This is a genomic window from Chromohalobacter sp. 11-W (assembly GCF_029889905.1).
GTDB lineage: Bacteria > Pseudomonadota > Gammaproteobacteria > Pseudomonadales > Halomonadaceae > Chromohalobacter.
Genome location: NZ_JARANZ010000002.1, coordinates 57,033 through 112,320, shown reverse-complemented (window position 1 = coordinate 112,320; position 55,288 = coordinate 57,033). Strand labels below are relative to the sequence as shown.

At 60.1% G+C, this 55,288-nt stretch carries 58 protein-coding genes, 1 tRNA gene and 1 riboswitch (1 of these 60 running past the window's edge); of the genes, 27 read left to right on the top strand and 32 right to left on the bottom strand.

All coding sequences use genetic code 11. The annotated features are described in order from the left end of the window. Together dnaQ and nudC are read left to right on the top strand one after the other, a co-directional pair. Window positions 1–488: the 3' portion of a DNA polymerase III subunit epsilon gene (gene dnaQ / locus OP494_RS03270; protein WP_280539289.1), read on the top strand. The gene continues 274 nt to the left of window position 1, outside the view; the window shows 488 of its 762 coding nt (coding positions 275–762); its start codon lies off the left edge, out of view; it ends in the stop codon at window positions 486–488. Next, window positions 485–1,279, top strand: coding sequence for an NAD(+) diphosphatase (gene nudC / locus OP494_RS03265; RefSeq protein ID WP_280539287.1), 795 nt, complete (start codon window positions 485–487; stop codon window positions 1,277–1,279). The genes dnaQ and nudC overlap by 4 nt, the downstream gene beginning before the upstream one ends. A 27-nt stretch (window positions 1,280–1,306) precedes the next feature. Here nudC and OP494_RS03260 read toward each other — a convergent pair whose 3' ends face one another. Further along, the gene (locus OP494_RS03260) at window positions 1,307–1,624 is read right to left on the bottom strand and encodes an SCP2 sterol-binding domain-containing protein (protein WP_280539286.1); all 318 of its coding nucleotides are present in this window, start codon (window positions 1,622–1,624) and stop codon (window positions 1,307–1,309) included. A gap of 100 nt (window positions 1,625–1,724) precedes the next feature. Between OP494_RS03260 and sohB the strand changes: the two genes are divergently transcribed. Next, window positions 1,725–2,774 (top strand): protease SohB, encoded by a 1,050-nt coding sequence (sohB, locus tag OP494_RS03255; protein ID WP_280539285.1) that lies wholly within the window; start codon window positions 1,725–1,727, stop codon window positions 2,772–2,774. 17 nt (window positions 2,775–2,791) lie between these two features. Here the strand turns inward: sohB and OP494_RS03250 are convergent, their stop codons facing one another. Beyond that, the gene (locus tag OP494_RS03250) at window positions 2,792–3,115 is read right to left on the bottom strand and encodes a metalloregulator ArsR/SmtB family transcription factor (protein ID WP_040241256.1); all 324 of its coding nucleotides are present in this window, start codon (window positions 3,113–3,115) and stop codon (window positions 2,792–2,794) included. A gap of 495 nt (window positions 3,116–3,610) precedes the next feature. Between OP494_RS03250 and OP494_RS03245 the strand changes: the two genes are divergently transcribed. After that, window positions 3,611–4,285 carry a 7-cyano-7-deazaguanine/7-aminomethyl-7-deazaguanine transporter gene (locus OP494_RS03245; protein ID WP_280539283.1) on the top strand — a complete coding sequence of 225 codons (675 nt, stop codon included), beginning with the start codon at window positions 3,611–3,613 and terminating at the stop codon, window positions 4,283–4,285. 51 nt (window positions 4,286–4,336) lie between these two features. After that, window positions 4,337–5,104 carry an alpha/beta fold hydrolase gene (locus tag OP494_RS03240; protein WP_280539282.1) on the top strand — a complete coding sequence of 256 codons (768 nt, stop codon included), beginning with the start codon at window positions 4,337–4,339 and terminating at the stop codon, window positions 5,102–5,104. A gap of 64 nt (window positions 5,105–5,168) precedes the next feature. Here OP494_RS03240 and OP494_RS03235 read toward each other — a convergent pair whose 3' ends face one another. From OP494_RS03235 to OP494_RS03225, 3 genes are all read right to left on the bottom strand, one after another. After that, on the bottom strand, window positions 5,169–6,155 hold the full coding sequence (locus OP494_RS03235) for an ABC transporter substrate-binding protein (RefSeq protein WP_280539281.1): 987 nt from the start codon (window positions 6,153–6,155) through the stop codon (window positions 5,169–5,171). 118 nt (window positions 6,156–6,273) lie between these two features. Continuing rightward, window positions 6,274–7,041: an ABC transporter permease gene (locus OP494_RS03230; protein ID WP_280539280.1), complete on the bottom strand. Its 768-nt coding sequence runs from the start codon at window positions 7,039–7,041 to the stop codon at window positions 6,274–6,276. Then, the gene (locus tag OP494_RS03225; protein ID WP_280539279.1) at window positions 7,038–7,802 is read right to left on the bottom strand and encodes an ABC transporter ATP-binding protein; all 765 of its coding nucleotides are present in this window, start codon (window positions 7,800–7,802) and stop codon (window positions 7,038–7,040) included. Before OP494_RS03225 ends, OP494_RS03230 begins: the two co-directional genes overlap by 4 nt. Window positions 7,803–7,835: 33 nt before the next feature. Next, window positions 7,836–7,940, bottom strand: a riboswitch (TPP riboswitch). An 84-nt stretch (window positions 7,941–8,024) separates the two neighbouring features. On the opposite strand from OP494_RS03225, the gene OP494_RS03220 reads away from it, so the two are divergent. The 4 genes from OP494_RS03220 to OP494_RS03205 all read left to right on the top strand — a co-directional run bounded on the left by OP494_RS03220 (window position 8,025) and on the right by OP494_RS03205 (window position 11,696). Beyond that, window positions 8,025–8,867: a hypothetical protein gene (locus tag OP494_RS03220; RefSeq protein WP_280539278.1), complete on the top strand. Its 843-nt coding sequence runs from the start codon at window positions 8,025–8,027 to the stop codon at window positions 8,865–8,867. Window positions 8,868–8,933: 66 nt separating this feature from the next. Further along, a complete protein-coding gene (locus tag OP494_RS03215; protein ID WP_280539277.1) occupies window positions 8,934–10,643 on the top strand; it encodes a potassium/proton antiporter in 1,710 nt (569 codons plus the stop codon). An 82-nt stretch (window positions 10,644–10,725) separates the two neighbouring features. Continuing rightward, window positions 10,726–10,977 (top strand): hypothetical protein, encoded by a 252-nt coding sequence (locus tag OP494_RS03210; RefSeq protein WP_280539276.1) that lies wholly within the window; start codon window positions 10,726–10,728, stop codon window positions 10,975–10,977. A 44-nt stretch (window positions 10,978–11,021) separates the two neighbouring features. Further along, the gene (locus OP494_RS03205) at window positions 11,022–11,696 is read left to right on the top strand and encodes a metallophosphoesterase (RefSeq protein WP_280539275.1); all 675 of its coding nucleotides are present in this window, start codon (window positions 11,022–11,024) and stop codon (window positions 11,694–11,696) included. Window positions 11,697–11,792: 96 nt separating this feature from the next. On the opposite strand, the gene OP494_RS03200 is transcribed toward OP494_RS03205, so the two are convergent. Next, window positions 11,793–11,882, bottom strand: a tRNA-Ser gene (locus OP494_RS03200). Window positions 11,883–12,052: 170 nt separating this feature from the next. On the opposite strand from OP494_RS03200, the gene OP494_RS03195 reads away from it, so the two are divergent. The 6 genes from OP494_RS03195 (at window position 12,053) to OP494_RS03170 (ending at window position 15,556) form a co-directional block, all read left to right on the top strand. Beyond that, window positions 12,053–12,727 carry a Bax inhibitor-1/YccA family protein gene (locus OP494_RS03195; RefSeq protein WP_280539274.1) on the top strand — a complete coding sequence of 225 codons (675 nt, stop codon included), beginning with the start codon at window positions 12,053–12,055 and terminating at the stop codon, window positions 12,725–12,727. A 731-nt stretch (window positions 12,728–13,458) separates the two neighbouring features. Next, window positions 13,459–13,851, top strand: a complete 393-nt coding sequence (gene tusD, locus OP494_RS03190) for a sulfurtransferase complex subunit TusD (RefSeq protein WP_280539273.1) — start codon at window positions 13,459–13,461, stop codon at window positions 13,849–13,851. Between the two features lie 36 nt (window positions 13,852–13,887). Continuing rightward, entirely contained in the window at window positions 13,888–14,268 is a 381-nt protein-coding gene (tusC, locus tag OP494_RS03185) for a sulfurtransferase complex subunit TusC (protein ID WP_280539272.1), read from the top strand. Between the two features lie 53 nt (window positions 14,269–14,321). Next, window positions 14,322–14,612, top strand: a complete 291-nt coding sequence (gene tusB / locus OP494_RS03180) for a sulfurtransferase complex subunit TusB (protein ID WP_280539271.1) — start codon at window positions 14,322–14,324, stop codon at window positions 14,610–14,612. Continuing rightward, a complete protein-coding gene (locus OP494_RS03175; RefSeq protein WP_280539270.1) occupies window positions 14,612–14,965 on the top strand; it encodes a TusE/DsrC/DsvC family sulfur relay protein in 354 nt (117 codons plus the stop codon). Before tusB ends, OP494_RS03175 begins: the two co-directional genes overlap by 1 nt. Window positions 14,966–15,001: 36 nt before the next feature. Beyond that, window positions 15,002–15,556: an ACP phosphodiesterase gene (locus tag OP494_RS03170; RefSeq protein WP_280539269.1), complete on the top strand. Its 555-nt coding sequence runs from the start codon at window positions 15,002–15,004 to the stop codon at window positions 15,554–15,556. A gap of 18 nt (window positions 15,557–15,574) precedes the next feature. On the opposite strand, the gene glp is transcribed toward OP494_RS03170, so the two are convergent. The 11 genes from glp to OP494_RS03115 all read right to left on the bottom strand — a co-directional run bounded on the left by glp (window position 15,575) and on the right by OP494_RS03115 (window position 26,257). After that, complete coding sequence (glp, locus tag OP494_RS03165; RefSeq protein ID WP_280539268.1) at window positions 15,575–16,765, bottom strand: gephyrin-like molybdotransferase Glp; 1,191 nt, start codon at window positions 16,763–16,765, stop codon at window positions 15,575–15,577. Further along, window positions 16,758–17,282 carry a molybdenum cofactor biosynthesis protein B gene (gene moaB, locus OP494_RS03160; protein WP_280539267.1) on the bottom strand — a complete coding sequence of 175 codons (525 nt, stop codon included), beginning with the start codon at window positions 17,280–17,282 and terminating at the stop codon, window positions 16,758–16,760. Before moaB ends, glp begins: the two co-directional genes overlap by 8 nt. Next, window positions 17,279–17,599 (bottom strand): DUF1244 domain-containing protein, encoded by a 321-nt coding sequence (locus OP494_RS03155; protein ID WP_280539266.1) that lies wholly within the window; start codon window positions 17,597–17,599, stop codon window positions 17,279–17,281. Before OP494_RS03155 ends, moaB begins: the two co-directional genes overlap by 4 nt. Window positions 17,600–17,716: 117 nt before the next feature. Beyond that, window positions 17,717–18,760 carry a formate dehydrogenase subunit gamma gene (locus tag OP494_RS03150; RefSeq protein ID WP_280539265.1) on the bottom strand — a complete coding sequence of 348 codons (1,044 nt, stop codon included), beginning with the start codon at window positions 18,758–18,760 and terminating at the stop codon, window positions 17,717–17,719. An 11-nt stretch (window positions 18,761–18,771) separates the two neighbouring features. Beyond that, window positions 18,772–19,422: a formate dehydrogenase FDH3 subunit beta gene (gene fdh3B / locus OP494_RS03145; protein ID WP_075369252.1), complete on the bottom strand. Its 651-nt coding sequence runs from the start codon at window positions 19,420–19,422 to the stop codon at window positions 18,772–18,774. A gap of 58 nt (window positions 19,423–19,480) precedes the next feature. Continuing rightward, a complete protein-coding gene (locus OP494_RS03140) occupies window positions 19,481–22,342 on the bottom strand; it encodes a formate dehydrogenase subunit alpha (RefSeq protein ID WP_280539264.1) in 2,862 nt (953 codons plus the stop codon). A 33-nt stretch (window positions 22,343–22,375) separates the two neighbouring features. Beyond that, complete coding sequence (locus OP494_RS03135) at window positions 22,376–22,597, bottom strand: twin-arginine translocation pathway signal (RefSeq protein WP_280539263.1); 222 nt, start codon at window positions 22,595–22,597, stop codon at window positions 22,376–22,378. A gap of 63 nt (window positions 22,598–22,660) precedes the next feature. Beyond that, window positions 22,661–23,362 carry a molecular chaperone TorD family protein gene (locus tag OP494_RS03130; protein ID WP_280539262.1) on the bottom strand — a complete coding sequence of 234 codons (702 nt, stop codon included), beginning with the start codon at window positions 23,360–23,362 and terminating at the stop codon, window positions 22,661–22,663. A 2-nt stretch (window positions 23,363–23,364) separates the two neighbouring features. Continuing rightward, complete coding sequence (locus OP494_RS03125; protein WP_280539260.1) at window positions 23,365–25,029, bottom strand: 4Fe-4S binding protein; 1,665 nt, start codon at window positions 25,027–25,029, stop codon at window positions 23,365–23,367. 195 nt (window positions 25,030–25,224) lie between these two features. Beyond that, on the bottom strand, window positions 25,225–25,827 hold the full coding sequence (locus OP494_RS03120) for a DUF3306 domain-containing protein (protein ID WP_280539259.1): 603 nt from the start codon (window positions 25,825–25,827) through the stop codon (window positions 25,225–25,227). Window positions 25,828–25,831: 4 nt separating this feature from the next. Then, the gene (locus OP494_RS03115) at window positions 25,832–26,257 is read right to left on the bottom strand and encodes a DUF3305 domain-containing protein (RefSeq protein ID WP_280539258.1); all 426 of its coding nucleotides are present in this window, start codon (window positions 26,255–26,257) and stop codon (window positions 25,832–25,834) included. Window positions 26,258–26,416: 159 nt separating this feature from the next. Here OP494_RS03115 and OP494_RS03110 point away from each other — a divergent pair, with 159 nt between their 5' ends. The 3 genes from OP494_RS03110 (at window position 26,417) to OP494_RS03100 (ending at window position 29,854) form a co-directional block, all read left to right on the top strand. Beyond that, window positions 26,417–27,304, top strand: a complete 888-nt coding sequence (locus tag OP494_RS03110; RefSeq protein WP_280539257.1) for a formate dehydrogenase accessory sulfurtransferase FdhD — start codon at window positions 26,417–26,419, stop codon at window positions 27,302–27,304. Next, window positions 27,301–28,224 (top strand): helix-turn-helix transcriptional regulator, encoded by a 924-nt coding sequence (locus tag OP494_RS03105; RefSeq protein ID WP_280539255.1) that lies wholly within the window; start codon window positions 27,301–27,303, stop codon window positions 28,222–28,224. The genes OP494_RS03110 and OP494_RS03105 overlap by 4 nt, the downstream gene beginning before the upstream one ends. Window positions 28,225–28,405: 181 nt before the next feature. Then, the gene (locus tag OP494_RS03100; protein ID WP_280539254.1) at window positions 28,406–29,854 is read left to right on the top strand and encodes an APC family permease; all 1,449 of its coding nucleotides are present in this window, start codon (window positions 28,406–28,408) and stop codon (window positions 29,852–29,854) included. Between the two features lie 88 nt (window positions 29,855–29,942). On the opposite strand, the gene OP494_RS03095 is transcribed toward OP494_RS03100, so the two are convergent. Then, window positions 29,943–30,575 (bottom strand): XRE family transcriptional regulator, encoded by a 633-nt coding sequence (locus OP494_RS03095; protein ID WP_280539253.1) that lies wholly within the window; start codon window positions 30,573–30,575, stop codon window positions 29,943–29,945. 85 nt (window positions 30,576–30,660) lie between these two features. Then, a complete protein-coding gene (locus OP494_RS03090) occupies window positions 30,661–31,599 on the bottom strand; it encodes a histone deacetylase family protein (protein ID WP_280539252.1) in 939 nt (312 codons plus the stop codon). A 208-nt stretch (window positions 31,600–31,807) separates the two neighbouring features. On the opposite strand from OP494_RS03090, the gene OP494_RS03085 reads away from it, so the two are divergent. The 4 genes from OP494_RS03085 (at window position 31,808) to OP494_RS03070 (ending at window position 37,949) form a co-directional block, all read left to right on the top strand. Further along, a complete protein-coding gene (locus OP494_RS03085) occupies window positions 31,808–34,555 on the top strand; it encodes a bifunctional acetate--CoA ligase family protein/GNAT family N-acetyltransferase (RefSeq protein WP_280539251.1) in 2,748 nt (915 codons plus the stop codon). Between the two features lie 350 nt (window positions 34,556–34,905). Then, window positions 34,906–36,114: a glycine betaine/L-proline ABC transporter ATP-binding protein gene (locus OP494_RS03080; RefSeq protein ID WP_280539250.1), complete on the top strand. Its 1,209-nt coding sequence runs from the start codon at window positions 34,906–34,908 to the stop codon at window positions 36,112–36,114. After that, entirely contained in the window at window positions 36,114–36,959 is an 846-nt protein-coding gene (locus tag OP494_RS03075) for a proline/glycine betaine ABC transporter permease (protein ID WP_040241192.1), read from the top strand. Before OP494_RS03080 ends, OP494_RS03075 begins: the two co-directional genes overlap by 1 nt. Before the next feature lie 105 nt (window positions 36,960–37,064). Continuing rightward, entirely contained in the window at window positions 37,065–37,949 is an 885-nt protein-coding gene (locus tag OP494_RS03070; protein ID WP_040241191.1) for a glycine betaine ABC transporter substrate-binding protein, read from the top strand. 119 nt (window positions 37,950–38,068) lie between these two features. Here OP494_RS03070 and pdxH read toward each other — a convergent pair whose 3' ends face one another. From pdxH to OP494_RS03045, 5 genes are all read right to left on the bottom strand, one after another. Continuing rightward, complete coding sequence (gene pdxH, locus OP494_RS03065) at window positions 38,069–38,716, bottom strand: pyridoxamine 5'-phosphate oxidase (RefSeq protein ID WP_280539249.1); 648 nt, start codon at window positions 38,714–38,716, stop codon at window positions 38,069–38,071. Between the two features lie 217 nt (window positions 38,717–38,933). Next, window positions 38,934–40,202 carry a hypothetical protein gene (locus OP494_RS03060; RefSeq protein WP_280539247.1) on the bottom strand — a complete coding sequence of 423 codons (1,269 nt, stop codon included), beginning with the start codon at window positions 40,200–40,202 and terminating at the stop codon, window positions 38,934–38,936. Between the two features lie 3 nt (window positions 40,203–40,205). Next, window positions 40,206–40,601: a DUF2069 domain-containing protein gene (locus tag OP494_RS03055; protein ID WP_280539245.1), complete on the bottom strand. Its 396-nt coding sequence runs from the start codon at window positions 40,599–40,601 to the stop codon at window positions 40,206–40,208. After that, complete coding sequence (gene wrbA / locus OP494_RS03050) at window positions 40,598–41,227, bottom strand: NAD(P)H:quinone oxidoreductase (protein ID WP_280539244.1); 630 nt, start codon at window positions 41,225–41,227, stop codon at window positions 40,598–40,600. The genes OP494_RS03055 and wrbA overlap by 4 nt, the downstream gene beginning before the upstream one ends. A 27-nt stretch (window positions 41,228–41,254) precedes the next feature. Next, window positions 41,255–41,602 carry an arsenate reductase family protein gene (locus tag OP494_RS03045; RefSeq protein WP_280539243.1) on the bottom strand — a complete coding sequence of 116 codons (348 nt, stop codon included), beginning with the start codon at window positions 41,600–41,602 and terminating at the stop codon, window positions 41,255–41,257. A 63-nt stretch (window positions 41,603–41,665) separates the two neighbouring features. On the opposite strand from OP494_RS03045, the gene OP494_RS03040 reads away from it, so the two are divergent. Further along, entirely contained in the window at window positions 41,666–42,886 is a 1,221-nt protein-coding gene (locus tag OP494_RS03040) for a YihY family inner membrane protein (protein ID WP_280539242.1), read from the top strand. 75 nt (window positions 42,887–42,961) lie between these two features. Here the strand turns inward: OP494_RS03040 and OP494_RS03035 are convergent, their stop codons facing one another. Next, on the bottom strand, window positions 42,962–43,381 hold the full coding sequence (locus tag OP494_RS03035) for a gamma-glutamylcyclotransferase (RefSeq protein ID WP_280539241.1): 420 nt from the start codon (window positions 43,379–43,381) through the stop codon (window positions 42,962–42,964). Between the two features lie 157 nt (window positions 43,382–43,538). Here OP494_RS03035 and smrA point away from each other — a divergent pair, with 157 nt between their 5' ends. Continuing rightward, complete coding sequence (smrA, locus tag OP494_RS03030) at window positions 43,539–44,132, top strand: DNA endonuclease SmrA (protein WP_280539240.1); 594 nt, start codon at window positions 43,539–43,541, stop codon at window positions 44,130–44,132. A gap of 75 nt (window positions 44,133–44,207) precedes the next feature. Here the strand turns inward: smrA and OP494_RS03025 are convergent, their stop codons facing one another. The 3 genes from OP494_RS03025 to metH form a co-directional block, all read right to left on the bottom strand. After that, on the bottom strand, window positions 44,208–44,705 hold the full coding sequence (locus tag OP494_RS03025) for a DUF934 domain-containing protein (protein ID WP_280539239.1): 498 nt from the start codon (window positions 44,703–44,705) through the stop codon (window positions 44,208–44,210). After that, window positions 44,698–46,350: a nitrite/sulfite reductase gene (locus OP494_RS03020; RefSeq protein ID WP_280539238.1), complete on the bottom strand. Its 1,653-nt coding sequence runs from the start codon at window positions 46,348–46,350 to the stop codon at window positions 44,698–44,700. Before OP494_RS03020 ends, OP494_RS03025 begins: the two co-directional genes overlap by 8 nt. A 132-nt stretch (window positions 46,351–46,482) precedes the next feature. Further along, the gene (gene metH, locus OP494_RS03015; RefSeq protein ID WP_280539237.1) at window positions 46,483–50,220 is read right to left on the bottom strand and encodes a methionine synthase; all 3,738 of its coding nucleotides are present in this window, start codon (window positions 50,218–50,220) and stop codon (window positions 46,483–46,485) included. A gap of 215 nt (window positions 50,221–50,435) precedes the next feature. Between metH and nfuA the strand changes: the two genes are divergently transcribed. Beyond that, a complete protein-coding gene (gene nfuA, locus OP494_RS03010) occupies window positions 50,436–51,026 on the top strand; it encodes a Fe-S biogenesis protein NfuA (protein WP_178998680.1) in 591 nt (196 codons plus the stop codon). Between the two features lie 126 nt (window positions 51,027–51,152). On the opposite strand, the gene OP494_RS03005 is transcribed toward nfuA, so the two are convergent. Further along, on the bottom strand, window positions 51,153–52,118 hold the full coding sequence (locus OP494_RS03005; protein WP_178998679.1) for a DNA-binding protein: 966 nt from the start codon (window positions 52,116–52,118) through the stop codon (window positions 51,153–51,155). 213 nt (window positions 52,119–52,331) lie between these two features. Here OP494_RS03005 and OP494_RS03000 point away from each other — a divergent pair, with 213 nt between their 5' ends. Together OP494_RS03000 and OP494_RS02995 are read left to right on the top strand one after the other, a co-directional pair. Beyond that, window positions 52,332–53,552: a tyrosine-type recombinase/integrase gene (locus tag OP494_RS03000; protein ID WP_280539236.1), complete on the top strand. Its 1,221-nt coding sequence runs from the start codon at window positions 52,332–52,334 to the stop codon at window positions 53,550–53,552. A 27-nt stretch (window positions 53,553–53,579) separates the two neighbouring features. Beyond that, a complete protein-coding gene (locus tag OP494_RS02995) occupies window positions 53,580–53,990 on the top strand; it encodes a SufE family protein (RefSeq protein ID WP_178998677.1) in 411 nt (136 codons plus the stop codon). Window positions 53,991–54,028: 38 nt separating this feature from the next. Here the strand turns inward: OP494_RS02995 and yidD are convergent, their stop codons facing one another. Genes yidD through OP494_RS02980 form a run of 3 tightly spaced genes read right to left on the bottom strand, consistent with a single transcriptional unit; the run spans window position 54,029 to window position 55,241 of the window. Then, complete coding sequence (gene yidD / locus OP494_RS02990) at window positions 54,029–54,316, bottom strand: membrane protein insertion efficiency factor YidD (RefSeq protein WP_178998676.1); 288 nt, start codon at window positions 54,314–54,316, stop codon at window positions 54,029–54,031. Window positions 54,317–54,321: 5 nt separating this feature from the next. Continuing rightward, window positions 54,322–54,762 carry a phosphoribosyl-AMP cyclohydrolase gene (gene hisI / locus OP494_RS02985; protein WP_178998675.1) on the bottom strand — a complete coding sequence of 147 codons (441 nt, stop codon included), beginning with the start codon at window positions 54,760–54,762 and terminating at the stop codon, window positions 54,322–54,324. Between the two features lie 29 nt (window positions 54,763–54,791). Next, window positions 54,792–55,241, bottom strand: a complete 450-nt coding sequence (locus OP494_RS02980) for a transcriptional repressor (RefSeq protein ID WP_246922219.1) — start codon at window positions 55,239–55,241, stop codon at window positions 54,792–54,794. Between the last annotated feature and the right edge of the window lie 47 nt (window positions 55,242–55,288).

Genomic DNA, 55,288 nt, shown 5'->3' with positions numbered 1-55,288 from the left:
CGTTCGACGTCGGCTTTATCGATCATGAATTCGGCCTGCTGCAGAATAAGCGTGGTGGGCCTCGGCTGGGTCCGGTCGCGGAGTACTGCGGCGTGCTCGATACGCTGGCCATGGCGCGTAAGATGCATCCAGGACAGCGCAATAGCCTGGACGCGCTGTGCAAGCGTTACGCCATCGATAACGGCCGCCGAGTGCTCCACGGCGCCTTGCTCGATGCGGAAATCTTGTCCGATGTCTATCTAGCGATGACCGGGGGGCAGACGGCGCTGTCGTTAGCCGGCGTCGAAGGGGGCGCTGGCGGTGATACGGAAGGAGCGAATAGTGTCAGCGGTATTCGCCGCGTGGCGCGGGAAGGCGTGACTCTGGCGGTGACGCGGCCCAGCGATACGGAATTGAATGCGCATCGAGCCAAGCTCGATCGTATTCGCCAGGCGGCGGGCGAGTGTCATTGGGACGCGTTGGATGAGGCGTCGCAGGGGCCGTCATGACGATCACTTCGACACCGGCATTCGTGAGAGAGCTGCCCGGCGCGGAGACGCCGCGCTGGGGGTATTGGATTCGTTTCGGTGAAGCGGGCATCGCCCCTGGTGAAGAGGCGGGCATTCTACAGCCGCCCGGCGCTTGGCCGGAGCACGCCATGCCGCTAGGAATGTGGCAAGGCTTGCCAGTCGCGATGGCGCACGAGAGCGGCGAGGCAAGTTGGCCTCCGGCGCGAAATTGGCTGGCGCGCTTGCCCGCCGCACAGGGCGATCTACTGGCCACGGCGCTGCAAGTCTCCGCCTGGGCGCGCGATCATCGTTTTTGTGGGCGCTGTGGAACGCCGATGCAGCGTCTATCGCACGAGTTTGCCATGCAGTGCAAGGCGTGCGGTCATCGCAGCTATCCGCGCATCTCGCCGTGCATCATCACTCTGGTGACCCATGGGCGAGACCTGTTGCTGGCGCGCAACGCGCGTTTTCCTGCGCGACGCTATTCCACCTTGGCGGGGTTCATCGAGCCAGGGGAAACCGCCGAAAGCGCGGTGCGGCGTGAAGTCCACGAGGAAGTCGGGGTCGAGATCGGGCGGGTCAGTTTCTTTCGCAGTCAATCATGGCCGTTTCCGCATTCGCTGATGCTGGGTTTTTTTGCTGAGGCAGCTAGCCGACGCATTCGCATCGATGGCGTAGAGATCGCCGATGCCGCTTGGTTCACGCCGCGCCATTTGCCGGAGCTGCCCCCCAGCCATTCGATTTCGCGTCAGTTGATCGAGACGCACCTCAGCGCGGTGGCGATGCGCTGAGATGTAACAACGAAAGAAAAGAGCGGATCAGCCGCTGGGGAACAGGCTGGTGAGCTTGCTGGCTAGCATGACATTGCCAGCGGCCTTGAGCTTGCCGCTCATGAAGGCTTGCATGCCATTGATGTCGCCGCTCATCACGCCTTTCAGAGTCTCGGTGTCGGTGGTCAGGCTGACCGATGGGTCGTCGTGTTCGCCTTGCTGAACGTCCAAGGTGCCGTCCTGAAAATGCAGGTAATAGTCTTCGGCATCGCTGATGTGGAACTGGAAAATATCATTCATGCCCCGGGCGGCGGCAGGATCGAAGCGCGACTGAAGTTTTTCGATGACGGTACTGGCGTCGGCCATGATCGGTCACTCTGTGATGTTGATGGAAACTCCAGCCTATTTCAAACAAATGTTTCATACAAGAGCTGTATTGATTGTCATCCAAGCATGAGGTAGCGACGTGATTGAATGGATAGCGGAATACGCTTTGTTCGCCGCCAAGTTGGCGACTCTGGTAATCGCACTGGGCGTACTGATCGTGCTGGCTGTATCCCTCAAACAGCGCGCCAGTGGGCAAGGCGATGATAACCGTCTGCGTGTGGTGACATTGAACGAGCGCCAACGGCGGCGGCGTGAGTCGTTGCGCCTGGCCGGGATGTCGCCCGCACGGCGGCGGCACGCACAAAAGGCGTTGCGCAAGCAGGAAAAGGCGCGCCGCAAGGGAAAGGATGATGCATCTGACGAAGTGTCATCGCGGGTGTGGGTGCTCGATTTCGATGGTGACCTCAAAGCATCGCGCACCCCGCAGCTGGCGGAGCAGGTTTCGCTGCTGTTGGGCGAATTGCAGGCCGAGGATGAAGTGGTCGTGCGTCTCACCTCGGGTGGCGGTCTGGTGCATGCCTATGGGCTCGCCGCTGCGCAACTCGACCGGCTGCGCGATGCCGGCGCGCATCTGACCGTGTGTGTCGATAAGGTCGCCGCCAGTGGCGGGTACATGATGGCGTGCTGCGCGCACCGTTTGATTGCGGCGCCGTTCGCTGTCATCGGATCGATCGGGGTGGTCGCGCAGGTGCCCAATGTGCATCGCCTGCTCAAGAAACACGATATCGATGTCGAGCTACTCACGGCGGGGCGTTACAAGCGAACCTTGACTGTGCTCGGGGAAAATACCGACGAGGGACGCGCCAAGTTTCTCGACGATTTGCAGGAAACCCATGATCTCTTCAAGCGCTACGTCGGCGAGCGGCGTCCGGCGCTGGAAGTCGACAAGGTGGCGACCGGCGAAATCTGGTACGGCCGTCAGGCCCTCGAGGATGGCTTGATCGATGAGATCGCCACCAGCGACGGTTATCTTGCGGCGCGGATGAAAGAGGCACGGGTTCTGCATGTAAAGCTGGAGCCGCACCATTCGCTGTTGCAGCGTGTCGGCGTGGGGGCCTCGATGGGGATCGAGCGTCTGGGGGATCGCGTCATGGAGCGCTTGGAAGCCAGCAGCTGGCAGCGGCGCTGAGCCGCTGCCAGGGCCGGTTAGCGGGATTTGCCGTACAGTGCGACCAGCGAATCGATCACGGTGCGGGCCTCATCGCCCGCCAGTGAATAGTAGATGGTCTGCGAGGCACGTCGTGTGACCACTAGGTTTTCACGGCGCAAGATGGCTAGGTGCTGCGACAGCGCCGACTGACTGAGGTTGAGCTTGCGATTCAGCTCGGTGACCGAAAGCTCGGCGTTGTCGAGCAGGCACAGGATGCGCAGGCGGTTTTCGTTGGCCATGGCCTTGAGTAGCGTCGTGCCTTTGTCGATGGCGCCGTAACCGGCGTCGATCAGGGCGGAGGCAGGCTGGAGCGGGCGCATATTGTCTCTCCTACATTGGGATTGGCGATTGATTGCCGAAGGGCGAGGGATAGGCGCCCCGCGGCAAAGGGATGCTCGCGTGTCGAATGACCGTCTATGTCGGGTGTGTCCTTTCACCGATTGGACAAGCCGTCATTCCCTGTTACTCATTCTTGATTTAGCGAATCTTCAATAACTTCGCCAGCCCTGTCCAAGGTAGTCTTCAACGGTATTTCATCGGTTGGGGGTGCGGCGATATCTGCCGACCGTGGGACGGGGCATTACCATGACACTTGTTATATTGTAAGGCATTGAAGTAACAACGATAGTTCCTTTTCGTCTGAGGCACTTGGCGATGGACGCGTACTCCCATGGCAAGGGGCGCGAAGCGTCTCGCTGGCCGACATCGGTGAAATCCTTTACAATCCCGCCGCTTTCACTCGGCGTCTTTCACGCCGTCCCGCCTTGAGGGTTCCCTTACCCCTCGGCCTCTTTCGGCAACTAAAAAGGTGCTACATGTTTGTGCTCGATTCTCGCCAAGCGCGCCGCTTGATGGGGTGGCTCGTGAGCTTCCATATTGTCGTCATCGCGGCCAGCAATTACCTAGTGCAGTTGCCGTTTTCGATGTTCGGCTTACACACTACTTGGGGAGCCTTCAGCTTTCCATTCATCTTTCTCGCCACCGACCTGACCGTGCGGCTGTTCGGGAAACGCCGGGCGCGCACGACCATCGCGCGGGTCATGTTGCCTGCCTTGCTGATTTCCTATGTGGTGTCGGTGCTGTTTCAGGATGGCGCCTTCCAGGGGGCCTCGGCGCTGGGTGATTGGAACCTGTTCGTAGGGCGTATCGCTCTGGCGAGTTTCATGGCCTATGTGCTGGGGCAGTTGCTCGACATTCACGTCTTTGATCGGATGCGGCGGCTGCGTGCCTGGTGGGTGGCACCGGCGTTTTCGACCCTATTGGGCAACCTGGCCGATACCTTCGCGTTTTTCGCCATCGCCTTCTGGAATGGGCCCAATGCGTTCATGAGCGCGCACTGGGTCGAAATAGCCTGGGTGGATTATGCCATCAAGCTGAGTGTCAGTCTGGCCTTCTTCCTGCCGTTGTATGGTGTGCTGCTGGGGGCGTTGACGCGCCGCCTGGCGCATGTCGCCGATGCCTCCGAGCAGGTCTCGGGGCGCAATGCCTGAAACGCCTCTGGTATTATGCCGGCATGACTTGAATGGCTGACGAGGCAAATTGTGGAATTACATCATGTCGATACCGGCGGCGCCGGGCGCCCACTGGTGGTGTTGCACGGCTTGTTCGGAAGTGCCGACAACTGGCGCTCGCATATCAAGCGCTGGCAGGAAAGCCGTCGCGTGATCGCCGTCGATCTGCGCAACCACGGAAAGTCTCCTCACCAGGCAGGCATGGACTATGCCGCCCAGGCAGCTGACGTCGATGCTTTGCTGGATCGCCTGGCGATCGAAAGCTGCGATCTGCTAGGTCACTCGATGGGAGGCAAGGTCGCCATCACGTTGGCGCGTCAAGCGCCTGAGCGTGTCGCACGCTTGATCGTCGCCGACATCGCACCGATTGCTTATGAGCATGGCCATGAGGCGATCTTCAAGGCCATGCGTGCCGTCGAGCGGCAGCCGCCTGCGGACCGCAAGGAAGCCGATCGGATCATGACGGGCTTCGTCGAAACGCCGGCGATACGGCAGTTCCTGGCGACCAATCTGATTCGTGGTGAGAATGCCACGCTGATATGGCGCGTGGGCCTCGACGAGATTGAGGACGATTACGCTCATATCGTCGCAGTGCCGGACGGGGAAGGCGCCTATACAGGGCCGACGCTCGTGCTGCGTGGCGGGCGTTCCGACTACGTTGGCGATGATGTGTTGCCGGCGGTCGAGTCGGTGTTGCCCGAGGCACGTATCGAGACCATTCCCGATGCGGGGCATTGGCTGCATGCCGAGCAGCCCGAGGCGTTTCAGGAAGCCTTGGCACGCTTTTTAGCGGCATGAAATGGCGCGCCGGCCATGCGAGAGGATTTTTCTCGCTTTCTCGCATGGTCGGCGCGGCTTGGGGTCAAGGCTGGCTGAGATCGACGGCGAGGCGTGACAGCGGGCTCTTGGCCTTGATCTGGCCGCGCTCAAGCAGAAACGACTCGAAGGCCTCGTAGCGACGCCCATCAAGCGCTGCGGGCCGCAAAGCGAAGCGTGGAATGGTGTTGTACCAAGCTTTCTTGTTGACTGGCGTGTCGAGTGCCGGATCGGAGGCCTTGAAGGCTTTCCAGCCCTCGTCGGGGTGGTTGATGATCCATGCCGTGGCTTCTTCGATGGCGGTCATGAAACGGGTATAAGCATCGCGATGCGCATCCAGGGTGTCGCGATTGGCGATGAAGATCAGTTCATCGTAGGTGGGCACGCCTTCTTCCTCGATATAGAAGGCGCGGCCCTTGACGCCTTCCTGCGCCATCTGTGCCAGTTCGAAGTTGCGAAATGCACCGGTGACGGCATCGACCTTCTCGCCGATCAGCGCCGGTGTCAGCGCGAAGTTGACGTTGACCATCTCGACGTCATCCGGCGCCACGCCATTGTGCTCGAGCATGGTATTGAGCAGCACTTCCTCGACGCCGCCCACCGAATAGCCGATGCTTTTGCCGGCTAGGTCTTGCATGCTTTCGATATCGCTGTCGGCGCGTACCAGCGTGATGTTGAGCGGCGTTGCGATCAGAGTGCCGACGCGCACCAACGGCAAGCCTTGGTCGACCTGTAGGTGTAACTGAGGTTGATAGCTGATGGCCATGTCGATCTTGCCGGCGGCGACCAGCTTGGGAGGGACGCTGGGGTCGGCGGGCGAAATCAGTTCCACGTCGAGCCCGTGTCGTTCGAAGAAGCCGCGTTGCTGGGCGATGACCAGGGGAGCGTGCGACGGGTTAGTGTACCAATCGAGCATGACCTTCAGGGACGTCGTCTCGGTGGTGTCGTCGTCATCTGCGGCCCATGCCGGGCCGGAAGCGATCAATACCAACGCAAGGCAAGCTCCCATGAGGCGTCGAGTCAAACGTAGCATGTGATGTTCTCCTGCGGATCTCCCGCCCGTTGAAGCGTGGCGGGCATTATCGTTATCGCCGTGAAAGGCGGCGTATGGGGCGTTGTCACGCAATGACGGACGCTGCCCCGGGCGGTTGTCAGCTAGTAGCGCCGGTGCGGTCGTCGTGCCATGGCATGAGACGTCGCATGACGGCGTCGGTAGTGAAGTAGAGTGCGACCCCGAAGGTGACGAGAATCAGCAGGGCGGCAAACATCAGGTCGACCTGCATGCGTGCGTTAGCGTTGAGCATCAAATACCCCAGGCCCTGGCTGGAGCCAACCCACTCGCCGATCACCGCGCCGATGGGGGCGGCGCTGGCGGCCATGCGCATGCCCGATGCTAGCGCCGGTAAGGCGGCGGGCAGTTGGATACGTAGCAGGCGGCGTCGACGGTCGGCCCCCAGCGTCTGGGCTAGATCCAGCCACCCTTGTGGTGTCTGGCGCAGGCCGTCATAGCATGTCGAGGCGACCGGGAAATAAATGATCAATGTGGCCATGACGATTTTCGCGGTCATCCCATAGCCCAGCCATAGCATGAGAATAGGCGCGAGGGCGAACAAGGGCACGGCTTGGCTGATCAGCAGTATCGGCAGCAGAGTACGCCGCAAGCCATGAAAGCGCGCTAGGGCCAGCGCGGTGCCTAGCCCGCCGATGCACCCGATGAGCAGCCCCGCGACGATCTCGATCACCGTGATACCGGCATGATGCCACAACAGTTGCTGGTGCGACGCGAACGCTCGCATGACGGACAGTGGTGAGGGCAGAACATAACCGGGAACGCCGGTGACGACGACGAGTACCTGCCAAAGCCCGAGGATGGAAAGAATCCCTACAAGGGCGGGCCAGAGACGCTTGAGTACGCTCATGAGATGCTCCCCTCGATGTTGGTATGGGGGGCAGAATGAAGGCGCGCCACCAACTGCGATTGCATGCGCTGTACATCGGGTGCGTCGAGGGCGCGAGGGCGTTGTCCGTGCGGAACCTCGAAGTCGCTTAACGACGCCGGTTGATCGCCGAGTATGAGGATGCGATCGCTCAGTCGCAGGGCTTCGAGTGGATCGTGCGTCACCAGGAGCACCGTACGCCCGGCCAGCAGGCGCGCGGCGAGCTCATGCAATTCCAGGCGCGTGATGGCGTCGACGGCGGAAAAGGGCTCGTCCATCAAGACCACTGGCGCATCCTCGAAGAGTGTGCGTGCCAGCGCCACTCGCTGGCGTTGCCCGCCGGATAGCGTCTTGGGCCATTGCTCGGCCTTGTCGCTTAGGCCGACGTCGTCGAGCAGGGTCATCGCGTGCTGACGTTGTGCTGCCGTGGGGTGTCCACGCAGCGCGGGGCCGAGCAGAACGTTGTCGATGACCTTGCGCCAGGGAAGCAATTGATCTTGCTGGGCCATCCACGCTAGGCGGCCGGCCAGCGGGCGCTGATCGTCGGTAGTGAGGGTTAGGGTATGGGTATCGGGAATGGGCAGGTCGGCGATCATGCGCAGCAGGGAGCTTTTACCGCTGCCGCTGCGGCCGAGCAGCCCCGTCCAGCTACCGGGAGCGAAGGTGGCCGAAAGACCATCGAATAGCCATTGCCCCGAAAAGGCGAGCCGCGCCTGCGACAGGGAAAAACCGAGGGACGTCATCAAGGCTCCATGAATGGGGCGAAGGACGTGCCGACGGCACGCTCTGGTATTTCCTCCGCCGGTGCTAACCGGATCAGGTTCCAGGGTTGCGCGTGGCGCTCTCAGCCCATTGCGTGATGGGCACCCCTATCCAGAGATGGTTATTGTATCCTGATACGGCGGCGACTGCCCAGACGTGCCGGGTCCGCCGCCTCGCTATCGCTTGGGCTGTCAGGAGTGTGCATGTATCCCGATCCCGCATTGACGCACCGCGTCGAGGTCTTCACCGGTCATGCGCTTGCCCCGTTGCCACTGGCCTGGGATGACAGTGCCAATTGGTTGTGGCGAACGTGCGATGAGACACCGCAATTGCTCAAGCTGGCTCGAACGCACCCGACCCAGGACCCATTCTGGCAGGGGGTGGATCGTCTCTTCGGCTTCGACCGCTGGCGCTGTCCCGAGGCGCTGACGCGTTTGGCCGGTGCCTTACCGACACATTTGCCGCTCCCGCCCTTGCCTTTGACGTACCTGGGCGCGCTGCACCAGACGCCGCTCTGGAGCCTGCCCTGGAGCGAGGGTACGCCGGCCCCGATGGGAGAGGTGTTCGCTGAACTCTTGGGAAGCCAGTTGGGGCATCTGCATCGCGAAACGGTGTCGGGCTGGGGGCATCCTCTAGAGACGGTCTGGACGCTGCCGCAGTGGCCGCGACGGGCGCACGATTTTTTGAGACATCACCCGCGTTGCGCCGATTGGCAGACGCTTCCCGATTTTCCTGTACCCTCACGCGCAGTGTGGTGCCTGCCCGATTTGCGTGCTGATCAGTTCCTGTGCGGCGCCACCGGTTGGCTATGGAGTGACTGGGAGGCGCTGGTATGGGCGCCGCTCGAGTTTGATCTATGCGTGGCTGAGCTGCTCATCACAAGGTCCGCTGAGCGGGACGCCTTTGTCACCGCCTACCGGCGACAGTCGCCGGATGTCGCGCTTGGCGAATATCGTCGGGGGATGCGTGCCCTTATCTGGGCCATGCGATTACAGGGCGATATCGACTGGCATATCTTGAAATCGCATCCTGCTTGGTTGATGTAGGTGACAGCATGGCGTGTCGGGACATGGCATACTAGGCCCTTGAATTTAGGGAGATAGTCGTTAGTCGTGGATACCATCAACAGCCTTTTTTTGTTTTCGGGATTTCTAATCGCGCTCAGCATCGTCGCGAGCCGCGTCTCGTCGCGCATCGGTGTGCCGCTGTTGGTGCTGTTCCTGGGGTTGGGCATGATGGCTGGCGAGGAAGGCGTGCTGGGCATCGAGTTCGACGACTATTCGCTGGCCTACCTGATTGGGCACCTGGCGCTGGCGATGATCCTCCTCGATGGCGGCTTGCGCACGCGTCTCAAGACGTTCCGCGTGGGTCTCAAGCCGGCGCTGTGCCTAGCGACACTCGGGGTTTTCGTAACCAGTGGGCTCGTGGGTCTGTTGGCGACCTGGATATTCAATCTTTCCCTGGTGGAAGGCTTGCTAGTGGGTGCCATCGTCGGTTCGACGGATGCCGCTGCGGTCTTTTCGATGCTCAGTGGGCAGGGCGTGACGCTCAACGAGCGGGTGGGGGCGACGCTGGAGATCGAGTCAGGCACCAACGATCCGATGGCGATCTTCTTGACTATCACTCTGGCCGAAGTGCTGGTAAACGGTGCCAGTGGTGTCGGGCACACACTGATGACGTTCGCCTCGCAGTTCGGGTTGGGTTTGTTGTTCGGGGTGGGGGGTGGCTGGCTAGCTGCCAAGCTGCTGCGCTGGCTCGATCTGGCGTCAGGGCTCTATTCGCTACTGGCGCTGGCGTCGGGGTTCTTCATCTTCGGCTTGACCAGTGCGGCGGGCGGTAGCGGTTTCCTGGCGATTTATCTGGCGGGCTTGATGATCGGCAACCAGCCTGGGCGGCATCTCACGCATATTCTGCCGGTCCACGATGGCTTGGCGTGGCTGAGTCAGATCGGGCTTTTCCTGGTCCTTGGGTTGTTAGTGACGCCCAGCGAAATGATCGATTACGCCATCCCGGGGGCCGTCTTGGCATTGGGCTTGATTTTCGTGGCGCGACCGTTGGCCGTATTGGTTTCGCTCAAGCCGTTCTTCAATTTCCGCTGGCGAGAGCTCGGCTTCATTTCCTGGGTAGGCTTGCGCGGTGCAGTGCCCATCGTACTGGCCATCTTTCCGGTGATCGCGGGGGTCGAGAATGCGACGCTGTATTTCAACGTCGCCTTCTTCGTGGTGTTGATGTCGTTGTTGATGCAGGGGGCCTCCCTGGCGCGGGTGGCACGCTGGATGCGGGTCGAGGTACCGGCCGGCACGACGCCCAACCGTCGCGGTCCGCTAGGGGTGTTGCCGGAAAACGATTATGAAATGTTCGTCTACAAGGTCGAGAACGAAGCACTTGAGGACGTGCCCATTCGCTTGCTGCGCTTCCCGTCGGGAGCCTTGATTTCCGGCCTGTTTCGCAAGCACACCATGCTGCATGCCAAAGGCAGTACGCGCCTGAAACTTGGCGATGTGATTTGCGTCATCGGACGCAGCGAGGATCTGCCGGCGCTCAATCGCTTGTTCAACGGAGACGCCACGCTCAAGCGTGAGCGTGCCTTCTTCGGCACCTTTACGCTGGATGGAGAAGCCGTCATGAGCGACGTGGCGGATGCCTATGGACTGACCTTGAGCGCCGGTGAGCAGAACATGACGCTGGGCGAATTCGTATCGCTGCGTGTCGGTGGCCATCCCGTGGTAGGGGACGATGTCGATTGGCATGGCTTTCACTGGGTCGTCAATGCGGTGGAAGGTAACCGGGTGACTCGGGTTGGGTTGAGGCTTTATCACTGAGCCAGGTACTTGAATACAATAGCGCACGGCGCGTTATCTTGTTCTACGCTGAATAGATTGTTTTTGCCCCGCGGAGTTTGTCATGTCCATGCCCCATCGGCGCCTCTATCGTTGTCGCGCTTGTCAGGTTGAAGTATTCATCAAGGCAACGCGTCGGCCGCTGGAAGCAAGGTGTCCGGAATGCAAGGCGAGTGATTTCGAGAGCGTCGAGATGGCTGGGGCGCATCCACGTGCCAGCGTCGATGAGCTGCTGGCGAAGGCGTTGGAGCTGGAAGGCGGAGATTCACGTGACTTGGCTCGGCGTTCTGAAAAGTCGGCCTTTCGCGATATTTAATTGGCTCGTGCGATGCGTTCAGTAGCGGGAAAGGAGCAAGCGACGTGATTCAACGGCACGGTCCCAATGAGCGCGGCCGCGATTTCCTCGTCGGTGATATACACGGTCAATGGTCCTTGCTGCATGACAGATTGAACGCAGTCGGTTTCGATCGACAACGAGATCGACTGTTCAGTGTTGGGGATCTGATCGATCGTGGCGCCGATAGCCTCCAATGTTTGTCTCTCGCCCTCGAGCCTTGGTTTTACGCTGTGCGTGGCAATCATGAAATGCTGGCGTATGACGCGTTGCTGGGCGAGGAAAGAGGCAGTCTCAAAGCCCGCGATGCTTGGATGGTCAACGGTGGCACCTGGGCCCTGGAAGCGGGGTTGGCGGAAGCGCAGATGATGCTTCAGCAGGCTTTGCCTTGCATGCCCTATGCGCGCGAAATATCAGTCGCGGGCAAGCGTCTCGGGATCGTTCACGCCGAACCACCCGCAGACTGGCGGGACGTCGTAACGCCTTCGCAGGACCAGCTTTGGGGAAGAACGCGCATCCGGCGTGGCGACGAGACCCCGGTCAGCGGTATCGATGCCGTGGTGGTGGGGCACACCATCGTGGAGCGCCCCACATGGCTGGGGAACGTCCACTACATCGACACAGGCGCTTTCACGACGGGGAGGCTAACGCTCATCGAGGCGCACACGCTCATGAGCGGTATCGCGTCGTTGCCGCTGTAACTGTAACAATGCGGTGTAACGGCTAGATGTAACATCCCGAAACGAAAACGCCCCGAGACCAGTAAGTTACTGAAATCTCAGGGCGCTTTGATGTAGTGGCGGAGGGACAGGGATTCGAACCCTGGGAAGGCGCAAACCTTCGCCGGTTTTCAAGACCGGTGCATTCAACCGCTCTGCCATCCCTCCGGCTTACGGCGGTGTATACTACCAGCATTCATCGAGTCGTCAAGACTTTTTGTGCTTTCAATGAGTTAAAACAACGCTGGGGCGTTGAATATCCATCTTGCAGTGGGAACTCAAGCGGGGCATCCTAGGTCTTACCTTATGTTTTCAGCGCCACCGAGGAGAGAAATCCCATGGCATACCGTACTTCTCAGATTGCTGACCAGCAGACGAAGCGGTCGGAAATCAGTACCAACAAGGTGTTGCGTAACACCTATATGCTCTTGGCCATGACGCTGTTGTTCTCCGCCGTAACGGCGGGAACTGCGATGGCCATGGGCATCGGGCAGATGAATATCTTCATCTTCCTGATTGGCGCCTACGGCTTGATGTTCCTGGTTCACAAGACCGCGAATTCGGCGGCAGGCATCTTGTCGATCTTTGCCTTCACGGGCTTCATGGGGTTCACGTTGGGGCCGATGTTGAGCCTCTATCTGTCATTGCCCAATGGGGCGCAACTGGTGATGACTGCGCTGGGGATGACGGGCGCGACGTTCATTGGACTGTCGGCCGTGGCCTTGATTACCCGCAAGGACTTCAGCTTCCTGGGTAACTTCATGATCGCCGGGGCGATCGTGTTGGTGCTGGCGATGGTCGCGGCGATGATCTTCAATATCACCGCCTTGGCGTTGGCCGTCTCCGCAGGCTTCGTGCTGTTCTCTTCGGCTGCGATCCTGTACCAGACCAGCGAGATCATCCATCGCGCAGGGGAAACCAACTACATCTTGGCGACCATTACCCTGTTCGTGTCGATCTACAACCTATTCGTTAGCCTGTTGTCCCTTCTGGGCTTCATGTCCAACGACTGATGCAGAAAGTGGCGCTGTTGCGCCAGTCTGTCGAAGGCCCGCATCTCTCTTGAGGTGCGGGCCTTTTGCGTGAGGAGCGTTTATCCTCGCCAGATTTGAAGCAGGGGTTCGGCAAGTCCGTGCCAGCGGGTATAGAAAATCGCGCGGCGTCGGGCATTGGCGATATCCTCGGTGTCATATATGTCATGACGAAGGTGGAGATCATGACGCAGGAGCGCCAGACAGCCTATCTCGCACTTGGGTCTCGGACCCACGAGAGTTGCTTTATCGCTATGAGTGACCGACAACGTGGTGGGAACAGCCGTTTCGGCCGGCTTCAGCGTCGCTGGCGGGCGTTTGGTCGGGACAAGCAGGGCAACGGTCATGATCGTAACCTCCACGAATCAGCAGGTGTGCCGGTACATTACGACACAGACACTTTCAATTTAGCCGGATTTCGTAACGGCTAAAGAGGATTCGTACAAACCGTGACGGCGCTCATATTAGTCGCTTCTGTTGCGGGCGGCATAAAAAAAGCCGCCTAGAGAGGCGGCCAAGGTTGGGGATATCAACAGATCGTATCGCTAGCTAAAGACACGCTATACGTTAGCTTGTTAAAAATATACTCGCTAACATGGTTGGCGTCAATGATCGTTTGATGCCATGAGGCGTGGTGCATCCATGATTTGCCTGACCTCGCTACGTCGAGGACAATAGCGCCATTCACCGCGTTAGTGACGGGAGACTATTCGATGCGTTACGCCCTGCTCGTGCTAGGAGGTCCGTATAGCCATCAGGCAGCGCACTCCGCATTGCGTTTCGCGCATGCCGCCATCGCACGAGGGCATCGTGTCGATACGGTGTTCTTCTATCACGATGGGGTTTACAACGCTTCGCACTTCGCGGCGCCGCCGCAGGATGAACCGCACCTCGTCGATGCCTGGTGCGACTTGCAGCGTACGCATGGGACTACCTTGCAGGTCTGTGTGGCGGCGGCGCTGCGCCGTGGCTTGCTGGATGCCCGTGAGGCCGAGCGTCATGGCAAGAGCGGTGTGAGTCTCGAGCCTCCCTTCGAGTTGACAGGGCTGGGGCAGTTGCTCGACATCGGCCAGACACACGAGCGGCTGATTACCTTTGCGCCCTGAATTTGGCGTCGCGCATTCATGCCATGAGGAACTGTCATGTCCGAGATAACCGAGGCGCCGCACGGCGATCTTCTGGTGATGCTGCGCCATGCGCCGCACGGCGGCTTATGGCTACGCGAGGCTCTCGATCTAGCATTGGTGGGTGCGGCCTTCGGCCAGTCCGTCTCGTTGTTGCTGATGGGGGACGGCGTCTGGGCATTGCTTCGGGAACAAGGCCCGGGTCCACTGGGACAGAAGGGCTCACAAAGCACCTTCGAGATGCTGGAGATGTACGATATCGAGCGTTTGTATGTCGATGCCGACTCGCTCGAGACGCGCGGATTAACCCCCGACGATCTGCTCTTGCCGGTGATTGAAGTGTCGGCGCCGGAACTGTCGACGGTGCTTGCCGGCCACCGTCAAATCTTCAATTTCTGAACGCTGCCCGTACTGAACGTTAGCTGGGCAGCGCTATTAGGAGACACCTGCGAATGTTGTTGCACTTGCTCAATCGTGCCCCGAGTTCGAGCTCCGTTCATCAGGACGTATTGCGCGCGATGGGGGAGGAAGATGGGTTGATGCTGATCGAAGATGGCGTGTTTGGCGCGGTGAGTGCACAGGTACAACATTTTCCCGGTCTGGACGGGCGCTTGTTCGCCCTGCGCGAGGATCTGGAGTCGCGCGGTTTGGCGGGACGTTGCGATGCCCGCGTGATCATCGTCGACATGGACGGTTTCGTGGCGCTGACCGAGGAAGCGCAACGCACGGTGAGCTGGTTCTGATGGCGACGACGCAAGCGACACGCTATATCACGGTAGAAGGCCGCGACATCGGGCTCGACCCCGAAGGGTTCATAGTCGATTTGACGGCCTGGACACCGGCCGTAGCCGAGGCGCTGGCCGCCGAGGAAGGCAGGGAACTGACGCCCGAACACTGGGAAGTTCTCGAGGTTTTGCGAGCCTTCTACGCGCGTTATGAGAACGCCCCGGCGATGCGGCCCTTGGTCAAGGCCGTCAGCCAGGCGCTGGGGCCCGATAAAGGGCGTTCCTTGCACTTGATGCGGTTGTTTCCCGACAGCCCCGCAAAGGTGGGCGCGCGCCTGGCGGGATTGCCCAAGCCAACCAACTGTCTTTAAGAACTATCGTCTTTAAGAGCTACCTTTAGGTCTTCCATGAACTTTCTTGCACATGCCTGGCTGGCACGTGGTGGCAACGACGCCTTCCTGTACGGCAACTTGATCGCCGATGGCGTCAAGGGCGACCCCGATGGCGATTGGGCGGCGGAGGTCGCACGCGGTATCCGTCATCATCGCCGCGTGGATGCCTGGGTCGATGACCATGCCGTGATCCGAGGCGTACGCGAACGCGCACCGCGCCCCCAGCGGCGTGTGGTGGGCATCGCTCTGGACCTGGTGTGGGATCATTTCGTGGCGCGCGATCATGCCGATGTCGCCTTGGTTGCGCGTTGTTACCGGGTGCTCCAAGCCCAGGGGCGAGCTCCTAACCGCTTGGCCCCCATGATTCCCGCCCTGATCGAAGACGACTGGCTGAGTCGTTACGCCGATTTCGACTTCACCTGCCAGGCGATCGCGGGCCTCGGGCGCCGTTTGAGTGGCCCCAATCGTCTGGCCGAATTGGTGCCCTGGTTGCGCGCCGACTACCCCGTACTAGAGCACGACTTCCATGTCCTCTGGCCGGCGCTCAATCAGGCGTTGAGCGCTGACTAGGCCTCGTTTTCAGTGGCATTAATCCGTCAGCCAAAGGCACTCCACGCGCTCGCCTTCGTGAAGGGTGGTGTGTTCGGGGACGACCGCCAGGGCATCGGCCTCGAGGCAAGAGGACAGCACGGCTGAGTTCTGATCGGCGAAGGCGTGGGCGACGATGCCATCGGCGGTGAACTCGAGCCCCACACGCATGTAATGACGCCGCGCCTGCGTGCGCGTGGTGAAGGCCGCGCGTGCCCACAGGCGGGGCAGCGTGGCCATGCGTGGGCAACCCAGCAGGGCGCCCATGAGGGGACGAAGATATACCCAGGCGCCGACGAAGCATGAAACGGGGTTGCCGGGCAGGCCCACCAGTCGTGCATGGCCGATGCGCCCCAATGCCAGTGGTTTGCCGGGGCGCATGGCCAATTGCCAAAGGTCTAGTTGGCCCAGTGACTCCAGTGCGTGCTTGACGTGGTCTTCTTCGCCGACGCTGACGCCACCAGTGGTGACGATGACATCGGCTTGCTCGGTGGCCTCGCGCAGGAGGCGCTGGGTGGTCGCGAAGTCATCGGGCACGTGCTCGCGCATGACCAGCTCGGCGCCAAAGCGCTCGAGCAGGCGCGAGAGCATGGGCCGATTGGAGTTATGGATCTGCCCCGCGGCGAGCGACTGGCTGGGGTCGACGATTTCATCGCCGGTGGAGAGCAGCGCCACGCGCGGACGACGATAAACGTTGACCTGCGTGATGCCTTGACCGGCCAGGTGCCCCAGGGCGGCCGCTTCCAGCCGGGTGCCTGCTTCCAGAAGCGGAGTGCCGGCTTCCACGTCGCGCCCACGGCGACGCACGTTGTCGCCCAGCGTGATGTCGCCGGGAATATGCGCCTGGGCGTCTTGCGCCTCCACGCGTTCCTGCATCACGACCGTATCGGCACCCGGCGGTATTTCCCCACCGGTGAAGATGCGTACGCAGGTACCCGGCGCGAGCGGCTCAGGTGCGTAGCCGGCCGCGATACGCTGGCTGATGGGTAACCACTGACCGGCATCGGCATGGCGCAGGGCATAGCCATCCATGGCGCTGTTATCGGCAGGCGGTACGTCGAGGCGGGCGGTGACCGATTCGGCCAGCACGCGGCCCGCCGCTGCCTCGCAATCGATGCGTTCGGTACCTCCCGTCTTTACATCCTCCAACAACGCCTCCAGCGCGCGCTCGACGCTTTGCAGCTCAGCCATGCTGGCCTCTCCCGGGAATGACGAGGTTGGCGAAGTTGCACGGTTGATGGCGGCTGTCGAGCTGTTCGTGAAGTATGCCGTCCCATGCGGTGCGGCAGGCGCCGGTGGAACCAGGCAAGCAGAACACCACGGTAGCGTTGGCCAGGCCACCGAGACAGCGGCTCTGCACGGTGGAGCTGCCGATTTCCTGCCACGACAAGTGGCGAAACAACTCGCCGAAGCCTTCGATGTGCTTGTCGAGCAACACTTCGACCGCCTCGGGGGTGGAGTCGCGCCCGGTGAAGCCGGTGCCGCCGGTGGTGACGATGACCTGCACGTCCTCATCGGCGATCCACTGAGCGACGAGCGCGCGGATACGATAGACGTCATCGACGACGATGCGTTTGTCGGCGAGTTCGTGCCCATCGCGCTTCAGGCGTTCCACCAGCGCGTTACCCGAGCGGTCGCTTTCCTCCGTGCGGGTATCGGAGACGGTCAGCACGGCGATCTTGAGGGGAACGAAAGCGGCATCGCTCATGCGTGCGTGTCCTTCTTACGCTTCTGGCGGGCGTCCAGCGCCTCGAGTTGTTCGGGCGTGGCAGGGGCCTGATAGAGCTCTTTCCATTCGCTGTAGGGCATGCCGTAGACGTATTCGCGGGCCGTTTCGTAGTCGAGTTCGATACCGCGCTCGCTGGCGGCGGCCACCAGCCATTTGGAGAGGCAGTTGCGGCAGAAGTCGGCCAGGATCATCAGGTCGATGTTCTGCACGTCCTTGTTGGCATCGAGGTGGTCGAGTAGCTGGCGGAAGGCAGCCGCCTCGAGTTCGGTGCGCGTGTCAGCGTCGATGTGTTGCATGGAAGAGCCTCTTCGCTTGGCATGTCATTAGGAGATAAAACTAGCATAACAAAGAGCGACACCGCCCGGGGGGGCGGTGTCGTCTCGCTTGCGGTGTTTCAGCGCTCGTTATGGCGTTCAGTTGGGTCGGTGTGCCGTCGCCGTGTCGTCGCCGACGGGTGGATCGCTTTGCTGGGGCTGGCCGGCGCTGTTCTTGACCTCCTCGTACCACAGGTTGTGGTGCTGCTTGGCCCAGGTTTCGTCGACATAGCCGGTCGCCATGCCTTCGAACGCGCCCTCGGTGCCCAGGGTGCCGATATAGATATGCCCGAGCGCCACGGTCATCAAGATCAACGACGTCACGCCGTGGAACATGTTGGCCCACTGCATGTTGTCCCGGGTCTGGCCGAAGATGGGAAAGTCGAGCACGAAGCCACTCACGATGACCAGCAGACCGACACTGGCCAGCAGCCAGAACCAGACCTTTTCGCCGGCATTGGCGAAACCGGCATCGGGATGCTTGTCGCCCACCATGCCGCCACCTTGCTTGAACCATTCCCAGTCGTGCTTCTTGGGCAAGTTCATCTTGAGCCATTTGGCGAGAATGACGATGAGCAGGATGCCGAAGACGGGCCCCGCGTAGTTGTGGATCAGCTTGGAGCCCATGATCATGTTGGCCCAGAAGACATCGCCGAAGATGTGCCGGAACACGAACTTGCCATACAGCAGATTCAAGCCTGTCAGCGAGAGAGCGATGAACAGCGTCGCCACGGTCCAGTGCAACGAGCGCTCGAGAGCGGTCCAGCGCAGGATTTTACGACCCGTGCGCTCGTGATCGAGGTCGTTGCGTCCGACAACAAGGTAGAAGATGATCAGGATCGCCAGCATGCCGCCGATGGCGATCAGGCCGGCGGGCGAAATCCACTCGTTACGAATCTGGCGCCAGGTCTCGCCGCTGGGGTTGATCAGGTTGTAGGTCGAGTCATGGCGGGAATCGATGAAGTTCTCGCCACTCTTGACCTGTCGCCAGGTGTCGGCGTCCACCGTGCCGACCGCTTGACCGATTTCCTCGTCGGGCTCAGCCGCCGATGAGGGTGGGGCCAGGCTGGCGGCCAACACCGCCAGCAATAGCACCGCACCGATCATACGCAGCCGCCACAGGCATTGCATGAGTGTGTGCATGAGCGTTCTCCTCACCCTTCACGTGTGGCGCGGGTGGCGTCGTAGGCCATCTCGTCGAGATTGGCCGAGACGTCCGGGCCCGACATTTGCGCCTTCTCGACGGACGACCAGCCGCCGTCTTCATGGCCGCGATAGACCACACGCTGGCGGAAGATGTCGGAAATGGTCTGGGCGTCACCGGCCAACAGCGCCTTGGTGGAGCACATCTCGGCGCACAGGGGCAATTTGCCTTCGGCGATGCGGTTGGCGCCGTACTTTTCGTATTCTTCTTCCTTGGTCTCGGCGGGACCGCCGGCGCAGAAGGTGCACTTGTCCATCTTGCCGCGTTCGCCGAAGGCTTCTTCCTTGGGAAACTGCGGCGCGCCGAAGGGGCAGGCGTAGAGGCAGTAACCGCAGCCGATGCAGATGTCCTTGTCGTGCAGGACGATGCCGTCATCGGTCTTGTAGAAGCAGTCGGTGGGGCATACCGCCATGCAGGGAGCATCGTCGCAGTGCATGCAGGCCACCGAGATCGAGACCTCGGAGGGCTTGCCGTCGTCCAGGGTTACCACGCGACGACGCTGGATACCCCAGTCGGTTTCGTTGGCGTTCTTGCAGGCCGTGACGCAGCCATTGCACTCGATGCAACGTTCGGCGTCGCAAAGAAATTTCATTTGAGCCATGGTGTTCTCCTCTAACCGATGAGGCGCGAGGCCTCATCGGTGTTTCAAGCATCGTCGGTCAGGCGGAGGCTTTCTCGATCCGGCATAGCGTGCACTTGGTTTCCTGCATTTGCGTCACTATGTCGTAACCGTAAGTGGTCGCGGTGTTGGCGGCCTCGCCGAGGACATAGGGCCGTGCACCTTCGGGGTACTTGTCCGCCAGGCTCTCGCCCTGGAAGATGCCACCGAAATGGAAGGGCATGAACGCTACGTCGCGCGCCACGCGTGGTGTCACCATGGCCTTGACCTTGACTTTGCCGCCCTCGGGTCCGTGAACCCAGACCATGTCATCGTTCTTAATGCCCAGGTCGTTGGCCTGGGCTGGATTGATCTCGACGAACATTTCCTGCTGAAGCTCGGCGAGCCATGACATGGAGCGGGTTTCTTCGCCACCCCCTTCGTACTCAACCAAGCGCCCTGAGGTCAGGATAATCGGGAATTCCTTGCTGAAGTCTTTCTCCTGAATCGAGCGATAGAGAGTCGGCAGACGATAGAAGGACGCCACGTCGTCCCAAGTCGGATATTCCTCAACCAGATCGCGCCGGCTGGTATAGAGCGGCTCGCGATGCTTGGGCACCTCGTCGGGGAAGGTCCACACACGGCAGCGAGCCTTGGCGTTGCCGAACGGCGCGCAACCGTGCTCGATGGCCACGCGCTGAATACCGCCGGAGAGGTCGGTCTTCCAGTTCTTGCCTTCCGCCGCGGTTTTCTCTTCGGCGGTGAGATCATCCCACCAGCCCAAGTCCTTGAGCATGTCGGCGGTGAACTCGGGGTAACCGTCGTTGAGCTCGGAGCCCTCGCTTGCGACCCCGTCGGCGAGTAGATCCTCGCCGTCGTACTCGACGCCGAAGCGGGCTCGGAACGTAAGGCCACCTTCTTTAACGGACTTGCTCATATCGTAGAGCAGGGGCGTGCCGGGGTGATTGAATTCGGGCGTTCCCCAACAGGGCCAGGGCAAACCGTAGAAATCACCATCGGCGGGACCGCCTTCCGCTTTCAACGTATCGAAGTTGAAGGTGTGCCAATTCTTCTGGTGTTCCTTGAGGCGTTCGGGACTTTGCCCGGTATAGCCCACGGTCCACATGCCGGCGTTGATCTCGCGTAGGACATCTTCAATGACCGGGCGTCCGTCCTCGATGGCGAAGTTGCGTGTGAACTCGTCGCCGAAGCCCAGCTTCTTGGCCATGAGATACATGATTTCATGATCGGGCTTGGAGTCGAACATCGGTTCGACGACCTTATCGCGCCATTGCAGCGAGCGGTTGGTGGCGGTCACGCTACCGGTGGTTTCGAACTGCGTGGCCGCGGGTAGCAGGTACACGCCATCCGTGCGGTCGTGCATGACGGCGGCGACGGTGGGGTAGGGATCGACCACGACCATCAATTCGAGCTGACTCATGGCCTTTTTCATTTCCGGACCACGGGTCTGCGAGTTCACCGCATGCCCCCAGTAGAACATCGCCTTGAGGCTGGTGCGCTGGGCGATATCCTCGTCGTTTTCCAGAACTCCATCTATCCACCGCGAGACGGTGATGCCATTGGAGTTCATGGGCAGGCTGCCGTTGTACTCGGCCTGGTCGAAACGGTTCTTGATCCACTCGTAATCGACATTCCATATCTTGGCCCAGTGCTTCCATGCGCCTTCGGTGAGACCGTAATACCCAGGGAGTGAATGCGACATCAACCCTAGATCGGTCGCGCCCTGCACGTTGTCGTGGCCACGGAAGATGTTGGCCCCGCCGCCGGAAACGCCAATATTGCCTAGCGCTAGTTCGAGAATGCAGTACGCGCGGGTATTGTTGTTGCCGGTGGTGTGCTGGGTCCCGCCCATGCACCACACCACGCAGCCGGGGCGGTTCTCGCTGATGCGCTTGGCGACATCGTACATGTCGGCCTCGCCGACGCCGGTGATACGTTCGACGACCTCCGGGGGGAACTCGGCGACTTCGCGGCGCACTTCTTCCATGCCGAAAACGCGCTGATCGATGAACTGCTGGTCTTCCCAGCCATTATCGAAGATATGCCAGAGCAGGCCCCAGATGTAGGCTACGTCGGACCCCGGCCGCAGGCGTACGTACTTGTTGGCTTTGGCAGCGGTCCGCGTGAAGCGTGGGTCGACGACGATGATCTGCGCGTGGCTACGTTCCTTGGCATGCAGGATGTGCTGCATGGCGACGGGGTGCGCTTCGCTGGGGTTGGAGCCGATGAACAGAATCGACTTGCTGAAGTGCATGTCGTTGAGCGAATTGGTCATCGCCCCGTAACCCCAGGTATTGGCCACACCGGCGACGGTAGTGGAGTGGCAGATGCGTGCCTGGTGATCGGTATTGTTGGTGCCCCACAAGGCTGCCAGCTTACGCATCAAGTAGGCTTGTTCGTTATTGAACTTGGCCGACCCTAGCCAATAAATACTGTCGGGACCGTGTTGTTCGCTGAGCTCCAGGACCTTGTCACCGATCTCCTCGATGGCCTGATCCCATTCGAGGCGCTGCCATTTGCCGTCGACCAGCTTCATCGGATACTTCAAGCGTCGCGTGGAGTGGCCGTGCTCGCGCAGTGAGGCGCCCTTGGCGCAATGCGCGCCGCGGTTGATGGGGTGGTCGAACGCGGGCTCCTGCTTGGTCCAGACGCCTTCCTGTACCTCGGCGTAGACGCCGCAGCCCACCGAGCAGTGGGAGCAGATGGTGCGTTTGGTTTCGACGGGCGCATCGGAATACGCCGTTTTTTCCTTGGCGTTGGCGGCCTGCATCATGCCATGGCCCATGAAGCCGGCAGCGGCGAGGCCACCCGTCGCCACGCCACTGCGCTGCAGGAATTGCCGGCGGCTGATGCCCAGCCCACCTTGGCTGGCGGGTTGGGAGGATTTTCGAGTCAATCGCATGGTTATGTCCTCAGTTCCGGTTCTCTCGACCGTTTAGTCGCGCAAGGTGGCGTAGAACGCCTTGACGTGATCGGTTTCGCGATACGTCGTTTCGCCGGCATCGGCGGCGTCTTTTTCTTCATCCGACTGTGTCTGTGCCAAGGTGACATGGCCGACGGCCACGACCGCACCCGCAGCGACCGTGCCCAGTCCGATGTTGCGCAAGAAGTGACGCCGGGCGGGGTTGTTCGACGTTTTATTGTTCGACTCTTTCATGGGGCGACTCCTGTGGTCACTGAGCACCGTGATATCGCCGTCAGGCAGCGTCTTGGGTGCAGGTCATGAGTGGGTGTCCCCTTCACTGTGCCTAGTTCCTTCACTGAGCTTAGTGGGGGTTGGCGAAAACGTGACGACTTGCGCGTCGGGGTCGCTTTGCAGCTGGTTATCCTCGCGGGAGAGAAAGGCCTCCCCCAGCGCCCCGACGCTGGCATAGAACGGATCTTCGACCTGGGCCAGGTCACGCATGAAACGTAGCGCCCAAGGGCTCAGATGGCGTTTGAAGAAGACCGCCTGTGCCTCGGCGTGGGATTCGATGAGCATGGCCATGACTTCGCACATCGCCGAGAAATGATCCTCGGGTTCCTTGACGTGGGCGGCACGCTCGAACCCCAGATGCTTGAGGTCATGGCGCAGAGCCACCAACGGCATTTCCATCAGCGAGCCGGTCAGGTACCAGGAGGCATACGGCACGAGTTGCCCCTGAATGACGCCGACCAGCAAACCGAAATGCACATCGTGCAGCGTGCCGGGATGCGCGTGGTGGGCGGCCAGTGACAACGAGGCCCAGTGCCGCTTGAGTGCCGAATTCTCGTCATCGGGTTCGAGCGTGGAGAGAAAATCGAGCAGCTCGGCATTGGGCGCCTCACGCACCAGGCGGGCCAGCAATAGATAGACATCGGCGCGCAAGGCGTTACGCTCCTCGAGCGCCGCCGTCAGAGACGCTGGGGAGTGATGGGTATCGCTATGCTCGGGTGTCGTCATCGTCATACCTTGAGCTGAGCGTTGGGGTCACGCGCCATGTCGTGCCAGATATCCTTGACGCGACAGTCCTCGCACATTTCCAGGCGCTTGATGGCATCGCCGGCGAAATAGGGATGATCGGCGAGTTTCTGCTTGATCGAGGCGATGGTGCTGGCGGTGGCAAACGGCTTGCCGCAGCTAATGCATTCGAACGGCGCTTCTTCCTTGACCGTCGCAACGTGGTTGCGGGTCTCAGGTGCGGCCATGAAGCCGGGATGCAGTGCAATGACCTGTTCGGGGCATGCGGTTTCGCACAGCCCGCACTGCACACAGGCATTTTCTTGAAATTGCAGTGCCGGTGATTGGCCGGGGCTGCTCAGCGCCTGTGTCGGGCAGACCGCCACACAGGCCATGCACAGCGTGCAGTGGTCGGTGTCGATATCCAGCGTGCCGTATGGCGCGCCTGCGGGCATGGCCACGCGCTCTTCACTGGGAGTGCCGCGTGCCGCGAGGAAATCGAGGATGGTATTGAGGGCCTCGCGCTTGCCGTGTGGGCGCGGCGATTCCAGGCGTTCGTCGAGAGGCGGCACGATCGGCAGAGCGTCGCGTATGGCGATATCGCCTGCATCGATCAGGCTCAGGCGCCGGGGATCGTGGCCCAGCGACTCGAGCATGGTAATGGCCTGTGCATGCTGATCACGTACCAGATGCGCCAAGGAAGGCGGCAGGGCGTCATGCATGACGATGCGCACTTCGGCGGCGCCGCGGGCAATGGCGCCGAGCCAATGATCAAGTCCTGCCGCGCCCAGTTCCTCCAACGGAACATCGAGTACATGGCCCGCGGCTTCGGTGGTTTCGCTGGCGTGTGTCTCCTGATCGAGAAAACGCACTACCGCCGTATCGCCACCTTCGGTTTGATAGGTGGCAAGCAGGCGCGCGATGTAATCGTCGAGGCTCTCAGGTGTGGGCAATGCATAACGAATGGCGCCGGTGGGGCAGACGCTGGTGCAACTGCCCGCACCGTGACAACGGAATGGGTCGATGACGATTTCCTGCTTGACGCTCGAGATGGCGTCGGCGGGGCAGATATCGAGGCAGCGGGTGCAGCCGCTTTGGCCACGCCCGGCATGGGCGCACAAATCGCTTTCGATCTGAAAATAGCGTGGCTTTTCGAACTCGCCGATGCATTCCTGCAGATCGCCGAGGGCTCGCTCCAGCGATATCGTCGCCGTCACGCGGTGGTAGCCCGGCGGGGGGAGCTCGTAGTGCATCAATGGCGATGCGCCGAGATCGAGTACGGCATCGAAGTGATCGCGTCCGAGGCTGGCCTGTGAAAGAGACTCACCGCCGTCACGGGAGGTCAGATGAAATGCGCCCAGGTAACCTTCCAGGTGGGGGTGGGCGCAGGCGATATAGTGCGCATTGGCGATGTTCGGCGCAGCGTCATGAGGCAAGGCGGATTGCGTCGTGACCAGTGTGATACTGGCGAGCTCGCTGTCCGTGAGTGCCTGAACGGCACGTTGCAATGCTTCGGCCGGCCCTACGATGGCGACATGGCCGAGGCTTACGTAGCTCACGGTGGGCGGAGCGAGGTTCTGCGGCCATGATACCTGCTGCAGGGCAGCCTCACGGGCGGCTACATTACGTGCGTCGTCATTCAGCGCGCGCGTATCGATGAACTGGGGCATGTCACCTCATCAACTTGTCGGTCTTGCCACGGGTCTTTGAATCTTGTCGTGCCAATCGTGTGGCATCGTGTCTCGGTCTTCGCCGAGCTTTATATAATGTTATGACTGCAGGTTAGATACCCGTTCTCGTCGCAAACGAAGGGCTTGCCGGGCAAGATACGGGAGTGCGTGGGCGCTATTGATCGACCCTGTGGGTCAAGTTGACGCACCCGGGCGCCCGGATGGGTCATTTGGTGCCTCTTCCGTCGACTGGTCTACCTCTTCTGTTTGAGCGGTCTGCACCGCTTCAGATGCATCGTCCTTATCCTCTTCAGGAGGGATATCGGATTGCAGCGTCTCCGCGTCGTCATGTCGTTCCGAGTCTTGGGGCTCCGGCTCTTGGTCTTTGTGCAGCCATTGGCGCATGCGTGCACTGACCTCGGGCATCATGCGCATCAATTGCGAATAATCCTCGTCGTAATCGTCCAGGCCGTCGCGCACGTTGTAGTTGCCGACCTTGAACATGCGGCGCAGGGCGCGGCGTTTGAGGAATTCACCGACCCCGGGCAGCATGAAGGCCCGGAAGTCGTCCCCGGCGCCGAGTTGTTCCGGTTCGGGGAGTTGCTCGTCGAGTGGGCGCTGCGGGTCGTAACCGGGAATCAAAGCCGCGGCGCGCGATGACGTTTCGTGCTCTTCGCTCGGGGCAGACGCGTGTGTTTGCTCCGGCAGGGTGGCCGGTGTTTCTTCGCTCGCTTTATCGAACGACGACGTGTCGCCTTGATCGCGTTTGCGCTGTGACCAGCGTTGCATGAAGCTCATGACATCACTCCTGACTGGCGCGCCCGGCGCCTGCGCGTTTCTTCTTGCGGCCACCTTCGACACGTTCGCCGTGACGCGCTAGATAGGCCTCGATCCAAGCCTGTATGGCCAAGGGCATGGGAGTGTCGAGTACCTGGGTGTCACCATCCATCCAGTTGGCCGCAACTTCTTGGCTGGCGGTCAGCTCGCGCGCTACAGGGCCGTCGTCGGTCGACTCGCAGCGCACGAACAGACGAGGGTGTTGGGAGTTCAAGTTGAAACGGTAGGCGGTACGTTCGGTGAGAAAGAGTGTCAGCGGCAGGACATGAGGGCCGCGATCATGACACCCCATGTCTGCAATGTACCAGGCCAGTGACGTGAAGCCCTTGACCTCCTGGCGCTGGAACGCCAGCTCGAAGCTTAAGTGTCTCAGATTATCGTCGGCCGCCATGATGGTTGCCTCCCTGTGAGATGAAACATGGCACGCTATGTCTGAATCATATAGCAAGCCGCATGCCTGATAGTCGGGAAAATGCGTCATCGTCGTATATTTCCCTTGGTCATGCGTATCGCGCTTTGGGTATCCTGTCGCTACAAGAAGGAGGTGAGCATGTCCAATGTAGTGCTGAGTCGGGCGCGGATGCCGACAACGCTCGAGATTGCGGTGACCGACGAATATGGCCAGCGCCGACAGCAGGCGATCGCCGCCGAACGTGCCTTGACGGTGTACCTGAATCGTCAGGAGATCGTCACGTTGATGACGCTGGGTGCCGAGCCGGAAGCGCTAGTGCTCGGTTACCTGCGCAACCAAGGATTGTTGGTGCGTGTCGAGGATGTCGAAGCACTGCAGGTCGACTGGGACGTGGAGGCCGCCGCGGTGGTGACGCGTGCCTTGCCTGAAGATCTCGACGCGCGCCTGGCTCAGCGAACCGTGACTACTGGCTGCGGACAGGGAACGGTCTTCGGGCGTTTGCTCGATGCCACCGATCTGCGCCCCTTACCCTGCGAGCCGTTATCTCAGGCGGTGCTGTATCGCATGCTCGACAATCTGGGGCAGTTCAACGAGACATACCGCAATGCCGGGGCCGTGCATGGCTGCGCGCTGTGTCGGCAGGATCGTGTGCTGGGGTTCGTGGAAGACGTGGGGCGCCATAATGCGGTGGATACGCTGGCCGGTCGCCAATGGCTGGCGGCACTGGGCGAAGGCGCGCCGGAAGACGCCGAACTGGCCACGGCGGACATTTTCTACACCACGGGACGGCTGACGTCCGAAATGGTGCTCAAGGTCGCGCAGATGGGAATCAGCGTGCTGGTCTCGCGCTCGGGCATGACACAGAAGGGCGTGGAGTTGGCCCAACGGTTCGGTGTATTGCTGGTGGCACGTGCCAAGGGACGTCATTTCCAGGTCGTCGACGAACAGGCACGCCTGGTGCTGGACGCCATGCCGGCGCCACGTCCGGGGGACAAAGCGGCGTCTCGGCAAAAGGGCACCTCATGAGCGATTCATCCTCCACGTCGCCGTTTCTCAACGTGCATCAAGTCGCCGAGCTTTTGCATCTCAACGAAAAGAAGATTTACCAGCTGGCCAGCGATGGCGCCATTCCCTCCACCAAGGTGACCGGCAAATGGCTCTTTCCTCGACGCTTGGTCGAGCAGTGGATTCTGGAGTCCTGCCACCATGGCGTGCTCGCCGATCGTCTGATGGTGACCGGCAGTGACGACCCGTTGCTCTCGGCGCTGATCATGCGACTCAATCAGCAGCAACAAGGGCATGCCTTCTATGGTTATAGCGTCACCGGGACGCAACTGGGTTTGTCGCTGCTTTCGCAAGGTCGCGCCGATGTATGTGCCATTCACTGGGGACGCGCCGAGGAGAGTGAGCTGCGCCATCCCGCCCTGGTGAGAAGTCATAGCGGCTATCGTCATTGGGTGCTGGTACGTCTTTTCCGCCGCAGTCAGGGGTTGATCATTCGCTCGGAGGATCGACACCAGCCGCACGACCCTTCCGGACTCTTCGGCGGCAATCGGCGCTGGGCGATCCGCCAGGAAGGGGCTGGGTCGCAGCGTTTCCTCAAGGAATGGCTGGCGGGGCATCAATTGCGACTCGAGCAGCTCAACACCCAGGTCGTCGCGTATAGCGAGCGTGAAATCGCCTCGCTCATCGCCCGTCACGAAGCCGATATCGGCCCCGGGACGCTGTCGGCAGCCAATGAATTCGGCCTGGGCTTCATTCCCATCACCGAGGAAGCATTCGATCTGGTGACGCCGCGCAATGTGTATTTCCGGTCGCTGTTGCAGCAGATGTTCGATTATCTACACAGCGCCGCCGGTTTGACTCTGGCCCAATCATTGGGCGGTTACACGCTCGACGAATGCGGCAAGCTGTTATGGCGGGGCGACGACGTTCAGCATACTTAGCCTCTATTGTTCTTATCGTCATGGCGTGGAAAAAGCGGACATGGCCTCGTGCCCCGGGTTGTCTCGATTCAAGTGGTCAATTATCTTCCTCGGTTGGCGTGCATTATATGAAACAAATGCCGCTTTCTGGACGCAAGATAAGTGCACTCAACAACACCGCTTTCAATAAACGAGTATCGCGATGAATCGAACAACGTCTTCCAATGAAGTAAGCGAACTGACGCGGGTACTGGCGCGTAAAGATGTACTCGCGTTGGCGTTCGGCGCCATGGTTGGGTGGGGCTGGATCGTCATGACCGGCAACTGGATCCAGTCTGCTGGGAGTCTAGGGGCCATCCTGGCCTTTGTCATCGGTGGCATTGCCATCGTATTGGTGGGATTGACGTATGCCGAGCTGGCCTCGGCGATGCCTCAGGTCGGTGGCGAACACGTATACAGCTATCACGCCCTGGGACATTTCGCCTCGTTTCTCTGTACCTGGACCATCGTGCTGGGTTACATGAGCGTGGTGTCCTTCGAGGCCGTGGCCCTGCCTACGGTATTCGAGAATTTGTTTCCCGGTTATGCCGTCGGCGATCTCTGGACGGTTGCCGGCTGGGACGTCAAGGCCACCTGGGTGGCAGTCGGCGTCGTCGGTTCGCTGGTCATGATGGCGATCAACTACATCGGCATTCGCACGGCGGCTCTGGTGCAGAAACTGGTGACGATTCTGATCCTGGTGGTGGGCGTGATGTTCATCACCGGGGCGTTGTTTACTGGAGAAACGGCTCACATGGAGCCCCTGTTCAATGTCGAGAACGGCCTCGTGGGCGGGATCATGATGGTCATGATCATGGTGCCTTTCATGTTCGTGGGCTTCGATGTCATCCCGCAGGCGGCCGAGGAAATCAATCTGCCATTCCGTGATATCGGCAAGGTGTTGATGATATCGGTCATCCTGGCAGTGTTCTGGTATGCCTTGATCATTCTCGGCACGTCGCTGATGCTCGACCCCCAAGCCTTGACTGCCTCTCATCTGGCGGTACCGGATGCCATGCAGGCCGTATTCGCGGCTCCTTGGGCCGGCAAGCTAATGGTGCTGGCGGGCATCGCGGGCATCATCACCAGTTGGAACGCCTTTTATATCGGTGGTTCGCGTGCCATCTATGCGCTGGCCCATGCGGGCATGCTGCCGGCGTTTCTGGGCAAGCTTCACCCACGTTACAAGACCCCCAGCAATGCGATCATTCTGATCGGCGCTGTCTCCTGCCTGGCGCCGTTTTTTGGGCGTCCGATGCTTGTCTGGTTGGTCGACGCCGGTGGTCTGGGTATCGTCATCGCGTATTTGTTCGTGGCGCTGTCGTTTGTGGTGATGCGTTACAAGAACGCCGATATGCCGCGTCCCTTCAAGGTGCCTTATGGCAAATTGGTCGGCATCGTTGCGGTGGCGTTGTCGCTGGGCATGGTGAGTCTTTACCTGCCAGGCAGTCCGTCTGCATTGTTGCCGATCGAGTGGGTCGTCTTCGGGGCCTGGATGCTGCTCGGACTGGTGATGTACCTGTGGGCGCGCAAGCGCTATGGCGTGGCGTATAGTGACCGCATGATGGCCCGTGAGCTGTCCGGCGATAGCGCCGTCAAGGATATCGATTGAAGATGTCGCGGGTGCATGTCTCCCGACATGTTCAGCGTGAATGAAGTAAGCGCCCGGCCTGGAGTCGGGCGCTTTCATTCATGGGGTATTACGCGTTCTCGCCGCGCGTGCATACGGAGAGTACTACGGCATCTGATTCGCTGACCGAAACCAGGGCGTGGCCCATGTCGCTGTCGAAATAGATGCTGTCGCCGTGGGTCAGATGTATCGGCTCGTAGAACTCGGTATATAGCAGGATGTCGCCGTCGAGCACCATCAGGAATTCCTCGCCGTCATGACGTACCCATTCGTGGAATTCGTCGAAGCTGCGGGCGCGGACGATGGTCTTGAAGGGAATCATCCGTTTCTGCGCCAGTTGCCACGAGAGGAGTTCGTGCTCATAGGTAGGCGTGGGATGCTGTTGGCCTTCGCCGACACGCGTTAGATCGCGTCGACCGAGTGTGTGTGACTGCGGCTTGGGCGGGGTCAGCAGTTGCGGGAGATCGATCCCGAGGCCGCCGATGAGTTTCTGCACGGCGCTGAAGGTAGGCGAGATCTGATCGTTCTCGATCTTGGACAGCGTCGAACGCGCCAAACCGGTACGTTGGCTGACCTCTTCCAAAGTCCAGTGGTTGGACAGGCGAATTTCCTTGAGGCGATCACCCAGACGTAGCGGCTCGACGAACGCTTTGCGTCCGGAGGCGATGCGCAGGGCGGCGTCGCTATCGGTTTGGGTAGCCATGAGGTTCCACAATAGGAAATAAAGTTTCCGTTAGGATACCACAGCCCGGTGGGCGCGGGGCCAGCCGGGCGTCGTTCGCGGGCGCTCACGAGTCGCCGAGAGGAAAGCCCAGCAGCGCTTTGAGATGTGCCTCGACACTGGTCCCCAAGGCATCCAGTTGATAGCCCCCCTCGAGTACCGAGACTAAGCGCCCGTCGGCGTATACACGGGCGATATCCAGGGCGAGTTGCGTCACCCAGAAATAATCGGCTTCGACGAGGTTAAGATCCGCCATGGGATCGTCGCGGTGAGCATCGAACCCCGCCGAGAGCAGGATCAACTGTGGTTTGAAAGCTTGCAGAGCGGGAAGCCATTGCATTTCCACGCGACGGCGAAACTCATTGCCATCGGCCCCTGCTGATAAGGGAGTGTTGACGATGTTGTCCCATGTACCGTCCTGATAGCGCCAAGGGTAGAAGTGCGACTGGAAGCTCGAGCAGACCAGGACGCCGGGGTCGTCCTTGAAGATATCGACCGTGCCGTTGCCTTGGTGGACGTCGAAGTCCAGCACGGCGATGCGCTCGACGTCATAACGCTGGCGGGCGTGAGCCACCCCGATGGCGACGTTGTTATAGAAACAAAAGCCCATCGCCGAGCCGCGTTCGGCGTGATGCCCCGGGGGACGCACGGCACAGAAGACATTGTCTGCCTGGTGCCGAAAGACCTGATCGACGCCACGTACGGCCGCGCCGGCGGCGACGCGCGCGGCGGCCAGCGTGTCCGGGTTCATGTGGGTCTCGCCGTCGAGTTCGCTCAAGCCTTCCTGCGGGGCGTGAGCCTCGAGCGTTTCCAGATACTGCGGACAATGCGCGAGGGCGAGCGTCTGCGCCTTTACCGGCTGCGCTTCGGATTGCATGGTATGCGTCAACACGCCACTCAAGGCTAGGCGGGCGCGTATGGCTTCAAGGCGCTTGGGACTCTCGGGATGGTTCGGCCCCATGAGATGCCGCATGCAATCGGGGTGGGTAATATACGCAGTGATCATGGGAACTCCATCCAGGGGACGTCTATCGGCTGAGACGATGGGCGTATGCCGTCCGCGTGGGACCTTAAGGCCTGATAGGATGCGAGAACAGTGCCCATAGGTCGAACGATGCCATGTCATCATGGCCGTGACGAGAGGCCTACGTTGAGTTTAGGCCGTTCGCGCGCGATGGTGAGCGGCAAGGTCGGATCAATCGGGAGAAATTGCTGTGGGAACGCGTTTTCTGCGCCACTTCTTCGAGCCTCATAGCGTGGCAGTGATCGGCGCTTCGGAAAAGCCGCACTCGATGGGCGGCATGGTGCTTGGCAATCTGCTCGAGGCCGGGTTTTCCGGCACGCTGTGGGCGGTGAACCCGCGCGGTTATGACACCGTGTATGGGGTGACCTGCGTGAAGCGTATTGCGGATTTGCCCGCCGTGCCGGACCTGGCGATCCTCTGTAATCCGGTGGAAGGCGTACCGCGGAGCATCGAAGCGCTGGGCAAGCTGGGGGCGCGCGCGGCCTTGGTACTTTCGGGAGGCTCCTATCTCGATGACCGCACGCAGGATGGGGGCTCGCTGCGAGAGCGTATGCTTAAGGCGGCGTTGCGCTCGGGGATCCGCGTGTTGGGGCCGGAGTGCCTGGGGATCGTGGTGCCCGGCAGCAAGCTCAACGCCACCTATGCCAGCCAACCGATCAAGGCGGGACGCGTCGCCTACCTGGGCCAGTCGGGGATGCTCGGCAATGCCATGATCGACTGGGCAGCGGGGCGCGACATCGGTTTTTCGCATCTGGTGACACTGGGCGACAGCGTCGACGTGATGCTGTCCGATCTAATGGATTACATCAACCAGTACTCGCCGACACGCGCCTTGTTGCTGCATCTGGAGCGGGTGCACGACGCGCAGCATTTCATGACCGCACTGCGTGATGCTTCACGACACCGGTTGGTGCTGGCGATCAAGAGCGGACGCTCGGTGCAGTCGACACTGACGCATGAACCGCAGACGCCGGGGATCGACAATCGCGACGTGATATTCGACGCAGCGCTGGCGCGCGCTGGGGTCGTGCGCGTGGATGATTCCGATGAGTTGTTCGATGCCTTGGAAACCCTGACGCGGATGCGGCCGTTGCGCGGTGATCGCTTGGCCATCGTGGCAAATGGTTTGGGACCGGCGCTCTTGGCGATCGACAAGCTGGTGATCGCTGGCGGCAAGCTGGCGGAATTGACCGATGTTACTCGCGATGCGCTGGTGCAGGGGGAGTTCGATGTCAGCTTGCCGGGGCGCAACCCCGTCGATTTGGGCGGTAACGCCTCGCCCGAGCGGTTCGTCGATGCGCTGGAAATCGTGGCGGCCGATGCCAACGTGGACGCCGTGCTGGTGGTGCACGCGCCGACCCGCCTGGCGCCTTCCAAGATCACCGCCGAGGCGCTGATCGCCAATCGCAAACGTTTCAAGCGCAACCTGCTGACCAGTTGGATGGGGCTCGAGGAAGCGCTCAAGGCGCGCCATGAGTGCAACCTGGCGGGTATCCCTACCTATATCTCTCCAGAAAAAGCGGTCAAGGCTTTCATGCACATGGTCGATTATCAGCGTGTGCAGACGCTTTTGCAGGAAACGCCGCCAAGCCTACCCTTCACGACGCAACCTGACATCCGCGCGCGCTGCCATCGTTTGATCGCCTCCGCCAAGCAACGTGAGCGTGATCGCCTGACGCATCAGGAAACCGCCGAAGTCCTGGCCGCCTATGGCATACCGTCGGTGCCGAGCCAGTATGTCTTCGGCCCTGAGGAGGCGCTTCAAGCGGCGCGGGGCATCGATGGCCCCATGGCTCTGAAAATCGTGCATGCGCATAACTGCGTACCGTTTCGCTATCGCAAGCATCCGCACAAGTTGTCCGCCGGGTTACTGCAAGATCTCGAGACGCCGGAGCAGGTGGCCGATGGCGTGCAGCGTCTGGGTGACAAGGTTCGCGAGAAATTCCCCGAAAGCCCGATTTTCAGCTATTGCCTGCAACGTATGCAGCGCGGCAAGGCGTCGATGCAACTTTGCGCAGGCATCACGCGTGATCCGGTGTTCGGGCCGGTCATTGTCTTCGGCATCGGCGGTTACAAGATCAATGTGCTGGCGGATCGTCAGGTGGCCTTGCCGCCGCTGAACATGACGCTGGCCAACGAGCTGGTATCGCGTACACATGCGTACCGCCTGATCCGTGAGCACGCCTCCGACCCCGAACAGGACGTCGAACGGCTCTGCGAATTGCTGGTCAAGCTCTCGCAGATGGCGTCGGATTTGCCCGAACTCCAGGGGTTGGAACTCAATCCGCTATTGCTCAATCGTGATGGTGTCGTGGCGGTGGACTTTGCCATGGACCTGGGGCAGCCCGCGCGTCATGCGATCATGCCGTACCCCGAGGAACTGCGTGAATGGCGGGTGTTGGGCAATGGCATGGATGTCGAGGTGCGCCCGATCCGGGGAGAAGACGCGCCGCTGATCACGCTATTTCACGAGCGGCTCTCCGAGGAAAGCATTCGCTTTCGTTATTTCCACCACAAGGCGGACCTGACGCAGCGTGATCTGGCCGTGCTGGCGCAGATCAATTACGACCGCCAAATGGCGTTCATCGCCGAGCATGCGTGCCCCGATGGCAGTAAGGAAATGCTCGGCGTAGTGCGTGTGTGGAACGATCCGGACAACATCCGTACTGAATTTTCCGTGATCATTCGCGATGATCTCCACGGGCATGGCCTCGGTAGCCTGCTGATGGAAAAGATGATCCGCTACTGCAAGGGTCTCGGCATCCTCGAGATGGTCGGCACGGTGATGCTCGACAACCAGCCCATGCGCGCGCTGCTGAAACACCTGGGCTTTAGCTTCCGCTATAACATGGAAGAGCAGGTGGTCGAGGCCTCCTTGCGACTCAACGAGCCGAGCAGCGATTGGCAACGCCACCGGCTGGAGAGTCCGGCGGATTGATGCTCCTGGGCCTATCTCCCGATGTCGCGACGAAGCCGCTAAAGGTCGGCTTCATCGATTGCCGATCGGGGTGATCGAGTATGATCGAGACGCCTGGCGGCGCGCGCCGGGTTATTGAACCATGGATCAATCATCAGTTGTTTTTATTTGAAGCAATATCAATAAGTAGGTATGATTCGATACGAAACATAACGAAATTTTATCTTCATGATCATCTCTTATCATCTCCATGACCATAATAAGAGCCAGGAGACTGACCCGCCAGATACTCGCAACGTGACAACGTGACATTGCTGAGCGCTCTTGCTTTGCAAGGGCATGGCGACGACTTGACCAAAGCAGGCAAGCCTATGACTGAAACAGACGAAACCAATATCAAGATTCAGGTACGCGGTCTGAGCAAGGTGTTTGGCTCCCAGCCTAAGAAAGCACTCGAGCTGCGTAACCAAGGGAAAAAGCGTCCCGAGATTCTTGAAAAAACCGGCCAGACTCTGGGTCTTTCCAATATCGACTTCGATGTACGTGAAGGCGAGCTTCTCGTCATCATGGGTCTGTCGGGTTCCGGGAAATCGACGCTGATTCGCTGTCTCAATCGCCTCATCGAGCCCACCGAAGGCGATATCGTGATCGATGGTCAGAACATTCCCAAGCTCAGCGAGAAAGAGCTGCTGGAATGTCGGCGCCGTCACTTTTCGATGGTTTTCCAGAATTTTGCGCTCTTCCCGCATAAAACCGTGCAGGAAAATGCCGAATACGGCCTTGAGGTGCGCGGTGTCGAGAAAAAATCTCGTGTGGAAAGCGCTCGCAACTCTCTCAAGCAGGTAGGCCTGGACGGCTGGGAAGATGCTTACCCAAGCCAGCTTTCCGGGGGCATGCAGCAGCGTGTCGGTCTTGCCCGCGCATTGGCTAACGACTCTACCGTGATGCTGATGGATGAGGCCTTTTCGGCACTCGATCCGCTGATCCGCAAGGATATGCAGCAAGAATTGATTGAGCTGCAGCATCGTATGAAGAAGACCACGATCTTCATCACCCACGATCTCGATGAGGCGATCAGCATCGGTGATCGCATCATCCTGCTCAAGGATGGCGAAGTCGTGCAGATGGGTACGCCCGAAGATATTCTGACGCGGCCCGCTGACGATTATGTGGCGCGCTTCGTCGAGGGCGTGGATATGTCGCGCATCTTCACGGCCAATAGTGCCATGCGTTCCGTGCGTGCCACGGCGCGTGATAGCGATGGCCCGCGTACCGTATTGCGCAAGATGAGCGAGCATGGACTCGACTCCATCTACGTCATCGATCGTGATCGCACCTTGCTGGGCATCGTGAGTGTCGACGACGTTGATGCCGCTGCCAAGGCTGGCAAGGACACGATCAACGAGTTGATCCAGAACGACTTCCCGAAGGCCGGTCCGGATGAACCCATGAACAACCTCTTTGCCATGTTCAACGAAAAAAGCTATCCGATTGCCATCGTTGATGACAACCAACGTCTATTGGGTGTGGTCGTGAAGGGCGCGGTACTTGAAAAACTGGCTGAAGCGGGAGAGCACTGATGGCGATCGATATTCCACGCATTCCCCTCGGCGACGGCATCGAGGGTGGTCTCGATTTTCTAACATCGCATTATTCCAATGTGACACGAGGCATTTCCAGTGTTACCCAAACAGGTATATCAGCGCTTAACGATGGGCTGATGTGGTTGCCTGAGTGGGCGCTGATGGCGATCATCGCATTGATCTGCTGGCGGGTCGCCAACTTGCGCCTAGGGATCGGGGCGGTGTTGGGGCTGGCCTTGATCTGGAACCTCGAACTTTGGAATCCGATGATCGAGACCTTGACGCTGGTGGTGATTGCCACGGCAGTCGCGGTGGTCATTGCCTTGCCATTTGGGGTGCTCGCGGCCATTTCGGATCGCTTCTATAGTGTCATCATGCCGGTTCTGGATTTCATGCAGACCATGCCGGCTTTCGTTTATCTGATTCCGGCCATTCCGTTTTTCGGTATTGGTTCGGTGTCGGCTATTTTCGCCACGGTGATCTTTTCGATGCCGCCGGCGATACGCTTCACAACGTTGGGGATTCGACAGGTACCTAACGATTTGATAGAGGCGGCGGATGCATTCGGTGCCACGCGTACTCAGAAGTTGATCAAGATACAGTTTCCGCTGTCCTTGCCGACGATCATGGCCGGCATCAATCAGACGATCATGCTAGCGCTGTCGATGGTCGTGATCGCGGCGATGATCGGGGCCGATGGCCTGGGTAGCGAAGTATGGCGCGCCATCCAGCGTCTGCGTCCTGGCGATGGTTTCGAAGCGGGTATTGCTGTCGTCATCCTCGCAATGTTGCTGGATCGCATCACGCAGGCGCTTCGCAAGCCGAAAAAGAAAGCTAGCTAAGAAGCAAGGCGTAATAAAACGCCAGGTATCGAGCATGTGCTCGAAAAGGAGCGGCCGCAGGCCGTTCCGGCAGGATCTCCCATCAATAAGAGAAGGGGAAAGACGATGACACGCACTCCATTGACGAAAGCCGTACGCTATGGCGCCATCATGATGGCCGCCGGCGCAGGGCTCAATGCGGGCATCGCGCAAGCGCAGGACAGCAAGGGTGATATCACGCTCGCTTATGTCGAGTGGTCTTCCGAGGTAGCCTCCACCAACGTGGTGCGCGCGGTGCTCGAAGAGCAAGGCTATAACGTGAAAATGTCCTCACTGTCTGCCGCTGCGATGTGGCAAGCCGTGGCGTATGGTGATGCTGATGGCATGGTGGCGGCATGGTTGCCTTCCACGCATGAACAGTACCTGAACAAGGTCGGCGACAAGGTCGAGAACCTGGGCCCGAACCTTGAGGGTACCAAGTTGGGACTTGTCGTTCCCTCTTATACCGATATCTCGTCCATCGATGAACTTGATGATAAGGCCGATGTCGTCAATGACGAGATCGTAGGGATCGATCCCGGTGCTGGCCTCATGAACCTGACCGAGAAGGCCATCGACGAGTACGATCTTGATGATGCTATCAACCTGCAATCAGGTAGCGGCGCCACCATGACCGCTGCGCTGGATAGTGCCATCAAGAACGATGAAGATATCGTGGTCGCCGGTTGGACGCCGCACTGGATGTTCGCACGCTGGGACCTCAAGTATCTGGACGACCCCAAGAACGTCTATGGTGGCGCTGAGCACATCAATACCGTCGTGCGTAAAGGGTTGAAAGACGATATGTCGGAAGCCTACGCGATTCTCGATAACTTCGAGTGGACGCCGGAACAGATGGGCGAAGTGATGCTCATGAATCAGGAAGAAGATTCCGATCCGTACGAAAACGCCAAGAAGTGGGTCGACGAGCATCCCGATGTCGTCGATGAGTGGGTAAACGGCGATAGCTGATAGCCACGGCTCTCGACATTATGTGTCGAAGAGCGTTGCACTAGACGCCCGGTCCTTCACGGATCGGGCGTTTTGCATGGTGGGGTGGTCAATGCGCTGAATGGGGCAAGCCATGAGGTTTAAGGTGCCAAGCGCGTTTTGCTCCAGGCAGCATCCTGTTCGTGATGGCGATAGCGAATACGGTCATGGAGACGATTGGATTGGCCTTGCCAGAATTCCAGAATAAGCGGCCGAACACGATATCCACCCCAGTGCGGTGGGCGCTCGACGCTTTGGTTGGAATAGACCTGTTCAAACCGTTGCTTGCGTTCCTCCAGCCATTCGCGGTCGGGGATTTCCACGCTCTGCTGGGAAATCCACGCGCCTAGCTGGCTGTCCCGAGGACGGCTGGCGAAATACTCATCCGAAATGTTGGCCTCGGCTTTTTCCACGCGTCCTTCGATACGCACTTGCCGGTGGAGGAGGGGCCACCAGAACACCAGGGCCGCATGAGGGACATTTGCCAGCTCGCTGCCTTTGTGGCTTTGGTAGTTGGTGAAGAACACGAAACCTTGCTCGTCGAAATGCTTGAGCAATACTACGCGGGCATGAGGGAGCCCCTGGCTATCCACAGTGGCCAGCGTCATGGCATTGGGATCTTGAGGCTCATGTTCGCGAGCGGCCGCAAACCAGGCTTGAAACAAGTCGATGGGCGATGCCGGCGTGTGCGCGTCGGAGAGTGTCTCGCCGGCGTAATCGCGTCGCAGGTCAGCGATATCGTAATTCATGGTCTTACTCTCCTAAATGTGCATCCATCTTTATCGGGTGGCGGCATTCGACGGTCATTCCCAGTGGATGCCGGCATATACAGACGAATGCGGTCATACCCATCAGGATAGCGCTCCAGGCGGTCGAGATAGGTAAAAGTCGTCGTGTCGATAGCAGAGCCTTTACCCATGATGAGCGCGCGCAAAGCATGAATATCATCCTTATGCAGGGTGAGGGTCAGGGTGTCTGCCACCAGGCATACAAGGCAAATACCGCGCCACATGCCAGCCAGCCGAGTACCGCGTAGGGTAGGTTCCAGCGCATCATGTCCCGCGACTTGATGCCGTAGCGAACGCATAGCGCGAGGTTGCTGCCCGACAAGGGGCTACAGCCGGTCCCCAACGCCCAACTCATGAGAAATAGCATGCCCAGCAAGGTTGGATCCGGTCCCAGAGGTTGCACCAGCGGCGCGATCGTGGCGATGCCCACAAGCGGGTGAATACCCACGAATGCCAATATCACGAGAATACCTTGCGTGATCCAGGCAGCGAAACTCCCGAAATGGTCAAGCGGAAGGAACTGTTGATCCGGTGCGCTGGCCAGCAGCGCGGCGAGACCGCTCGAGATGAGCCCGGCGGCGAGAAATAACGCGAATTGGGGCCCCAGGCGCGGCAATCCATCGTTGAGCTGCTTATGCAATCGGCCACGGCGCTCGCGCGAGGGGACCAGCAGCGTCGCGAACAGTGGCGATACGATGCTGATGATCAAGGGGATGGATAAACTCGGCCAGATGAAGTGCGTCACGATGACGCTCAGCGCCAGTACGCCGGGGAGCACAAGACTACTCTTACCGAGCGGGTAACCGATGAATTCACCGGGCAGGCGCAGCGCATCGATGGTCACCAGTGCCAGCAGGAGCAACGACGCGAGAAGTCCCCACGGGAGCAACGCAAGGAAGTCGATGCCCGGCGCATAGGTCAGGGCGACCCCCATGGCGACGAAGAACGGCGACCAGGCTGCTGCCGCCGGGAAGGCGCGTCCCAGGACGATGGCCTGTTGGCGCGTCAAGCGTCCTTTGCGCTGCATGCGGTCCCCGAACAGAAACAGTACGGAAAGATTGATGACCGCTCCAAAGAGGTGGACGCCTAGCAACGTGCCCCAGAAGCTGCCGCGCCGTTCGTGCTGCGTATCGTCATCGTTGAGAGGGCGCGCCATGGAGAGAAAGCTGACGCCGGCGAACATCATCAGCAAGGGCTGGTTGACGCTGAGTCCGGAAGCCAGAGAGGCCGGTGTCTCGCGCCATAGAGCGACGCCCCAGATGACTATCCCGGCCAAGCCCAACCACATGGCTTGTCGCTGGGAGGCCCGTGGCAGTTGCAGGCTCAGGCGCAACGTCGCAAGCCATCCCAGAATCGCCGCCGGCCATAATGGCAGGTGGAGCAACGAGCACGCGATACTGACGACGAGCATCGCGAGGATGAGGCAGCTCGACGGGCGTAGCGACATTCCTCAGCCTGTCAGCTGTTGTCGGCGCCAGCGCGCATACGCGGCGGCGCTAACGAACAAGACGAGAGCAGCGAGTGTTTCCAGCGTCCCCCATGCCAACCGCCCCGGTAGCTGGGCGATCATCAGCCCTTGCAAGATGTATAGCAGGCTGACGAACGCGAGCATGACGTGTCCACGCGGGCGTCTAGTGATTATAGGGGGCAGGAAAAGTACCAATGGCAAGAGACGGACGGCGATCGGCATCAGGCCGATCTGACCGCTGGCATGCAGTTGCCATCCGCCGAGAAGCTGCAAGATAGCCAGTGCCGCCAAGCCGCCCCAGACGCCTCGACGTGCCTGTGTCGTGACATATGCTAACCCATGACGTGATGCCAGTTGATCGAGTTGTTGACGCATCATGTCGCCTCATGCAGAGAACGCATGGCCAGCGCGAGGCGTCCTAGCCGCTCGCCCTGTGCACGCGACAGTGCTGTTTCGTCGTCATCCAGAGGGCGATCTGCCTGCGCGCCGGCGAGGTGGCTCGTGCCATAGGGTGTGCCGCCGGATTGCGTCGTCAGCAGACGTGTCTCGCGATAGGGCACGCCTGCGTAGACCATGCCGTGATGCAGCAGGGGAATCAGCATGGTCAATAGCGTGGCTTCCTGTCCGCCGTGCAGGCTGGCCGTGGACGTGAACGCGGTGGCGGGTTTGTCGGCGAGGACGCCGTTCATCCAAAGTTCGCTGGTGGTATCCAGGAAGTATTTGAGGGGCGAGGCCATGTTGCCAAACCGTGTAGGGCTGCCCAACGCCAGGCCATGGCAGTGGCGGAGGTCGTCTAATGTTGCGTAGACAGCCCCCTCAGCGGGAATTTCCGGGTCGACCGCTTCGCATGTCGTGGAAACGGGGGGAACGGTACGTAGCCGTGCCGCGATACCGGAGATGCTTTCCACGCCGGCGGCGAGCTGCTCTGCCATCTCTCGCGTGGCGCCGTTCCGTGAATAGAAGAGGACGAGTACATAGGGTGTTTCAGAAGCGGGGCGAGTCATGGGAGACCTCATGTCGTGGGGCATCGATCATTCGATCAAGTCGAGAAGAGCTTCCGGGGGACGACCGATGCGGGCGTGCGTACCATCGTCGAGTATCGGGCGTTGCATGAGCCGAGGATAGTCGGCAATGGCCTGCAAGCGTTCCTCGTCGCTGGGATCCTGGAGCGCCAAGGCTGTCCATTGGGCTTCGTTGGTGCGAATCAGGGCCGGCGCGCCACCCTCGAGCCGCTGTGCGAGTCCACGAAGGTGCGTGATGTCGAGTGGCGTATCGAGATAGCGATGCACGTTGACAACGACACGCCGAGCCTCGAGCAGGGCCAAGGCCTCTCGCGACTTGGAGCAGCGCGGGTTGTGGTAAAGTGTAAAAGTCGTCATGCCTTAACTCCGGCAGCTGGGGGCGACGAATCAAATAATTAGCCAAGCATTGTAGAGTGCCACATGCGACGCCCACAACTCCTTGACCGCCGCTGGCCCGCCCTCATCCTGCGTAGCCTGCGTGAACTGATACAGCGTTTTGATTCTCACGATGGGCTCAAGACTGCCTCGGCGTTGACCTATACCACCTTGTTCGCCGTGGTTCCTTTCATGACCGTCGTTTATGCGATGCTGTCGGCCATCCCTAGCTTTCAGGGAATCAGCGAACAACTTCAGGGCCTGATCTTCAGCCAGTTCGTGCCCGCTACGGGATCGGCGTTGGTCGAGCACCTGCGTGACTTCTCTCGCCAAGCGCGTAGCCTGACGTTGATCGGGCTGATTTTCCTGTTGGTGACGGCCGTCATGATGATGATCACCGTCGAAAGGGCATTCAACACGATCTGGCATGTGTCACGCAGCCGGCGGGGAGTGTCCAGTTTTCTGCTGTATTGGGCGGTGCTGACGCTCGGCCCGCTGTTGGTCGGTTCGGGGTTTCTGTTGTCTTCTTATCTGGCGTCATTGACGCTGGTGCGCGGCGCCGCTGATGTGCTGGGCGGGCCGGCGACCTTCCTGCGCCTGTTGCCTCTGACGCTGAGTTTCACGGCCTTCGTCTTCATCTACATGGCAGTCCCCAACTGCCGTGTGCGGTTTCGGCATGCTGTGGCCGGGGCAGGGATGGCGGCATTGGCGCTGGAGCTAGCCAAGGGTGCTTTTTCGCTTTATGTCACCTATTTTCCTTCCTACCAGGTGATCTATGGCACTTTCGCTGCCGTTCCCTTGTTCTTGATATGGGTGTTTCTGTCCTGGGCGATTGTGTTGGTCGGGGCTGAACTGGCCGCCTGGCTGAGCGAGCGACGCCGTGTCGAATGGCGCTATTGGCCGCCGTTCTGGCAAGCCTTGGGCGTAGTGTCTCGACTTCACGAAGCGCATCAGCATGGGCGATCGCTTGCCGATCGAGAATTGGCGATGTGCCTGGGGCTGCGGTACACGGAAGTGATGGCGCCGCTGGAAAAGCTGGGGGTTGCTGCTCAGCTCGACAATGATCGCTGGATGCTGGGGCGTGACTTGGGCGTGCTGACGCTCTGGGAGTTTCAGCGCGCCATGCCCTGGCCGGTGCCACTTGGCGAAAATGCACCGACAAGTGAAATGACGCTCGTGCATGCTGCACTCCAGGAAGCCGAAGACCATCGCCAGCAGGTGTTGACCCAGCCCATGGAACGCCTACTGCACACGCCTCGGGGATGAGGCTTTATTCCTTGCAGCATTCTTTTATACCGTTATCTATTTATGTAATAACTCAACCTGAAAATTCTCAGTGCATTACAAACGTTGATAGACCCAGGCGCTTTGTCCGTTATCGAGTTTGACGTTTACACGCCGATAACGCTCCCCCAAGTGTTCATATCGATCCAAACGCTTGAGCTCATCGCTTGTGACCGAAAGGGCATATCCATCGACCTGCTCGTCTGGCGCCGGTGAAATATCCAGCTCATTACGGGCATAACCTTGGAGCTTGGCGGGTGTCGCGGTGCCGGCACGTCCCATGACCAGCCAGCGGATCGGAGCATAACGCAGGGTGCCATAGACGAACACTGTGTGATGCTCGAGACGACGATCGATGATTGGCGGATTGGCTGGCGCTGCATAGCCATAGGGGCTCTGGAAGGTGTACCAGAGGTAGCCGACCCCGAGGGCGATAGCGATCATGGCGAAAAGCCCGATTCTATAGACCCAACGCATTGGCTTCTCCCCAGTGCTTGAAGTGCGAGGAAGCGGGCGAACGGGGTAGGACACCCACGGTTGTACTTGCCGCCAAGGGCGGGGAGTGTGGCATTATCTCGTTAGCTTGGGAATCGTCAAGGCGTCCCGAGATCGTGGGCCATAGGAGAGCAAACCAATGAGCCAGCACATGCAGGACGATCTATTTCGGCAGGCGTTAGGGGAAGATGTTCAGCCCTTGACCAAAGGCCGCGACAAGGCGGATGTCGAGCATTCACCCTCCGCTCCTTCTGAGGCTCAATTGGCTCGCCGTGCTCAGGCCGAGGCCGACGACAAGGAGAGCAATTTCTTATCCGATGAGTTCGTCGATCTGGTAGGGCCGGCCGATCCCATCGAGCATCGTCGGGATGGCATTCAGATCGGTGTGCTCGAGCGTTTGCGTCACGGCGGCTATGCTCCGGAGGCGTATTTGCATGTGCAGAAGAGGCCGCTGGAGGTATGTCGCCGCGAATTGTTCCGGTTCATACGAGACGCGCGAGAGCATGATCTGCGCTGTGTATTGATCGTGCATGGTCGCAGCAAGGAGGCCGAAGGGCATGCGAACATCGTGCGTTCCTACGTCGGTAAATGGCTGGCGCAGTTCGACGATGTACAAGCTTATGTCTCGGCGCATAAGAGCCACGGCGGCTTGGGCGCCACCTATGCCATGCTGCGGAAGTCGGAGCGTGCCCGCGCCGACAATCGCGAACGTCAGCAGAAACGGCGGGGCTGACTCGTGGATGATAAAACGCAGAAGGGGCCGACGTCGTTCGCATGTGAACGTCCGTCGGCCAGTGCCTAGTCAGCGTCAGGCGCTTTCGCGCATGCGCCGTCTGAACAGGGGCTCCGGTGTGTCGGTGCCGGGTTGATAGCTGAGAGTGAACGTGTCCAGGGCATTGAGTGCGTCCTCGACGACTTGATCCTCGCGTAGCAGGAAGGCATCGAAGCCGCAGCGCGACATATAATAGAGTTGATCGATCAGGACGTCGCCGACTGCACGAATCTGCCCCTGATACCCATAACGCTCCCGAAGCTGACGCGCAATGCTGTAGCCGCGTCCGTCGGTGAACTTGGGAAAGTCGATGGCAATCAGTGGTGCATCGAGCAGTTGCTCGGCGAGCTCGGGGGTGAGCTCGGTATCGCTGACCAGCAACGGCGCGACGTCGTCGCCGGACGCTTCCTGCCACTCCACCAGCGGGACGATGATCCGCCCGTTCTCCGGGCGTGATACATTTTCCTCGCAAAGTACCCATTCATCGTTCTGGACGCGGCGCTCGGCGATCAGGGTGCGTGACTGATCAGGCATAGACATGCTCCTTGAAGGGCTTCAAGCCGATGCGGCGATAGGTGTCGAGAAACGTCTCATCAGGCGTACGTTCGCCGACATAGACTTTCAATAGTTTGTCGATCACGTTGGTTACGTCTTCCCGGTAGAAAGACGGACCGAGGATCTTGCCTAGTGACGACTCGTTGCCCTGACTCCCGCCCAGTGAAATCTGGTAATACTCTTCGCCCTTCTTGTCGACGCCGAGAATGCCGATATGACCCACGTGGTGGTGTCCGCAAGCGTTCATGCAGCCGGAGATGTTGAGTTCCAGCGGCCCCAGATCATAGAGGAAGTCCAGATCTTCGAAGCGCTGCTGGATTTCCTGAGCAACCGGGATCGACTTGGCATTGGCCAGCGAGCAGTAATCGCCGCCCGGGCAGCAGATCAAATCGGCCAGGGTACCCACGGTAGGATTGGCCATGCCCAGCGTCTCGAGTCGTTGCCAGAGTTCTTCCATGCGATCCACTGGCACATCGGTCAGCACTAGGTTTTGCTCGTGCGTGACGCGCAGCTCGCCGTAACCGAATTCGTCGGCCAGATCCGCAACGGCGGCCATATCTTCGGAGGTCACGTCGCCGGGTGAATGATCGGGACGCTTGAGTGATAGCGTCACGGCCTTGTAACCGGGGACCTTATGATCGGTGACGTTGTTGGTCACGAAGCGAGCAAAGGCACGGTTTTCTCCGCGCAGGCGAGCATAATCCTGGATGGCCTCCTCGGCGACATCGCGACGGGGCGGCTCGACGAAGTGGTCGGCCACGGCGGAGATCGCCTCGTCGGTCAGCGTCTGAGGGCCATCCTTGAGGTGGGCCCATTCCGCCTCGGTACGGCGCCGAAACTCGTCGATGCCCAGCGCCTTGACCAGAATCTTGATACGCGCCTTGAACTTGTTGTCGCGGCGACCGTATTGGTTGTAAACGCGCAGGATCGCTTCGAGATACGTCAGCAGATGTTGCCACGGCAGGTCTTCACACATCACGGCGCCGATCATCGGCGTACGCCCCAGACCGCCGCCGGCGAGTACCTTGACGCGCACGTCGCCGTCCTCGTTACGCCAGAAGCGTAGACCCACATCATGCACCTGGATGGCCGCACGGTCTTCCTCGGCACCGGTCACGGCGATCTTGAACTTGCGCGGTAGGTAGGCGAACTCAGGATGGAAGGTCGACCACTGACGAATGAGCTCGCACCAGGGGCGCGGGTCGACATCCTCGTCGCCGGCGATGCCGGAGAACTGATCGGTGGTGGTATTGCGGATGTCGTTGCCGCTGGTCTGGATGGCATGCATTTGCACGCTAGCCAGATCGGCCAAAATGTCCGGTACGTCTTCGAGTTTCGGCCAGTTCAACTGCAGGTTGGTGCGCGTAGTGAAATGGCCATAGCCGCGATCGTAGCGTGCGGCGATCTCGCCCAGCTTGCGTAGCTGATAGGAGGCCAGCATGCCGTATGGAATGGCAATACGCAGCATCGGCGCATAGCGCTGGACATAAAGGCCATTCTGCACGCGCAGCGGTAGAAATTCCTCGTCGCTGATCTTGCCTTCGAGATAGCGGCGCATCTGGTCGCGGAACTGGGCGACGCGCTCGTCTACGAGCGTTTGGTCGTACGTGTCGTACCGATACATACAGGCGGTGTCCTGCTAGTCACATGGATTGCCGTAGCAGGGCACCTTACCCTGCCTTGTATATTCTTTGAAAGAATAAATAATAATAGCTTATTGCATTTATGTTATTAAAAGGCCGTTCGGTGGCATCGCTCACTCGGGGTCGTAAGACAGCACCGGTGACAACCAGCGCTCGAGATCCTTCAATGGCATCTGCTTGCGTGCCGCCAGCGATTCGACCTGGTCGCGCCCGATCTTGCCGGTAGAGAAGTATTTCGAACGTGGATGCGAGAAGTACCAACCGGAGACCGCGGCCGAAGGCCACATGGCGTAACTATCGGTCAGCTCGATGCCGGTCTTGGCCGTGGCATCCAGCAGCCGGAAGAGTGTGGCCTTCTCGGTATGGTCCGGGCAGGCCGGGTAGCCGGGGGCAGGACGAATGCCCTGGTATTGCTCGGCGATCAGCGCGTCATTGTCCAGGGTTTCATTGGGTACATAGCCCCAGAACTCCTTGCGTACACGCTCGTGCATGCGTTCGGCAAAGGCTTCCGCGAGCCGATCGGCCAAGGCCTTGACCATGATGGCGTTGTAATCGTCGCCGGCCGCTTCGTATTGCTTCGCCAGTTCATCCGCGCCGTGTCCGGTGGTCACCGCGAAACCGCCGATCCAATCCTGCTTGCCGCTGGGCTCGCCGTTTTCCAAATCACGTGGCGCGATGAAGTCGGCGAGGCTCTGGCAGACACCATCGCGATTCTTGGTGGTCTGCTGTCGAATATGATGAAGACGCTCGACGACCTCGCGGCGCGAGGCGTCGGCATACACCTCGAGGCTATCGTCGTCGACGCTGTTAGCCGGCCACATGCCGATCACGCCCCGCGCCGTTATATGACGCTCATCGATCAGCTTGCGAAGCATCGTCTGGGCATCGGCAAACAGGCTGCGGGCCGCCTCGCCAACCACTTTATCCTCGAGAATCTTGGGATACTTGCCAGATAGCTGCCAGCTCATGAAAAAGGGCGTCCAGTCGATGCGCTCGACCAGCTCTTCCAGCGGGTAATCGTCGAATACCTTGAGCCCGCTGAAGGTCGGCTCGGGCGGCGTGTAATCGGCCCAGTCGAGAGCGGGGCGGCGCTCGCGCGCCTCGCTGTAAGCGAGATCGGCGGCCTTGGGGCGACGCTTGGCATTGCGCTCGCGGACCTTGTCGTATTCCTCGCGTATCTCTTCGACGTAACTCGGCTTGAGGGTCGGCGAGAGCAAGCGGCTGGCGACGCCGACGGCGCGCGAGGCATCGCTGACGTAGATGACCGGTTGTTCGTACTGCGGGGCGATCTTGACCGAGGTATGGGCCTTGGAGGTCGTTGCGCCGCCGATCAGCAGCGGGATCGTGAAGTCCTGACGCTGCATTTCCTTGGCCACATGGACCATTTCGTCCAGCGAAGGCGTAATCAGTCCGGATAGGCCGATGATATCGGCGTTGTGCTCGCGCGCGGCGGCGAAGATCTTCTCTGCCGGCACCATTACGCCGAGGTCGATGACCTCGTAGTTGTTGCACTGCAGGACCACGCCAACGATGTTCTTGCCGATGTCATGCACGTCGCCCTTGACCGTGGCCATGACGATCTTGCCCTTGGCCTGGGTGCCCGCGCTCTTCTCGGCTTCGATGTAGGGGATGAGATAGGCGACCGCCTGTTTCATGACCCGCGCCGACTTGACCACCTGGGGCAAGAACATCTTGCCATCGCCGAACAGGTCGCCGACCACGTTCATGCCGTCCATCAGGGGGCCTTCGATGACCTCGATGGGGCGCTCGGCACGTTGCCGCGCCAGTTCGGTGTCGTCTTCGATGTACGCGGTAATGCCCTTGATCAAGGCATGCTCGATGCGTTTCTCGACTTCCCAGCTACGCCATTCCAGGTCTTCCTTCTTCTCGCCACCGCTGCCGTCGCCCTTGTACTTGTCGGCGATGTCGAGCAGGCGTTCCGTGCCGTCGTCGCGACGGTTGAGTACCACGTCTTCGACCGCATCGCGCAGCTCGGCGGGCAGGTCGTCGTAGACCGCCAGCTGCCCGGCATTGACGATGCCCATGCTCAGACCGGCCTTGATGGCGTGATAGAGAAACACGGAGTGAATCGCTTCACGCACTGCATTGTTCCCCCGGAAAGAGAACGACACATTGGACACGCCGCCCGAGAGCATGGCATGCGGCAAATGCTCGCGAATCCACTGCGAGGCCTCGATGAAATCGACGGCGTAGTTGTTGTGCTCTTCGATTCCCGTGGCGATGGCGAAGATGTTGGGGTCGAAGATGATGTCCTCGGCGGGGAAGCCGATATCGTCGACCAGCAGGCGATAGGCGCGTTCGCAGATTTCCGTTTTGCGCTGGAAGGTGTCCGCCTGGCCGTCCTCATCGAAGGCCATGACCACGATGGCGGCGCCATACCGGCGGCACGCCGTGGCCTGTTGGCGAAAGGCATCTTCGCCTTCCTTGAGCGAGATCGAGTTGACCACCGCCTTGCCCTGGACGCACTTGAGGCCTGCCTCGATGATCTCCCACTTGGAGGAATCGAGCATGATCGGCACGCGCGAGATATCTGGCTCCGAGGCGATCAGATTCAGGAAGCGCACCATGGCCTCCTGAGACTCGAGCATGCCTTCATCCATGTTGATGTCAATGACCTGGGCGCCATTTTCGACTTGCTCGAGCGCTACTTCGAGGGCGGTAGTGTAGTCCTCTTCCTTGATCAAGCGCTTGAAGCGCGCCGACCCGGTCACGTTGGTACGCTCGCCCACGTTGACGAATAGAGAGTCCGCTTCGATGTTAAAGGGCTCCAGACCCGAGAGCCGGCACGCCTTGGGACGCTCGACGACCTGGCGCGGCGTCAGCTCGGCAACGGCATCGCGAATGGCGGCAATGTGCTCCGGCGCGGTACCGCAACAGCCACCGATGATGTTGACCATGCCGCTCTCAGCGAATTCGCGCACGATCGACGCCATTTCCTCGGCGGTCTGGTCGTATTCGCCGAATTCGTTGGGTAGCCCCGCGTTGGGATGCGCTGAGACGAAGGTATCGGCCTTGTGGGAGAGTTCTTCGAGATAAGGGCGCAACTCCGCCGCGCCGAGGGCGCAGTTGAGCCCGACGGAAAGCGGCTGAGCGTGACGGATCGAGTTCCAGAACGCCTCGGTGGTCTGTCCGGACAGCGTGCGCCCGGAGGCGTCGGTAATGGTGCCCGAGATCATCACCGGCCAACGCGCGCCACGCGCCTCGAACAGCCTCTCGAGCGCATAGATGGCTGCCTTGGCATTGAGCGTGTCGAATATGGTCTCGATCATGAATAGATCGACACCGCCGTCTATCAGGGCGTCGGCCGCCTCGTAGTAGTTGTCGAACAACTGATCGAAAGTGACATTGCGCTTGGCGGGGTCGTTAACATCCGGCGAGAGGGACGCCGTGCGCGAAGTTGGCCCCAGTACACCGGCCACATAGCGGGGCACGCCGGTTTCCGAACTCACCGCCTCGCAGACGTCTTTGGCCAGGCGTGCGGCTTCGCGATTGAGCTCGGGGACCAGTGACTGCATGCCGTAATCGGATTGCGACAGCTGGGTGCTGTTGAAGGTATTGGTCTCGACGATATCCGCGCCGGCTTCGAGATAGGCACGGTGGATGTCACGCACCACATCAGGACACGTCAGCACCAGCAAGTCATTGTTGCCTTTGAGATCGCTCGGCCAATCGGCGAAGCGTTGTCCCCGAAAATCGTCTTCATCCAGCTCATAGCCCTGCAACATGGTGCCCATGCCACCATCGAGGATCATGATGCGCCGTGCCAGCTGTTCGTGAAGCGACGAGAACGAAGCGGCGAGTGTTAATGACGAAGCAGTGGCGGCAGGCATGTCGGCGTATTTCTCCAGCGGGATCCGAGCGATAGGGTGAACGTCAGCGAGACCGGCACGAGGCTGATGTCACGCAGGCGATATACGAGGCGTGGATGGTACCAGAAGGTCCGCAATGTGGGCAGCCGCCAAGACCCAGCAAAATACTCGGGATTGTGTCGGGCGACGCTTTTTCATACCATGAAGGCAACATCTCAGGTAGAGAGTAACGTTTTATGAGCCAGCCCATCCAAATCACCGACAACGCTCAAGAGTATCTTGCCGAGCTGTTGGCCAAGCAGAACGTCGAAGGCATTGCGGTACGCATCTTCATCACTCAACCGGGGACGCCATACGCTGAAACCTGCCTGGCTTATTGCCGGCCGGGTGAGGAAGAGCCGAGCGACGAAAGGCTAGATCTGGACAAGATCACGGTCTACCTCGAGAAAAACAGCATCGCATTTCTCGAAGAGGCGGTGGTCGACTTCAACGCGGATCGCATGGGTGGCCAACTGACCATCAAGGCGCCCAATGCCAAGATGCCGAAGGTCAACGCAGACAGTCCGCTCGAGGATCGTGTCAATTACGTGCTTTACAGCGAAATCAATCCCGGCCTGGCTGCTCATGGGGGGGAGATTCGCCTGATGCAGTTGACCGAGGAAAATATTGCGGTGCTGCAGTTCGGCGGTGGTTGCCAAGGTTGTGCAGCGGTCGATATCACCCTCAAGGATGGGGTCGAAAAGACACTGGTAGAGCGCGTGCCCGAACTGGCCGGTATCCGCGACGTTACCGACCATACCGACGACACCAACGCCTATTATCGCTGATCGGCGCTAGACGCGACACTCCCAGGTACTAAGTTGTGACAGTCTGCAACCAGCATCGAAGGCCCGCCATGTGCGGGCTTTCGTCATTTCGAGGCCTGTCATCCAGGGGAGTGTCCGCAGTGCTCATTAGACGACGAAGGGCGGTAGTGGTAGCCGTGCCAGCTTTTCGCGCAGCTCACGATTGACGGCGTGCTGTTGCTCGAGCTCGCGTTCTGCGCGCCGGTTGTCGCTTTGCGTTTGCTGTAGTTGCCCTTGGCTTTCCCGTAATTTGCTTTCCAACGACTGCCGCTGCGAGGTTTCGCTGCGTGCCTTTTCTTCCAGCGTCGTGTATTGGCGCCGCTGCTCGGCGAGCTCGGTCTGCACACGCTCGAGTTTCTGTTCCAGAGACGCAGTGCGTTTTTGAGCTTGTTTTTCAATGTTCTGACGCTCCTGGCGCGCGTCATCGAGAAGTCCCATCAAACGTGCTTCCGCTGCTTCGTGGCGCTGTTCCTCTTGTTTCAGCTGCGTCTGGTGCTCACGAGAGAGTTCTGCCATGGCTTCCCGGTTCTCGCTGCGAGCGGTTTCTAGTTGGCGCTGATGTTTCTGGCATTCCTCGTCGAGTTGCTGCACGCGTCGTGCTTGCTGCGTTTCTTGCTGATGGGCCGCTTGCAACTCGCTTTGCGTGTTGGCCAGTTGCATTGTCTTTTCTTCCAGTCGTGCCTGGGCCTGCTCGAAGTGCGTGTTCAACGCTGCTAGACGTTCCTCGGCGTCCGCTGCCTTGCGCGCGGCGGCTTGGGCCTCTGCTTGTGCCTCTTCGACACGCTGATCGGCCTCCTGGCGATAATGGGTCAGGGATTCGGTCGCCAGTGCCTGGGCTTTTTCCCAGAGATCCGTCATCCATGTCTGTAGCGACTCCGGCGGTGTCTCGCTCGACGTGACATCCTGGTTCCTTTCCCGCCTTAAGCGCCACTCTCGCAAATGATCGCTGATCGTCGTGAAGCTTCCCGTGCCCAGGATATCGCGGATTTTCTGGACGGTGGGGGCGTCGTTTTGACGTAGCAGCGTATCGATCGCGTGCTGTACGTCTTCGTATTGAATGCCGTTGCGGGCCATGTCGAGTCCTCTGTACCGGGCGCCACAAAGGGCGTTTGATTACTCCTCACAGCATACCCCGTTACCAGGAATTGGCCAATATTACATTAAACGTAATACGTAAAATTACGTTATGAAATTATAAAAAATTCAAGATTACGCGCATTATCTTGAATTTTTGAACGTAACGACGGACACTGCTCGACATTGGAAACAGAGAGGGCATGAGCCGTCATGCAAGACGAGCGGAGGCAGGAACAGCAAGAGCAGGAACTGGAAGGACCGCTCGAAGCGATCGTCGCGCTCGAAACCAGTGCCGCCACGGTGGCGTCACAACCGCCAGGGGGGCTGGAGAAACGCGTCACGGAGCGTGAGGCACATATCTCGGCTCGTACCGATGTGGAAGCCGTCGCATCCTGGCTGAGTGAATTTCAGTCGAGCCCTCAGACATGGCGCGCGTATCGCAAGGAAGCCGAGCGACTGTTGTTGTGGCTTCAGCGGCGTGATGAGGCGTTGGCCGAGGTGCGGCGCGACACGCTGGATGCCTATGAGCGCTTTCTGGCCGATCCGCAGCCGGCCTCGCGCTGGGTTGGGCCGTCACGGCCTCGCGCTGCCTTGGATTGGCGACCGTTTCGTCAGCCGCTCTCGGCGGCCAGTCGGCGCCAGGCACTGGTCATTTTGCAGGGTATGTTCGCTTGGCTGGTCGAGGCGGGGTGGCTCGAGCACAATCCGTTTCGCCTGATGCGCGACAAACGTCGTCGCATGGACAATCGCAACGAACGTATCGAGCGTTATCTCGAAAGGACGCTGTGGCAGCGCTTCTGGGCATGGCTGCAAGTGCCGCCATCTCCGCGGGCGGGCGACGGCGCCTATTATCGTTGGGCGCGGCGTCGGTTTTTGTTTGGCTTTGCGTATCTGCTGGCACCGCGCCTTGGCGAAGTGGCCCAGGCACGCATGGGTGACTTCATCCAGCGTGAAGGACGCTGGTGGTGGCGGGTCGTGGGGAAGGGCGACAAGCTTGCCGAGGTTCCGGTGCCGCCGGACATGATGACGCTGCTCGCGGATTGGCGGATGACGCTGGGCATGTCGCCACAGCCTGAGCCCGACGACACCACGCCGCTGCTGCGTGCACTGGATGGCCGGCGTGGGCTAGGGGACAACCAGCTTTATCGGCTGATTCGCGAAACATTTCGTGAGGGCTACCAAGCCCTTGATGATCTGCCGGAAGCCAAGCGCGCCCCGCTACAACGAGCCACGCCCCATTGGTTGCGCCACACAGCATTGACACATCAGGCGCAGGCCGGCGTGGAGTTGCGCTATCTGGCACGTACCGCCCGTCATGCACGCCTGGACACCACCGCGCGCTATCTGCACGCCGAGGCTGAAGAGTGGCATCGTCAACTGGCACATCACCGGCTCGCGGCCCCCGACACACATGGCGATGGCGCGTTATAATGGGCAATCGATTTGCGAGGAGGGCGCATGACAGCACGCGAAGCACAAGCCGAACTGGCAGATGAGTTCGCCATATTCGACAACTGGATGGACCGCTACCAGTACATCATCGACATGGGCAAGCAATTGCCGACATTTCCGGAATCGTTGAAAAGTGACGACACCAAGATTCAGGGCTGTCAGTCCAATGTCTGGATTCACGACCGCCTGGAGGATGGCCGGCTGCATTTCGATGCCACCTCCGATGCCGCCATCGTCTCGGGGCTGATTGCCGTTCTGCTGCGGATCTACAACGACCGGCCGCCCAGTGAGATTCAGGCGACGCCGCCGGACTTCCTGGGCGAGCTTGGCTTAGACAAGCATTTGTCGCCGACACGCAGCAATGGGCTGCATGCCATGCTTGATCGTATCTATGCGGTGGCCAAACAAGCCGCATAGATTGGCTGACTTGTGGTGGCCTGAAAAGTGGAAGGCTTTCAGTGCGTATCGGGGCGCCCGTGATCGGCGTGAGCGTCACAGTCACCTGGCCCGGGCGGCACCGGATCGACACCGCCGGGGTGGCCGGGATGGCATTTCAGAATCCGTTTGAGTGCCAGCCAACCGCCTCTTAGAGGACCATGAATCTGGATGGCCTCCACGGCGTATTGCGAGCAACTGGGCCAGAAACGACAGCGCGGGCCGAGTAGGGGGCTGATGACGTACTGGTAACCACGCAGCAAGCCGATCATGAGACCGGCAAGGCATTTGCGAAGAAGGCGACGCATGGCGGCTAGCGCTGGCCGTATAGCTCGGCGGGATCCATCAGTGGCGCGCTGCCGACTTCCGCTGTTTCCTCGCCTAATGCAACATAGAAGCAGCTACGCCGCCCGGTGTGGCATGCAGGTCCTTGCTGATCGACGCTCAGCAACAGAGTGTCACCGTCGCAATCGAGATGCGCCGCCACCAACTTCTGAACCTGCCCGGAAGATTCACCTTTGCGCCACGGTTTGCCGCGTGAGCGCGACCAGTAGCAGACACGCCCGGTGGCGAGCGTTTCCTCCAGCGCGGCGCGATTCATCCATGCCATCATCAGTACCTCGCCACTCTCATGTTGCTGCGCAATGGCGGGCATCAGTCCATCCTCGTTCCAACGCGCGGCGTCGAGCAGGGTGTTTGTCGGTTCGCGCGTGCCTTGCGGGGCCGGCTCGAGTTGCTTGAAGAGATCGGTCATGGCATGTCGTCTTGGCGTTATAGGGTGAGTTAAGCGGACGCTTGCTCAATGCAGGACGCACATAGGCCCAGCAGTTCGATAGTTTGCCGCTCGATCCGGTAGCCTTGTTGATGAGCTACCTGGGTCAGTTGCTCGTTGACATCGTCGAGGTGCAATTCTTCGACCCGCCCGCACGAACGGCATATCAGCAGTTGGAAGCCATGCGCATGTTCGGGGCAGGGGCAGGCAACGTAGGCGTTGAGCGACTCGATGCGATGCACCAGGCCTTGCTCGATGAGAAACTCCAGCGCGCGATAGACGGTCGGGGGACGCGCCGAGGCATGCTCCGTCGCGAGACGGTCAAGCAGGTCATAGGCTTTGAGACCGCCTGGCGAGGTGGCAATCATTTCCAGGACACGTCGCCGTATAGGCGTGAAACGCGCACCGTGCTTGTGGCACTGGCGTTCCGCCTGAGTCAGTAGCGCATGGGAATCGAGCATCGCAACACCATCGTTCTCGGTAGTGCGGGGCATTCTACGCCGTTGCC

Coding starts and splice junctions, on each gene's coding strand:
- OP494_RS03260 (WP_280539286.1), bottom strand. CDS start 1,624: ATGGCCGACGCCAGTACCGTCATCGAAAAACTTCAGTCGCGCTTCGAT.
- OP494_RS03000 (WP_280539236.1), top strand. CDS start 52,332: ATGCAAGACGAGCGGAGGCAGGAACAGCAAGAGCAGGAACTGGAAGGA.
- OP494_RS03045 (WP_280539243.1), bottom strand. CDS start 41,602: ATGACGACTTTTACACTTTACCACAACCCGCGCTGCTCCAAGTCGCGA.
- smrA (WP_280539240.1), top strand. CDS start 43,539: ATGAGCCAGCACATGCAGGACGATCTATTTCGGCAGGCGTTAGGGGAA.
- OP494_RS03105 (WP_280539255.1), top strand. CDS start 27,301: ATGAGCGATTCATCCTCCACGTCGCCGTTTCTCAACGTGCATCAAGTC.
- OP494_RS03055 (WP_280539245.1), bottom strand. CDS start 40,601: ATGATGCGTCAACAACTCGATCAACTGGCATCACGTCATGGGTTAGCA.
- OP494_RS03005 (WP_178998679.1), bottom strand. CDS start 52,118: ATGGCCCGCAACGGCATTCAATACGAAGACGTACAGCACGCGATCGAT.
- OP494_RS03175 (WP_280539270.1), top strand. CDS start 14,612: ATGGCGACGACGCAAGCGACACGCTATATCACGGTAGAAGGCCGCGAC.
- OP494_RS03120 (WP_280539259.1), bottom strand. CDS start 25,827: ATGAGCTTCATGCAACGCTGGTCACAGCGCAAACGCGATCAAGGCGAC.
- tusB (WP_280539271.1), top strand. CDS start 14,322: ATGTTGTTGCACTTGCTCAATCGTGCCCCGAGTTCGAGCTCCGTTCAT.
- OP494_RS03100 (WP_280539254.1), top strand. CDS start 28,406: ATGAATCGAACAACGTCTTCCAATGAAGTAAGCGAACTGACGCGGGTA.
- pdxH (WP_280539249.1), bottom strand. CDS start 38,716: ATGAATTACGATATCGCTGACCTGCGACGCGATTACGCCGGCGAGACA.
- OP494_RS03115 (WP_280539258.1), bottom strand. CDS start 26,257: ATGGCGGCCGACGATAATCTGAGACACTTAAGCTTCGAGCTGGCGTTC.
- moaB (WP_280539267.1), bottom strand. CDS start 17,282: ATGAGCGATGCCGCTTTCGTTCCCCTCAAGATCGCCGTGCTGACCGTC.
- OP494_RS03130 (WP_280539262.1), bottom strand. CDS start 23,362: ATGACGACACCCGAGCATAGCGATACCCATCACTCCCCAGCGTCTCTG.
- OP494_RS03235 (WP_280539281.1), bottom strand. CDS start 6,155: ATGCTACGTTTGACTCGACGCCTCATGGGAGCTTGCCTTGCGTTGGTA.
- hisI (WP_178998675.1), bottom strand. CDS start 54,762: ATGACCGATCTCTTCAAGCAACTCGAGCCGGCCCCGCAAGGCACGCGC.
- OP494_RS03230 (WP_280539280.1), bottom strand. CDS start 7,041: ATGAGCGTACTCAAGCGTCTCTGGCCCGCCCTTGTAGGGATTCTTTCC.
- fdh3B (WP_075369252.1), bottom strand. CDS start 19,422: ATGGCTCAAATGAAATTTCTTTGCGACGCCGAACGTTGCATCGAGTGC.
- OP494_RS03170 (WP_280539269.1), top strand. CDS start 15,002: ATGAACTTTCTTGCACATGCCTGGCTGGCACGTGGTGGCAACGACGCC.
- nudC (WP_280539287.1), top strand. CDS start 485: ATGACGATCACTTCGACACCGGCATTCGTGAGAGAGCTGCCCGGCGCG.
- OP494_RS03070 (WP_040241191.1), top strand. CDS start 37,065: ATGACACGCACTCCATTGACGAAAGCCGTACGCTATGGCGCCATCATG.
- OP494_RS03135 (WP_280539263.1), bottom strand. CDS start 22,597: ATGAAAGAGTCGAACAATAAAACGTCGAACAACCCCGCCCGGCGTCAC.
- glp (WP_280539268.1), bottom strand. CDS start 16,765: ATGGCTGAGCTGCAAAGCGTCGAGCGCGCGCTGGAGGCGTTGTTGGAG.
- OP494_RS03125 (WP_280539260.1), bottom strand. CDS start 25,029: ATGCCCCAGTTCATCGATACGCGCGCGCTGAATGACGACGCACGTAAT.
- yidD (WP_178998676.1), bottom strand. CDS start 54,316: ATGCGTCGCCTTCTTCGCAAATGCCTTGCCGGTCTCATGATCGGCTTG.
- OP494_RS03035 (WP_280539241.1), bottom strand. CDS start 43,381: ATGCGTTGGGTCTATAGAATCGGGCTTTTCGCCATGATCGCTATCGCC.
- OP494_RS02995 (WP_178998677.1), top strand. CDS start 53,580: ATGACAGCACGCGAAGCACAAGCCGAACTGGCAGATGAGTTCGCCATA.
- tusD (WP_280539273.1), top strand. CDS start 13,459: ATGCGTTACGCCCTGCTCGTGCTAGGAGGTCCGTATAGCCATCAGGCA.
- wrbA (WP_280539244.1), bottom strand. CDS start 41,227: ATGACTCGCCCCGCTTCTGAAACACCCTATGTACTCGTCCTCTTCTAT.
- OP494_RS03220 (WP_280539278.1), top strand. CDS start 8,025: ATGTATCCCGATCCCGCATTGACGCACCGCGTCGAGGTCTTCACCGGT.
- OP494_RS03075 (WP_040241192.1), top strand. CDS start 36,114: ATGGCGATCGATATTCCACGCATTCCCCTCGGCGACGGCATCGAGGGT.
- OP494_RS03095 (WP_280539253.1), bottom strand. CDS start 30,575: ATGGCTACCCAAACCGATAGCGACGCCGCCCTGCGCATCGCCTCCGGA.
- OP494_RS03155 (WP_280539266.1), bottom strand. CDS start 17,599: ATGCAACACATCGACGCTGACACGCGCACCGAACTCGAGGCGGCTGCC.
- OP494_RS03225 (WP_280539279.1), bottom strand. CDS start 7,802: ATGACGTCCCTCGGTTTTTCCCTGTCGCAGGCGCGGCTCGCCTTTTCG.
- OP494_RS03025 (WP_280539239.1), bottom strand. CDS start 44,705: ATGCCTGATCAGTCACGCACCCTGATCGCCGAGCGCCGCGTCCAGAAC.
- OP494_RS03210 (WP_280539276.1), top strand. CDS start 10,726: ATGTCCATGCCCCATCGGCGCCTCTATCGTTGTCGCGCTTGTCAGGTT.
- OP494_RS03020 (WP_280539238.1), bottom strand. CDS start 46,350: ATGTATCGGTACGACACGTACGACCAAACGCTCGTAGACGAGCGCGTC.
- OP494_RS03090 (WP_280539252.1), bottom strand. CDS start 31,599: ATGATCACTGCGTATATTACCCACCCCGATTGCATGCGGCATCTCATG.
- tusC (WP_280539272.1), top strand. CDS start 13,888: ATGTCCGAGATAACCGAGGCGCCGCACGGCGATCTTCTGGTGATGCTG.
- OP494_RS03040 (WP_280539242.1), top strand. CDS start 41,666: ATGCGACGCCCACAACTCCTTGACCGCCGCTGGCCCGCCCTCATCCTG.
- nfuA (WP_178998680.1), top strand. CDS start 50,436: ATGAGCCAGCCCATCCAAATCACCGACAACGCTCAAGAGTATCTTGCC.
- OP494_RS03150 (WP_280539265.1), bottom strand. CDS start 18,760: ATGCACACACTCATGCAATGCCTGTGGCGGCTGCGTATGATCGGTGCG.
- OP494_RS03110 (WP_280539257.1), top strand. CDS start 26,417: ATGTCCAATGTAGTGCTGAGTCGGGCGCGGATGCCGACAACGCTCGAG.
- OP494_RS03195 (WP_280539274.1), top strand. CDS start 12,053: ATGGCATACCGTACTTCTCAGATTGCTGACCAGCAGACGAAGCGGTCG.
- OP494_RS03080 (WP_280539250.1), top strand. CDS start 34,906: ATGACTGAAACAGACGAAACCAATATCAAGATTCAGGTACGCGGTCTG.
- OP494_RS03060 (WP_280539247.1), bottom strand. CDS start 40,202: ATGTCGCTACGCCCGTCGAGCTGCCTCATCCTCGCGATGCTCGTCGTC.
- metH (WP_280539237.1), bottom strand. CDS start 50,220: ATGCCTGCCGCCACTGCTTCGTCATTAACACTCGCCGCTTCGTTCTCG.
- OP494_RS03250 (WP_040241256.1), bottom strand. CDS start 3,115: ATGCGCCCGCTCCAGCCTGCCTCCGCCCTGATCGACGCCGGTTACGGC.
- OP494_RS03245 (WP_280539283.1), top strand. CDS start 3,611: ATGTTTGTGCTCGATTCTCGCCAAGCGCGCCGCTTGATGGGGTGGCTC.
- OP494_RS03140 (WP_280539264.1), bottom strand. CDS start 22,342: ATGCGATTGACTCGAAAATCCTCCCAACCCGCCAGCCAAGGTGGGCTG.
- OP494_RS02980 (WP_246922219.1), bottom strand. CDS start 55,241: ATGCTCGATTCCCATGCGCTACTGACTCAGGCGGAACGCCAGTGCCAC.